Here is a 55837-nt window from a genome sequence, read left to right as displayed (position 1 = left end):
CAGCGGTGAGCAGCGTGAAGATCCCGCCCAGCGACCAGCCCACCACGTGCACGGGCCGGCCGCCGGCGTGCGCGGACACCTCGCGGATCGCCGCCGGCACGACGTCCTCGACCCAGTGCTCCATGCCGAGCGAGCGGTCGCGGAAGGAGATCTGGCCGTACTCCACGAGGTACGTCGGCCGGCCGCCCGCCAGCAGGTGCTCGACCAGCGAGCAGCCGCGCCGCAGGTCGAAGCAGATCGCGGGCGCGGCCAGCGGGGTCACCAGCAGCACCGGGTCGCCCTGCTCGCCGACGCCCGGCTGCGGCCGGTAGTGGTACAGCGCGCGCATGTGGCCCTCGTCGACGAGCGTGCGCGGCATCGGGCGGAGGTCCGCCAGCCCGCCGTACAGCAGCTTGTGCGCCACGTTGCCGGCCGCCGAGACGACCTGGTCGGGCTTGGGGACGAGGTCCATGGGCGGCAACGTACCCGCCGATCCGGGTACCGAACAGGACATGAGCTGGACCAAGATCGCCGCCACCGGTGCCGCCGCCCTCGCCGCGGTCGCGGCCCACGACGTCACGCAGCGCAGGCACGCCATCCTGCGCAACTTCCCGGTGGTCGGGCACCTGCGCTTCACGCTGGAGAAGTTCGGGCCCGAGCTGCGGCAGTACATCGTGACCTCGAACGACGAGGAGCGGCCGTTCTCCCGCGACCAGCGGCGCTGGGTCTACGCCTCGTCCAAGGGTCAGAACACCTACTTCGGCTTCGGCACCGACAACGACGTCGAGAACAGCAGCGGCTACCCGGTCATCAAGCACCGCACGTTCGCCGGCCCCGGTGCCGCGACCGCGCCGCACGCCGAGGAGAACGTCCGGCTGCCGATGGGCAAGGTGCTCGGCGGGCCGCGCGGACGCGCGAAGGCGTTCCGTCCGGGGTCGGTCGTCAACATCTCGGGGATGAGCTTCGGCTCGCTGTCGGGCAACGCCATCGAGGCGCTCAACCGCGGCGCGGCCCTGGCCGGCTGCCTGCAGAACACCGGCGAGGGCGGGATCTCGCCGGCCCACCGCCACGGCGGCGAACTCACCTTCCAGCTGGGGACGGCGTACTTCGGTTGCCGCGACGCGCAGGGCCGCTTCGACCTTGCCCGGCTCAAGGACCTCGTCGCCTCCTCGCCGGTCCGCGCGCTGGAGATCAAGCTGTCGCAGGGCGCCAAGCCGGGCCTGGGCGGGATGCTGCCCGGCGCGAAGGTGACCGAGGAGATCGCGGAGATCCGCGGCATCCCCGTCGGGCAGGACTGCGCGTCGCCGAGCCGGCACACAGCCTTCGACGACACCGACTCGATGCTCGACTTCGTGGAGCTGCTCGCCGCCGAGACGGGGCTGCCGGTCGGGATCAAGTCCGCCGTCGGCGACCTGACGTTCTGGGACGAGCTGGTGACGCTGATGTCCGCCCGTGACCGCGGCGTCGACTTCGTCAACATCGACGGCGGCGAGGGCGGGACGGGCGCGGCGCCGCTGGTGTTCGCCGACTCGGTGGCCTACCCGTTCCGGATCGCGTTCACCGAGGTCTACAAGCGCTTCGCCCGGGCCGGGCTGCACGACGAGGTCGCGTTCCTCGGCGCCGGCAAGCTGGGGCTGACCGAGAACGCCACCGTCGCGCTGGCGCTCGGCCTCGACGGCATCAACGTCGGCCGCGAGGCGATGCTCGCCGTCGGCTGCATCCAGGCGCAGAAGTGCCACGCGGACACCTGCCCGACCGGCGTCGCGACCCAGGACCCGTGGCTGGCCCGCGGGCTCGACCCGGCGCTGAAGTCGGTGCGCGCGGCGACGTACGTCAGGTCGCTGCGGCGCGACCTGCTCAAGGTCGCCGAGGCCGTCGGCGTGGTCCACCCCGCGCTCATGGGACCCGACGACGTCGACCTCGTCGACGGCACCCGCTCGGCCACGACGCTGCGGGAGACCTACGGCTACGAGCCCGGCTGGGGCCTGCCCGGCCCCGAGCTGGCCGCCACGGTCGAGGACCTGATGCTCGGCCGGCTCCCCGCCGACCCGCACCCGGCCCAAGCCTGACTCGACCGGCGGTCCGGCCGCACATATCGGGGGAGTCCTGCACTTGTCGGGGCAGATCTGCCCCGATATGTGCAGGAGTCACCGGTTAACCGGTGACCCCTGCAGCCGTCCGGCCCCTAGGACCGCTTCGCCGGCCGGACCGCCTTGCCGTGCGAGCCGGGGACCTCGGCGAGGTCGTTCATGAAGGCGTCCGCCCAGGCGGCGACGTCGTGCTGGGTGACGGTCTTGCGCATGGCCTTCATCCGGCGACGGGTCTCCTTGTCGTCGGCGCGGTAGGCCTCGAGCAGGGCGGACTTCATGCCGTTGATGTCGTAGGGGTTGACCAGCCACGCCTGCCGCAGCTCGTCGGCCGCGCCGGCGAACTCCGAGAGCACCAGCGCGCCGGTGTCCTCGAAGCGGCACGCGACGTACTCCTTCGCGACGAGGTTCATGCCGTCGCGGTACGGCGTCACCACCATCACGTCGGCGGCGCGGTAGAGCGCGGCCATCTCCTCGCGCGGGTAGGACGAGTGCAGGTAGCTGATCGCCGGGCGGCCGATGCGGCCGAGGTCGCCGTTGATCCGGCCGACGAGGCGGTCGATCTCGTCGCGGAGGATGCGGTACTGCTCGACCTGCTCGCGCGAGGGCACCGCGACCTGGACGAACACCGCGTCCTCGACGTCGAGGTGGCCGTCGGCGATGAGCTCGCTGAACGCGCGCAGCCGGGCGTAGATGCCCTTGGTGTAGTCGAGCCGGTCGATGCCGAGGAACACCTTGCGCGGGTTGCCGAGCGCGGTGCGGATCTCCTCCGCGCGCCGCGCGACCGGCTCGGAGCGCGCCATCGACTCGAAGCCGGCGGCGTCGATCGAAATAGGGAACGGCGCCGCGCGGACCGTGCGGCCGTCGGGCAGGTAGACGAGGTCGCGGTGGGTCTTGTGGCCGACGCGCTGGCGGACGAGGCGCACGAAGTTCTGCGCGCCGCCGGGCAGCTGGAAGCCGATCATGTCCGCGCCCAGCAGGCCCTCGAGCAGCTGGCGGCGCCACGGCAGCTGCTGGAACAGCTCGGCCGGCGGGAACGGGATGTGCAGGTAGAAGCCGATGCGCAGGTCCGGCCGCAGCTCGCGCAGCATCTGCGGGACCAGCTGCATCTGGTAGTCGTGCACCCACACCGTGGCGCCCTCGGAGGCCAGCTCGGCCGCCTTCTCGGCGAAGCGCCGGTTGACGCCGACGTAGGCGTCCCACCACTCCCGGTGGAACTCCGGCTTGGCGACGAGGTCGTGGTAGAGCGGCCACAGCGTGCCGTTGGAGAAGCCCTCGTAGTGGCCCTCGATCTCGGCCTGGGTCATCGACATCGGCACGAGCTTCATGCCGTCGGCCTCGAACGGCTCGAGGCCGGCGTCGGTGCCGCCCGGCCAGCCGATCCACGTGCCGTCGTTCGCCCGCATCACCGGTTCGATGGCGGTCACCAGGCCGCCCGGGGAGGTCCGCCAGCCCGGCGTCCCGTCCGGCTGCTCCACCCGGTCCACCGGCAGTCGATTGGCCACGATCACGAGGTCGGCAGACACGGTGCTCACCCTAGGGGAGTGCCCCACACGCAGCCGTCGCACTCGCAGGTCGGTGGCGACAGGTCGGCGGTCGGTGAGGTGGCGGGAGGGTGTCGGGCTGGCCCCACCCCGGTCGTCGTGCTGGCAGGATCGTGCGCGCCCGCTCGGCCCACCAGGCTCGGAGCCATGACCACCACCGTTGCGATGACCCCCACCGACACCGCCCGCGCTCCGTCGCTGGCGCGCCGCGCGCTGCTGGACAGCGGCTACGCGCTGAGCGCCTTCGTCCTGGCCCTGCCGGCGTTCGTGCTCGCGGTCGTGCTGCTCAGCGTCGGCGCGGCCCTGAGCGTCGTCGTGTACGGCGTGCTGGTGCTGTCGCTGGCCGCGATGGTGGCCCGCGGGTTCGCCCGCCTCGAGCGGCACCGCCTGCGCACGATGCTCGGCCGCGACGCCCCCACCCCGTCGTACGCCTGCCCGCGCGAGGGCGACGGCCTGCTGCGCCGGACGATCACCCCGCTGCGCGACCCGCAGTCCTGGCTCGACCTGACCTGGAGCGTCGTCGGCCTGGCCACCGGCACCGTCGCGTTCGCGGTGACGGTGACCTGGTGGGCGGCGGTGCTCAACGGGGCGACCTACTGGTTCTGGCAGCAGTGGCTCCCCGACGGCCCCGACAGCCGCGGGCTGGCCGAGCTGCTCGGCCTCGGCTCCGGCGCGGCGGCCGAGTCGCTGCTCAACGCCGTCCTCGGCGCCGTCGCCCTGCTGACCCTGCCGGCCGCGGTGCGCGTCGCCGCCGGGCTGCACGCGAGCCTCGCCTGGGGGCTGCTGAGCAGCCGCGCCGAGCTCCAGCAGGAGGTACGCCGCGTGGAGACCGGCCGCAGCGCGGCGCGCCGCGCGGAGGCGGAGTCCCTGCGGCGGCTCGAGCGCGACATCCACGACGGTCCGCAGCAGCGGATGGTCCGCCTCGGCATGGACCTCGGCCGGGCGCGCCGCCAGCTCGAGTCGGACCCCACGCGGGCCGCGGTGACGATCGAGGAGGCGCTCGCCCAGGTCGGCGAGACCGTCGGGGAGCTCCGCTCGCTCTCCCGCGGGATCGCCCCGCCGCTGCTCGTCGACCGCGGCCTCCGGGTCGCCCTGGAGGACCTCGCCGCCCGCAGCGCGGTGCCGGTCGACGCCGACCTCGACGTGCCGGACGGCCTGCCGCCGCACGTCGAGACCGCGACGTACTTCGTCGTCAGCGAGGCGCTCACCAACGTCGCCAAGCACAGCGGCGCGACGTCGGCCCGGCTGCGGGTCCGGGACACCGGCGACGCGCTGCTGGTCCGCGTCGAGGACGACGGTGTCGGCGGCGCGCACGAGGCGAAGGGGCACGGCCTGGCCGGACTGGCCCAGCGGTTGCTCGCCGTCGACGGCATGCTCGGGCTGGAGTCGCCGGCCGGCGGCCCGACCGTGGTCTCCGCGACGGTCCCGACGGGTGCGCGGTGAGCCGACGGGTGAGGTCGGCGGTGGAGTCCGTGGTGGGGTCGTCGTGAGGATCGTGGTCGCGGACGACTCGTTCCTGCTGCGCGAGGGGCTGCAGCTGCTGCTCGCCGAGGCCGGCCACGAGGTGGTGGCGTCGGTGGCCGACGGGCCGTCGTTCGTGGCAGCGACGCTGGAGCACCGGCCCGACGTCGGGATCGTCGACGTGCGGATGCCGCCGACCCACACCGACGAGGGGCTGCGCGCGGCGGTCGAGGTGCGCCGGGCGTGGCCGGAGGCGCGGCTGCTGGTGCTCTCCCAGTACGTCGAGGTCGCCTACGCCGAGGACCTGCTCGCGGCCGCCGAGGGCGGGGTCGGCTACCTGCTCAAGGACCGCGTCGCGGACCTCGACGAGCTCGCGTCCGCGCTCGACACGGTCTCCCGCGGCGGCACCGCGCTGGACCCGCAGGTCGTGCGGCGGCTGATGGGCGCCCGCCGCGACCCTCTCGCCGCCCTCACCCCGCGCGAGCACGAGGTGCTGGCGCTGATGGCCGAGGGCCGGTCCAACAGCGCGATCGCCGAGGCCATGGTCGTCACCGGCGGCGCCGTCGAGAAGCACACCCAGCGGATCTTCGCCAAGCTCGGGCTCAGCCCCGACGACGACACCGCCCACCGCCGGGTGGCAGCCGTGGTGCGGTTCCTCCGGTCGGCGCGCTGAGCCGGGGCGCCGGCGTCAGCCGAAGTCCACGCCGACCTGCGCGCGGATCGTGTCCATCTGCCGCATCAGCGTGAGCGTCTGGTCGTGCGGGACCCACGGGCTCTCGCGGAGGCCCGCGCGCAGGCAGCGCCCCACCTCGGCGACCTCGTTGCCGTAGCCGCGCCCGACGACCGGGTCGTCGGCGACGATCTCGACCGGCTGCCGACGCAGGTCGTCGTCGTTGGTGCTGCCGTCGGCGTACGGCGTGAACGTCGCGGTGGTCGGGTGGTGGAAGTCGGGGACGTCGATCCGCCCGAGGTCGGTCGCGATCGCGGCGGCGCGGGAGGACCACGACGTCATCGAGGCGGTCATCGTGGCGAGCGCCCCGCCGGGGTAGCGGCCGCTGACCGCGACGTCGAGGTCGATCCCGCGGTCCGACAGCGCCGCGGTGGCCCTCAGCTGCTCGGCCTCGCCGAGGACGAGGTGGGCGAAGGTCAGCGGGTAGACCCCCATGTCGAGCAGCGCGCTCGCGCCGAGGGACGGGTCGAACATGCGGTCGTCGGGCCCGGCGTCGACCCGGAACCCGAGCTCGGCGTGCAGGTGCCGCGGGGTGCCGAACCGGCCCGAGCGCACCTGGTCGACGACCGCGCGAACGAGCGGGTGGCATGCGGTCCACATGGCCTCCATGAGGAAGCGGTCGTGCTGCCGGGCCAGGCGCACCATCTCCTCGGCGTCGGCGGTGGTGAGCGTCAACGGCTTCTCGCACAGCACGTGCTTGCCGGCCTCGAAGGCCATTCGGGCGTGCTCGAGGTGCAGGGCGTGCGGGCTGGCGACGTACACGACCTCGACGTCGGGGTCCGCGACGAGCGCCTCGTACGACGCGTGCGGCCGGCCGCCGTGCTCGGTCGCGAACGCCTCGGCGGCCTCGCCCCGCCGCGACCCGACGGCGACCAGCTCGGCGTCGGGCACGAGCGCGAGGTCGCGGGCGAAGGTGTGGGCGATCTTGCCGGTGGCGAGGATGCCCCAGCGGGTCGGTGCGGCGGGCTCGTTCGCGGCTGGGTCAGTCACGGCGGAGAGACTCCCACAACACGCCAGGACGGGTCTGGCGAGCCGAATGACACCGGTGTGGTTCGTCGCCTAGAGTGAGGTTCGGACACACATCGGACACCAGCTCCCGGGAGACTGCGCATGGACGCCGCGAACGCCCTCGACGGCCACGAGGCCGGGGCCACGCCGACCCTGAGCGACCGCGACCGAGAGATCCTCGAGTTCGAGCGCCAGTGGTGGAAGTACGCCGGCGCGAAGGAGACCGCGGTCCGCGAGAAGTTCGACATGAGCTCCACCCGCTACTACCAGGTGCTCAACGCGCTCATCGACCGTCCCGAGGCGCTCGAGGCCGACCCGCTGCTGGTCCGCCGGCTGCGTCGGCTGCGGTCGCAGCGCCAGCGCCAGCGCTCAGCCCGCCGCCTCGGCTTCGAGGTCTGAGCGCCGTGGCCGCCCCGCGCACCGCCCGCCACCGCGATCAGCGCGGCGTCGTCTTCCCCTCGCCGGTCGTGATGCTCAGCATCGTCGCGGTCGCCATGGCCGCCATCGCCTTCGTCGCCACCCGCGGCGGCGAGCCGACCGAGCGGGAGATCACCACGATCTCGGTCGAGGAGACCGCGAAGCCCACGCCTACCGCCTCCGCCGAGCCCACCGGCAAGCCGAAGCCGGCCAAGCCGCCGGTGCAGCGCGCCAAGGTCTACGTCGAGGTCTACAACAACTCCGGCATCACCCGGCTCGCCGGCACCGTCGCCGACCAGGCCGGTCAGGCCGGGTGGCAGGTCGTCGGCTCCGACAACTGGGTCGGCACGATCCCGGCCACCACCGTCTACTTCCCGCCGCGCCTCGAGCGCGCCGCGAAGCTGCTCGCCCTCGACCTGGGCATCGAGCGCACCATGCCCGCCGTCGACCCGATGCGGCTCGACCGGCTCACGATCATCCTCACCGGCCCGCTCGACTGACTCTGCCGCTGCGTCCCGGCCGCTCCGTCCCAGCCGGTGAGCCGCCCCACGTGTGACCGGGCCGCCGGTCTGGGAACCTGACGGGCATGGAGTTCACCTCGGCCGAGGGGAAGCAGAAGTACGCCGCGTTCGTGCGCGCCGCGGACCGCGCCGTCATCGGCCTCGACTTCGACGGGACGCTGTCCCCGATCGTCGACGACCCGACCCAGGCACACATCCACCCCGAGGCCGGCGAGGTGCTCGTCGACCTCGCCGGGGTCGTCGCCGCCATCGCGGTCGTCACCGGCCGGCCGGCCCGGCAGGCGCTCGACCTCGGCGGGCTCGAGGCGGTCGGCAACGCGATCGGCGACGCCGGCAAGGAGCTCTACCTCTTCGGGCAGTACGGCAACGAGCGGTGGTCCTCCACCCGCCGCCGGATCGTCTCCCCGCGCCCGCCGCACGGCCTGGCGACGTTCCTCCGCGACCTCCCGCGCGCGCTGCGCCAGGCCGACGCCGCCGACGCCTGGGTCGAGGACAAGGGCCTCGCCCATGCCGTCCACACCCGCCGGCTGCCCGACCCCGCCGGCGCCTTCGAGCGGCTGCTGCCGGTGCTGCGCGACCTCGCCGCCCGCAACGGCCTGGTGCTCGAGCCCGGCCGCAACGTCATCGAGGTCCGCGCCCCCGGCATGGACAAGGGCAAGGCCGTCGACGCGCTCGCCGCCGAGGTCGGCGCGGGCGCCTTCCTCTTCGCCGGCGACGACCTCGGCGACCTCGAGGCCTTCGACGCCGTCAGCGCCCTGGGCAAGGACGGCCTGCCCACCCTGCTCGTCTGCTCCGCCTCCGACGAGGTCAGCGCCCTCGTCGACCGCGCCGACGTCGTCGTCCACGGCCCCGAGGGCGTCCTCGACCTGCTCCGCCGCCTCGCCGCCGACGCCCGCGCCCGGTAGCCCTGCCCCAGGTGCAGAGGCCCAGAAGCGTGGGTGGAAGCCCAGGAGCGCAGGCGTGCCACCAATGGGTGTGACGCCTGACGTTCTGGGCCGATGCGATGCCCCAGAACGTCCTACGTACCACCTATTGGTGGTACGCCTGCACCCCGCCGCTGCCCCGTCTGAGTCCACATCGCGGGACCCGGTTTCACGGACTGGGACGCAGCGACGTACTGTTCGGGACAGCTCATCCAGAGGGACAGAGGGAACGGCCCTGTGAAGTCCCGGCAACCGCCAACGCGCCTCCGCCCCCGGCAGATCCGGGACGGTCGTCGGTAACGGTGCCAATTCCGCCCGGCACGACCGTCGTGACCCGGGGAAGATGAGAAGGAGGTCGGTCATGAGCGCTGCCGTTGTCGAGTCCCAGGATGCCCAGGAGTCGGGAGTCCGCGAGGGGGCGTTCGGGAACGCCCGGGCCCTCTCCTGCCGCGAGTGCGGCCACGAGGTCGAGCTCGGCCCGCACTACGCGTGCAGCGAGTGCTTCGGGCCGCTGGAGATCGCCTACGACTTCCCACAGGTCACCCGCGAGGAGATCGAGGCCGGTCCCCGCAACATCTGGCGCTACAAGGCGCTGCTGCCGGTGCCGACCGACATCGAGACCAGCCCCAACACCGAGCCCGGCTTCACCCGGCTGCTGGAGGCCAAGAACCTCGCCGCCGAGCTCGGGCTGACCAGGCTCTGGGTCAAGGACGACTCCACCAACCCGACGAACTCCTTCAAGGACCGGGTCGTGGCGTGCGCGCTGAGCGCGGCCCGCGAGCTGGGCAGCAAGGTCTTCGCCTGTCCGAGCACCGGCAACCTCGCCAACGCGGTCGCCGCCGCCGGCGCCCGGGCCGGCATGAAGACCGTCGTCTTCATCCCGAGCAACCTCGAGCAGCCCAAGCAGGTCAACTCCGCGGTCTTCACCGAGTCGCTGGTCGCCGTGGAGGGCAACTACGACGACGTCAACAAGCTGGCCTCGGAGATCGCGGGCGAGGAGGACGGCTGGGCGTTCGTCAACGTCAACGTCCGCCCCTACTACGCCGAGGGCTCCAAGACGCTCGGCTACGAGATCGCCGAGCAGCTCGGCTGGCGGCTGCCGGACCAGATCGTGATCCCCGTGGCCAGCGGCTCGCAGCTGACGAAGGTGCACAAGGCGTTCCAGGAGCTGATCACCCTCGGCCTGGTCGAGGACAAGCCCTACAAGGTGTACGGCGCACAGGCCGCCGGCTGCTCCCCGGTCTCGGTCGCCTACAAGGCCGGCGTCGACGCGATCCGCCCGGTCAAGCCGGACACCATCGCCAAGAGCCTGGCCATCGGCAACCCCGCCGACGGCATCTACGTGCTCGACGTCTGCCGGCAGACCGGCGGCGCGGTCGAGGACGTCACCGACGACGAGGTCCGCGAGGCGATCGTGCTGCTGGCCCGCACCGAGGGGATCTTCACCGAGACCGCCGGTGGCACCACGGTCGGCGTGCTGAAGAAGCTCGTCGAGTCCGGCCAGCTCGACCCCGAGCTCGAGACCGTCGTCATCAACACCGGCCACGGCCTCAAGACCCTCGACGCGGTCGCCGGCTCGGTCGGACCGGTCGCGACCATCGCGCCGTCGTACGCCGCCTTCGCCGCCACCGGCCTGGCCTGACCAGCCCCGACGACCCCAGGAGCCCACCCATGAGCGTCTCCGTCCGGATCCCGACGATCCTGCGCACCTACACCGACGGCGCCTCCGAGGTGACCGCCACCGGCGCCACCCTCAGCGAGGTCCTCGACGACCTCGACACCCACTACGCCGGCATCAAGGGGCGCATCCTGGACGACAACGGCGCGCTGCGCCGGTTCGTCAACGTGTATGTCGGCAACGACGACGTCCGCTTCCTCGACGACCTCGCGACGCCCACGCCCGACGGCAGCCAGGTCTCGGTCATCCCGGCCGTCGCCGGGGGCTGCTGACAGCTCCGGACCACCCCGACGGGCGTCCCGGGCGGGCTGTGCCGCAGGTCGGCGCGGTCCGGGCCGGGCCGTCCCCTAAGGTCGGCGCCGTGACGAACCCCGCGGCCGACCTGTACCTCGACCTGATGGCGAAGATGCTCACGCGCTACGGGTTCGAAGGACGCAACGTGACGGTCAAGCTGCCGTCCCGCTCCTACGAGTCCTACCTGTGGGACCTCGTGCGGCGCGCGATGAAGGGCCGCGACGTGCGGATGGTCGAGGCGGGGGAGTTCGACGCCGGCCGCCGCGAGGAGGGCCGGGACTGGCCGGCCGACGCCGAGACGATGATCGGCATGAAGCGGCTCGCCAACGTGCGAGCCTGCGTCGAGAGCGTCATCACCGACGGCGTACCGGGCGACCTCATCGAGACCGGCGCCTGGCGCGGCGGCTCGTGCATCTACATGCGCGCGGTGCTCAAGGCGCACGGGGACACCTCGCGGACCGTGTGGGTGGCGGACTCCTTCGAGGGCCTGCCCGCGCCGGACGGCCGCTTCGAGGCCGACGCCGGCGACCAGCACCACACGCGCGACGAGCTGGCGATCTCGGTCGAGCAGGTGCAGGACAACTTCCGCCGCTACGACCTGCTCGACGGGCAGGTGAAGTTCCTCAAGGGCTGGTTCAGCGACACGCTGCCGACCGCCCCGATCGAGCGGCTGGCGGTGCTGCGGCTCGACGGCGACATGTACTCCTCGACCATGGACGCCCTCGACGCGCTCTACGACAAGGTCTCCCCGGGCGGCTACGTCATCGTCGACGACTACGGCGCCGTGCCGGCCTGCGCGCAGGCCATCCACGACTTCCGCGACGCCCACGGCATCACCGACCCCATCGAGACCATCGACTGGGCCGGCGTCTACTGGAGGAAGTCGTGAGCGAACAGCAGGAGCCGCGCGCCGCGGTCGACCCGGGCATCAAGCGGCTGGAGATCGAGCTGCGGGCCGCCCGCAAGCACGGCGCGCGCGCGACCAAGCAGATGCACGCCGCGGTCGCGGCCGACCTCGAGGCAGCCGAGCGCCGCGCGCGCCGGGCGGAGCGGCGGGCCGCCGACGCCGAGGCACGGGCGACCCGGGCCGAGCGCCGCGCGCGCCGGCTCGAGCGCGAGCTGGCCGAGGTGCGCTCGAGCGCCACGTGGCGGGCCGGGCGTGCGGTCGTCGCCCTGCCGGCCAAGGTCAAGCGGCTGACCCGCCGGTGACGCGCGCCCTCCTGGCCACGTTCTCCCTGCTGCCGGACGGCGAGCCCGGCGGTGACCTGATCGTGACGGCGCTGGCCGAGCGCGGCGTCGAGGCGCGGTGGGTGGTCTGGGACGACCCGGCCGCCGACTGGGCCGCCGCGGACCTCGTCGTGCTGCGGTCGACGTGGGACTACCAGCGGCGGTACGCCGAGTTCTCGGCCTGGATGCGCGAGGTCGAGGGCGTGACGCGCCTGCTGCACGGCGCGGACGTCGTCGCCTGGAACGCCGACAAGGCCTACCTGCTCGAGCTCGCCGCTGATGACGACGGGGTGCCGGTCGTCCCGACCGCGTTGCTGGCGGACCGCGGCCTCGTGCCCGACCTGCAGGCCGCGATCGACCGGTGGGGGACCGTCGTGGTGAAGCCGCGGATCGGCGCCGGCGGGGTCGGCGTGGTCGTGGCTGCCTCGACCGACGACCCGCGGCTCGAGGGGCTGGTGGCCGGCCCGTGGGTGGTGCAGCCGCTCGTGGAGTCGGTCCGGACGACGGGGGAGTCGTCGGTGTGGGTGCTGGGCGGCGAGGTCGTCGGCCAGGTCGACAAGCGTCCGGCGGGTGGTGAGGTCCGTGTGCACGAGCTGTACGGCGGCTCGTCGGTCGCCGTGCCCGTCGACCCGGCCCGCGCCGAGGCGGCCCGGGCGGCCGTGGCCGCGGCCGCCCGCCGGCTGGGCGCGCCGCCGGCGTACGCCCGGGTGGACCTGGTGCTGCTCGACGAGGGTTGGGCGGTCAGCGAGCTGGAGCTGATCGAGCCGGGCCTCTACCTCGACCTGGCGCCCGGGCTGGCGGTGCCGTTCGCGGACCTCGTCGTCTCGGTGCTCGGCGAGGCCTGACCCTTCTTGCACTCGCCAGGGGCGAGTGCTAAACATGGGGTTGGCACTCTCGCCACGAGAGTGACAAACCGGATCGGTGCCAGCTGAGGTCCGTTCGCGCCGGCGAGAAAGGGTTCGCCGGGACGCGAGGACCGTCCGTCGCGGGCAGCCCATCGAGCCGGATCCGCAACTTCCAGCGTGAGGAACCGCAGGAACATGCCCAAGCTGATTGCATTCAACGAGGAGGCCCGGCGCGGCCTCGAGCGTGGCATGAACACGCTCGCCGACGCCGTCAAGGTCACGCTCGGCCCCAAGGGTCGCAACGTCGTCCTCGAGAAGAAGTGGGGCGCCCCCACGATCACCAACGACGGCGTGTCCATCGCCAAGGAGATCGAGCTCGAGGACCCCTACGAGAAGATCGGCGCCGAGCTGGTCAAGGAGGTCGCGAAGAAGACCGACGACGTCGCCGGTGACGGCACGACGACGGCGACCGTCCTGGCCCAGGCGATGGTCCGCGAGGGCCTGCGCAACGTCGCGGCCGGCGCGAACCCGATGGGTCTCAAGCGCGGCATCGAGGCGGCCGTCGAGGCCGTGTCCGAGCAGCTCCACAGCATGGCCAAGGAGGTCGAGACCCGCGAGCAGATCGCGGCCACGGCCACCATCTCCGCCGGTGGCGACACCACCGTCGGCGACGCCATCGCCGAGGCGATGGACAAGGTCGGCAAGGAGGGCGTGATCACGGTCGAGGAGTCGAACACGTTCGGCATCGACCTCGAGCTCACCGAGGGCATGCGCTTCGACAAGGGCTACATCTCGGCCTACTTCGTCACCGACCCCGAGCGGATGGAGACGGTCCTCGAGGACCCCTACATCCTCATCGCGAACCAGAAGATCTCGAACGTCAAGGACCTGCTGCCGATCCTCGAGAAGGTCATGCAGTCGGGCAAGCCGCTCGTCATCCTCGCCGAGGACGTCGACGGCGAGGCGCTGTCGACCCTGGTCGTCAACAAGATCCGCGGCACCTTCAAGTCCGTTGCCGTCAAGGCCCCGGGCTTCGGCGACCGCCGCAAGGCCATGCTCCAGGACATCGCGATCCTGACCGGCGGCCAGGTCATCTCCGAGGAGGTCGGCCTCAAGCTCGAGACCACCGGCATCGAACTCCTCGGCCAGGCCCGCAAGGTCGTCATCACCAAGGACGAGACCACCATCGTCGAGGGCTCGGGCGACGCCGACCAGATCGCCGGTCGCGTCAACCAGATCCGCGCCGAGATCGAGAAGTCGGACTCCGACTACGACCGCGAGAAGCTGCAGGAGCGCCTGGCCAAGCTGGCCGGCGGTGTCGCGGTGATCAAGGTCGGCGCGGCCACCGAGGTCGAGCTCAAGGAGCGCAAGCACCGCATCGAGGACGCCGTTCGCAACGCGAAGGCGGCCGTCGAGGAGGGCATCGTCGCCGGCGGTGGCGTGGCGCTCGTCCAGGCCTCGGCCACGGCGTTCGACAAGCTCGACCTGACCGGTGACGAGGCCACGGGCGTCAACATCGTCCGCGTCGCCACCTCGGCCCCGCTCAAGCAGATCGCGATCAACGCCGGCCTCGAGGGCGGCGTCGTGGCGGAGAAGGTCGCCAACCTGACCCCGGGCCACGGCCTCAACGCCGCGAACGGTGAGTACGTCGACATGATCGCTGAGGGCATCATCGACCCGGCCAAGGTGACCCGCTCGGCGCTGCAGAACGCTGCGTCCATCGCGGCGCTGTTCCTCACCACCGAGGCCGTCGTCGCCGACAAGCCGGAGAAGGCCGCCCCCATGGGTGGCGACCCGACCGGCGGCATGGGCGGCATGGACTTCTGAGTCCAGCCCCCTCGTAGCACCCCGCTCCACCAGCAGGGCCCCCGCTCCGGCGGGGGCCCTGCTGTCATGTCCGGCTGACCGCGGACGTCATCCCGAGGATGAAGCGGGTGCTCGGCCCGCATGACGTCCGGATGGCGGGAGACTGGCCCCATGAGTCGCGTCGAGCTGGTCCGAGCACCGTCGTTGGACGGGTCCGTCCCCTACGCGTACGCCGCGGTGGCCGGCGACCTGGTCCTCACCGCGGGCGCGTGCCCGCTCGACGAGGCAGGCGCGGTGGTGTGCCCCGGCGACGTGGCCGGCCAGGCCGCGCAGGTGATGGCCAACCTGGTCGCCGCGCTCGAGGCCGCCGGGTGCGGCCTGACCGACGTCGCGAAGTCGACGGTGTACGTCGCGTCGGCCGACCGCGCCGACCTCGTCGCCGCCTGGGACGTGGTCCGCGCGGCGTTCGGCGACCACGACGCACCCAGCACGCTGCTCGGCGTCGCGTGCCTCGGCTACCCGGGCCAGCTGGTCGAGGTGGAGGCGGTCGCGCTGCGCCCGTGATCTCGGGCCCGTGACCCCGGCCGCCCTCGCGGGGGTCGTGTGCCTGGCGACGCGGGCCGGCGCGTTCTCGGGCACACGACCGTGGGCCGGTCGGAGGGGGCGGCCGTGCCAGGGTGGGGCCGTGGACGAGGCGGAGCGGAGGGCGCGGTTCGAGGCGATGGCGCCCGGGCTGGTCGAGCCGCTGCGGCGCTACCTCGCGCGGCGCACCGACCCCGCGACGGCCGACGACGTGCTGTCGGAGACGCTGCTCGTGTGCTGGCGGCGGCTGGACGAGGTGCCGGACGAGCCGCTGCCGTGGGCGTACGCCGTGGCGCGCCACGCCCTCGCGAACGCCGAGCGCAGCGCCCGCCGGCAGCGTCGCGTCGCGGCGAAGGTGGCCACCCTCGACCCGCCCGCGCGGATGACGACCGACCCGACCGGCGGGCAGGACCCGGCCGGCGACGTACCCCTCGACGAGGCGCTCGCCGCGCTCCGCCCGGCCGAGGCCGAGCTGCTGCGCCTGTGGGCCTGGGAGCAGCTGGGCCCGAGCGAGATCGCGACCGTGCTGGACCTGACCCCGAACGCGGTCAGCATCCGCCTCCACCGCGCCCGGCAGAAGCTGCGCGAGGAGCTGCGAAAGATCGAGGCCGCTGCCGGACATGAGGGGTCGAGAGGGAGGAGCAGGTCATGAGCGGACCCGACGGGTCGTTCGACGACGACCCGCAGCTGCGCGACCGCCTGCGTGCGGCCGACCCCGCGGCCTCCCTCGCCCCGGCCGACTCCGACCGGGTGGCCCGACTCCTGGAGGCGACGATGAGCAACACCGACCACGAGACCACCGGCACGCCCGGCACCGCCGGGAAGCCCACGACCCGCCGCCCGTTGACCTGGGTCGCCGCCGCAGCCGCGGCGCTGGTGGTCGGCGGCGTGGCGTTCGCGGCGACGACCGGCGGCGACGACGAGGAGACCCCCACGGCCGGCGGCGGCAGCGACGCACCGGCCGTCACCACGCTGGCCGCGCCCGCCGCGCAGGACGCCCGCTGCATGGTGCCGAACGCCGCGGTCCTGGCCGACCAGGAGGTCGCGTTCCTCGGGACGGTCGAGGAGCTCGGCGACGACATGGTGCTGCTGAGCGTGGAGGAGCAGTACGCCGGCGCCGAGGCCGACGAGGTCCGCGTCGAGTCACCGGCCGAGCAGATGGAGCTGCTCGTCGGGGCGGTCGACTTCCGCGACGGCGAGCAGTACCTCGTCTCCGCCACCGACGGTGAGGTCACCGTCTGCGGGTTCAGCGGCCCGGCGACCGGCGAGCTCCAGTCGCTCTACGCCGAGGCGTTCGGCGGCTGAGTGGACGCCCGGGACCGCCTGCTGCACGGGATCGTCCTCGCCGCCGGCGGGGGCAGCCGGATGGGCACGCCCAAGGCGCTCGTCGACGACTGGCTGGCCCGCGCCGTGCACGTGCTGACCGAGGGCGGCTGCGACCGGGTCACGGCCGTCCTCGGCGCCCGTGCGGACGACGCGCTCGCCCTGCTGCCGCGAGGCACGGCGTACGTCGTGGCGCAGGACTGGGCGAGCGGCCAGTCGGCCTCGCTGCGCGCCGGGCTCACCGCGGCGGACCCGGCCGCCGACGCGGTCGTGCTGACGCTGGTCGACCTGCCCGACCTCGTGCCGGAGGTCGTCGCCCGCGTCGCCAGGCACGCCGCGCCCGGCGCGCTGGCGCGGGCGGCGTACGACGGCGTCCCCGGCCACCCCGTGCTGCTCGGTCGCGACCACTGGGCCGGCGTGCTCGCCGAGACCGGCGGCGACCGCGGGGCGAAGGGCTACCTCGCGGCCCATGACGTCACGCTGGTCGAGTGCGGTGACCTCGCCACCGGCGCGGACGTCGATCAGCGCTGAGGCGGACGCTTCCTGATCCGCACCGGCCCGCGGGCGGTGGGCAGGTCGACGACGGCGCCGCACTGGGTCACCTCGACCTCGCCGGCCTCGACGAGCCGCTGGGCCGCCTGGCGGGCCGGCTCCATCAGGTCGCGCCAGCCCTGCTCGGTGCCGACGGCCCGGGCCGCGTCGGAGGGGCAGATCGTCTTGCCCTCCTCGCGCTGCGCGAGCAGGTCGAGGATCGTCCGCTCGAGACGGGCGCCGACCTCGTCCACCCGGTCGCCCGCCCCGCCACTACCACCGCCGGCCGGACCGCTCACACGGGGTAGTCAACCAACCGGCCCCCAACAGCCACGTCGTAGCCTCGGGGCATGACCGCCGTCACTCCCGAAGGGCTCCAGCTGGGCGACGTCGCGGAGCGGCTCGCGGACACCGGCTACCTGATCGACCCGGAGCTGGCGACGGTCACGTTCCTGGCGTTGCGGATGGGCCGGCCGCTGCTGCTCGAGGGCGAGCCGGGCACCGGCAAGACCGCGCTGGCCGAGGCGATCGCCGAGTCGCTCGGCCTGCCGCTGGTGCGGCTCCAGTGCTACGAGGGCATCGACGCGACGCAGGCCCTCTACGACTGGGACTTCCCGCGCCAGGTGCTGCACCTACGCGCGCTCGAGGCGGCCGGCGGCGGCTCGACCGGTGTCGAGGAGGCCGAGAAGAGCCTGTACGACGAGCGGTTCCTGCTCGCGCGCCCGGTGCTGGCGGCGCTCCAGCAGAGCCCGGCGGTGCTGCTCGTCGACGAGGTCGACCGCGCCGATGACGAGTTCGAGGCGTTCCTGCTCGAGGTGCTCTCGACCTACCAGGTGACGATCCCCGAGCTCGGCACGGTGCGGGCCGCGACCCCGCCGATCGTCGTGCTCACCTCCAACCGCACCCGCGAGCTGCACGACGCGCTCAAGCGGCGCTGCCTCTACCACTGGATCGACCACCCGGCGCTGGAGCGCGAGGTGGCGATCGTCCGCTCGCGTGCGCCCGAGGTCGCCGAGTCGCTGGCCCGCCAGGTCGTCGAGGTCGTGCAGGGGCTGCGCGCCGACACCGGCCTGGTCAAGCCGCCGGGCGTCGCGGAGACCCTCGACTGGGCCCGGGCGCTGCACCACCTCGGCACGACCGAGCTCGACCTGGCGACCGCGGCGGCGAGCCTCGGCGCGCTGGTGAAGTACCGCGAGGACGCCGACCGCGTCCGCACCGCCCTGGACCGGATGCTGACCCCGTGACAGCCGTCCTCCACCAGCCGGCTCCCGACGTCCGGCACGACGCCGACGAGGTCCTCCTCGGCTTCACCCGCGCGCTGCGGGCGGCCGGGGTGGCGGTGACGTCGGACCGGGCGCAGCAGTACCTCGCCGCCGTCGCCCTGCTCGGCCCCTCCGAGGAGGGCACCCGTGCCGCCGGCCGCGCCACGCTGTGCGCCGGCCCCGACGACCTGGCCCGCCACGAGCAGGTGTTCGCGGCGTACTTCGACCACCGCACCGGCCTCCCGCGACCCCGGCCCGCCGCGCCGGCCACGACGTCGTACGCCTCGATGCCGCTCGCGGAGGCCGCCGGCGCCGACGGCGGACCCGAGGAGACCGACGTCGTCCGGGCGATGGCCAGCGACGCCGAGGTGCTGCGGCACCGAGACGTCGCGGGGTTGTCCCCGGCCGAGCGGGCCCGGTTGACCGCGCTCTTCGCGACCCTGCGCCCGCGCGCGCCGCACCGCCGCAGCGCCCGCCAGCGCTCGTGGCACCGCGGCGAGGTCGACGCCGCCCGCACGCTGCGCGCCAGCCTCCGCCGGATGGGCGAGCCGGCCGAGGTCGTGCACCGCCGGCGGGCCACCCGCCCGCGCCGGGTGGTGCTGCTGGTGGACGTGTCCGGCTCGATGAGTGGGTACGCCGACGCGCTGCTGCGCCTGGCGCACCGGTTCACCCAGGCGGCGCCCGGCTCGGTCGAGACGTTCACGCTCGGCACCCGGCTCACCCACCTGACCCGCGCGCTGCGGCTGCGCGACCCCGAGCGCGCGATCGTCGCCGCCGGCGAGACGGTCCCGGACTGGTCGGGCGGCACGCGGCTGGGGGAGAACCTGCAGACGTTCCTCACCCGCTGGGGCCGCCGCGGGATGGCCCGCGGCGCGGTGGTCGTGGTGTTCAGCGACGGCTGGGAGCGCGGCGACTGCACGCTGCTCGCGCAGCAGGCCGAGCGGCTCGGGCGCGTCGCGCACCGCCTGGTGTGGGTCAACCCGCACCGCGGGAAGACCGGCTACGAGCCGGTCCAGCAGGGGGTCGTCGCGGTGCTGCCGCACGTCGACGACTTCGTCGCCGGGCATTCGCTCGCGACGTATGCCGAGGTCGTGGAGGTGGTCGCCGGTGCGTGAGGTGCTGCCGGAGCTGATGTCGTGGTGGGAGGCCGGCGAGGAGGTCGGCGTCGGGACGGTCGTGGCGACCTTCCGGTCCGCCCCGCGGCCGCCGGGCGCGTCGATGCTGGTCGGGCCGGACGGCACGGCCGTCGGGTCGGTCTCCGGCGGGTGCGTCGAGGGGGCGGTCTACGACCTCGCGCAGTCGGTCGTGGAGTCCGGCGAACCGGTGCTGGAGCGGTACGGCGTGTCCGACGACGACGCGTTCGCGGTCGGGCTGACCTGCGGCGGGATCCTCGACGTGTACGTCGAGAAGGTCTCGCGCACGACGTTCCCCGAGCTCGCCGAGGTCCGCGACCACCTCGAGGCCGGCCGGCCCGTGGCGGTCGCGACGGTCATCGACCACCCGGACGCCGCGTGGGTGGGCCGTCGGGTGCTCATCCGACCCGACGCGGAGGCCAGCGCCTCGCTCGGGTCGGCCCGCGCGGACGACGCGGTCCGCGACGACGCCCTCGGCCTGCTCGCGGCCGGCAACAGCGGCGTGCTGACCTACGGGCCCGACGGCGAGCGGCGCGGCGAGGGCATGCGGGTCTTCGTGTGGGCGTTCGCCCCGAAGCCGCGGATGCTGGTCTTCGGCGCGATCGACTTCGCCGCGGCGGTGGCGCGGGTCGGGGCCTTCCTCGGCTACCACGTCACCGTCTGCGACGCCCGGCCCGTCTTCGCGACGGCCACGCGCTTCCCCGAGGCCGACGAGGTCGTCGTGGACTGGCCGCACCGCTACCTCCGCGCCGAGCAGCAGGCCGGCCGGATCGACGGCCGGACGGTCATCACCGTGCTGACCCACGACCCGAAGTTCGACGTGCCGCTGCTCGAGGTCGCGCTGCGGTTGCCCGAGGTCGCCTACGTCGGCGCGATGGGCTCGCGGCGCACGCACGACGACCGGCTCGAGCGGCTCCGCGACGCCGGTGTCACCGAGGCCGAGCTCGACCGGCTGCACAGCCCGATCGGCCTCGACCTCGGCGCGCGGACGCCGGAGGAGACCGCGGTCAGCATCGCCGCCGAGATCATCGCCGGCCGCTGGGGCGGCTCCGGCGAGCCGCTCGCGCGGACCGAGGGCCGGATCCACCGATGAGGCGGGCGTGATGCGGCGGCTCGTCGCGCTCGCGCTGGCCGCCGTCCTCGCGGTGCCGCTGGCCGCGTGCAGCGACGAGCCGGTGCACGACCCCGCCGGCGGACCGACCGAGACCACGCCGCCGGCGACACCGGTGCCGTCGTCGAGCACGCCCGCGCCGAGCGACGCGGCCACTGGCACCGACACGGGCACCGCCGAGCCGGACGCCGATCCCGAGGCCGACCCCGAGGCCGACCCCGAGGCGCTCCCGCCGGTGCGCCACCGGGTCTCCCTGCCGGCGCTCATGCGCGAGGACGTCGAGGCCGGCCGGCTGCGGCGCACCGAGCCGCTGGCGAGCACGGCGCGTTGGCGCAGCTGGGCGGCGACGTACACCGTGGACGGCGCGACCGTCTCTGGCGAGCTGCTCGTGCCGCGCGGCAAGGGACCGTTCCCGGCGGTCGTGCTCAACCATGGCTACATCGACCCCGCGATCTACACGCTCGGCCGCGGGCTCTCGCGCGAGCAGGAGTGGCTGGCGGCGGCCGGCTTCGTCGTGCTGCACACCGACTACCGCGGCCACGCCGGCTCCGACCCGGTCGGCGACGTCGACCGCGAGAGCCGCCTGGCCTACACGCGCGACGCGATCGCGGCGGCCAAGGCGCTGGAGCGGGAGCCGTACGTCGACGACGACCGCCTCGCGATGCTCGGCCGCTCGATGGGCGGCGGGGTCACCCTCAACGCGCTGGTCGCCGAGCCGGGCCTGGTCGACGCCGCGGTGGTCTTCGCGTCGGTGAGCTCGCGCTTCGTCGACAACATCCGTCAGTTCACCGAGCCGAACCGGCCCGAGGAGCTCGCCCGCTACTACGACCGCTTCGGCAGGCCGCAGGAGAACCCGCGCTTCTACCGCGACCTGTCCTCGCGCACCTTCTTCGACCGGGTCACCGAGCCGGTGCTGGTGCTGCACGGCACCGCCGACGACACCTGCCCGCTCGGCTGGTCGCGGGAGACGCACCGCCTGCTCCGGGAGGCGGGCGCGGACGCCGAGCTCGAGGTCTACGAGGGGGAGGGGCACGCGTTCGGGCCGCGGTTCGCGGACTCGATGCGGCGGACCGTGAGGTTCCTGAGAGTTCACCTCGACCTGTGACGCGGGTCACCCCCGCGGTGTACGGTCCGGCGCATGACCGTCGGGGACCTGGAGGACCGCAGGCGCCGGGCGGTCCGCGCGTGGGCGTCGTTCGTGGAGCACGGCGACGCCGCCGGCGCGGTGCGCCCGGAGATCCTGTCCAGCTGGAGCCGGTCGGCCACGGTCGGCACCGACGTCACCGAGGCGCCGCTCGCCGACGAGGACGAGACCGCCGGGCGGTGGCGCGGCTCGCCGCTCCAGGTCGCGGTCGAGCGCGTCGAGGCGGAGCTGCGGCGTACCGCCGAGGACGGTGACCTCGTCGTCGCCGTCACCGACCCCGAGACCCGGATCCTGTGGACGTACGGCGGCCGCGTGATGCGCCGCAAGGCCGAGACCGTGAACTTCGTGGCCGGCGGCCGCTGGGACGACCGGTCGGTCGGCACCAACGCCCTCGACCTGGCCAACCGGCTCGGGAAGCCGTCGATGGTGTTCAGCGCCGAGCACTACGCGCCGATCGTGCACAACTGGGTCTGCTGGGCCGCGCCCGTGCACGACCCGGTCACCGGGGCGCAGCTCGGCGTCCTGGACCTCTCGACCACGTGGGAGCGCACGCACCCGATCGGGCTCGCGACCGCGCGGGTGATGGCGCGCCTCATCGAGCAGGCCATGCCCCGCTCGCGCACCCATCCCGGGCTGGAGGAGACCCACGACCCCGGGCTCGTGATGACGCTGCTCGGCACCGCCGAGACCCGGCTCGACGGCCAGCGGTTGCTGCTCAACCGCCGGCAGACCGAGGTGCTGGCGCTGCTCGCGATGCACCCCGAGGGCCTCTCGCTCGAGCAGCTGCACGCACTGGTCTACGGCGACCAGGCCGTCACGTTCTCCACCCTCAAGGCCGAAGTCTCGCACCTGCGGGCCGCGCTCGGCGGGCAGCTGTCGTCGCGGCCCTACCGGCTGCTCATGCCGGTCGCCACCGACGTCGACCACGTGCTGGCGCTGCTACGTCGGGGCGAGGTCGTGGCGGCCGTCGACGCGTACCGCGGTGACCTGTTGCCGGGCACCAACAGCCCGGCCCTCCACGAGCTCGCCGAGTACGTCGCGGTCGCGCTGCGCGAGGCGCTGCTCGCCGACCCGCAGCCCGATGCGGTGGTGCGGTACAGCGAGCTCGCGCCGTACGACGTCGAGGTGCTCGAGACCTGCCTGGCTCGCCTCGCCGGCACGCCGCACCCGGCCGTGCCGCTGCTCAAGGGGAGGCTGGCCGTCGCGCGCTCCTGAGCGCTCGCTACCGTCCGAGGGGTGACGACGCGCCCGCGCCTGCTGCCGCTCGCCCCCATCACCCTCGGTGCCACCGCCGTCGCGGCCGCGCTCGCGCGGGCCCGGGCCGTGCGCGAGGTGCCCCGCGCGATGCGGATCGCCCCGCTGTGGGCGCCGCTCGCGCTCACCACCCCGGCCCTGCTGCCGCTCGCCCGCCGGGTCTACGGCATCCCCACGGCGCCCGTCGACGGCGTCGAGGTGACCGTGCGCGGTCTCCCTGGTGGAGCGGCCGTGCGCGTGCACCAGCCCGTCGGTCGCGAGCGTCCCAGTGGCGCCCTCGTCTGGGTGCACGGGGGCGGCACGGTCATGGGCACCGCCGCGCAGGACGACCGGCTGTGCAGCGAGCTGGCCCGCGACGTCGGCGTCGTGGTGGTCAACGTCGACTACCGGCTCGCGCCGGAGCACCCGTTCCCGACGCCGCTGGACGACTGCGCCGCCGCCCTGGACTGGCTGCGTTCGTCCGCTGCCGAGCTCGGGGTCGACCCGGCGCGGATCGCCGTCGGGGGAGCCAGCGCCGGCGGGCTGCTCGCCACGGCGCTGGCCCAGCGCACGACCGACGAAGGTGCGCCGGTGGCCTTCCAGCTGCTGGTCTACCCGATGCTCGACGACCGCACGAGCCTGCGCTCCGACCACGGCGGCCGCGGACGGTTCCTCTGGACGCCGCCGTCGAACCGCTTCGCCTGGACCTCCTACCTCGGCCACGCCCTCACCGAGGACGGCGAGGACCGGCCGTACGCCGTGCCCGCGCGCCGCGCGGACCTCGCCGGCCTGCCGCCGGCCTGGATCGGCGTCGGCGACCTCGACCTCTTCCACGACGAGGACCTGGAGTACGCCGCCCGCCTCCGCGCCGCCGACGTCGCCTGCGACGTGCATGTCGAGCCGGGGATGTACCACGCGGCCGACGCCTTCCTCGGCGACACCGCCCCCGGCATCGCCCGGTTCCGCGCCGCCATGCGAGCCGCGCTCCGCGGCGCGATCGGTTAGTCGACGCGCCCGCGCAACCGACGCAGCGCGACGTCCCACGGGTCGCTGCCGTCCCGCGCCGCACGCTGACCCGAGCCCGCTCCCGGCGTGAGCCGGCCGGCGTCGGACCGGGTCCACTCCCGCACCGCCCAGCGCTCGCGGATCCGCCAGGCGCCGCCTTCGCGGACGAGGTGGTCGACGTACCGGAACCCGGTCGTGAAGTTCAGCGCCGGCTCGTCGGCCGGGGTGCCCCAGTGCACGGCCTGCCCGTAGGTCTCTGCGACGGCCTCGTCGCCCCGCAGCTCGACGAGGTGGTTGCCGACGACGTGCATCGTCCCGTCGAGCGCCGGCAGCATCCGGGCCAGCCACGCGACGTACTCGTCAGCGGATCCGTCGAACCCCGTGTGGTGGTCCACGCCGTCGCGCGCGTAGACCGCCCGCACCCCCTCGAGGTCCATCCGGTCCACCGCGCGGCAGTAGGAGCACACCAGCTCGTAGATCTCCGCCCGGTCATCCCGCTCGCCCACTCCGCCACCCTCCCACCGCCGCCGGTCGAGCAGCGAGCGCAAGCGAGCGTCGGCGAGACCCGGTGAGGTGCGCAGGGCCTCGCGGTGGTCGTCCGGCCGGCGGGTAGCGCGCGGTAAGGAAGTCATGGAGAGGGGTGGTTGCGCGCCGTCGTGGTCGAGGCGCTTGGGCGCGGTGGGCGCTCGGGCGGCGGGCGCGTTGGGGTCGACCGCTGTGGTTGCGATGGGGCAAGGGGTCGGCGGGTGGTCGCGGTCGGTAGGCAGGTGCGGGGTCTAGGTCCGCATGTGGAAGGTGACCTGGTTGTCGGGGTGGATGGTGGGCTCGAACCGTGGGTCGTGGATGCGGGCGTGGTGCTTCGGGCACAGCAGCCGGGCGTTCTTCATGTCGGTCTTGCCGCCGTTGAGCCAGCTGTCGTCGTGGTGGGTGTGGCACAGGTGGGCGGGCCAGTCGCACCCGACCGCGGTGCACACCCGCTGGGTGACGACCAGCCCGAGGCGTTGGGCGCCGTTGAACAGGCGGGCGGTGCGGCCGAGGTCCAGCAGCTCGGACCGGCTGCCCAGCACGGCGGGGATGAGTCCTGCTTCGCACGCCATGCGTCGGGCGAGGGAGGCGGAGATGGGTTCGCCGGTCTCGAGGACCGCGCGGCCGACGTCGCTCTTCAGGCCGGTGAAGTCGAGCAGGACGATGATGGAGGCGTTGAGCCCGCCGAGCTGGGGCAGCTTGTGGGCGGGGAGGCGTTCGATGAGCTCGCAGAACGCGTCGCCCATGCGTTCCGGTGACGGTCGACGCTCGACCGCCTCGTGCTGGTCCTTGTCGGCCGGCTTTGACGCCTGGTGCTTCGGCGCCGCGAACGCGAGCAGCATCTTCTTCAGCATCGCGCCCTGCATGGTCGGGATGGAGAACTTGCCGCGGTAGCTGCCCTTCCCGTCGGGCGCCATGGTCAGCCACGCGTTGGCGCGTGCTTCCTGCTCCTCCCGCTCGAGTGCCCGGGCGTCTCGTTCCTCGCCGATCTCAGGGGCGACGACGGTGAGGACGTGCTTGGCCAGGATCGCCAGCGATCGCGGGTCCAGGTCGACAGCCTCGTGCAGGAGGTGCTTCTCGGCCCGTTCGAGGATGGTCGGGTCGGGCAGGTCGTCCGGGAGCCGGTCGACGCACTCGGTGATCACACGGGCGTGGTCGGTGCTGATCGCACCTTCTGCGAGTGCGGCTGCGGTGGGCGCGTGGCGGTCGAGGGACTCCGCGAGACGCATGCGGCGCTTGGCCGCGGGTCGGTCCTGGCGGGTCTCGTGGCCCCACCACGAGGCGGTGTCGGTCGCGCCGACCTTGTCGCCCACCGCCCGTCGGTCGGCCTCGGCGGCGAGGCGCAGCTCGAGCGCCTCGACGCGAGCGCGCAGCCGAGTGGCCTCGACGAGCGCCTCGGCCACCTCGTCGTCCGACATCGACCACAATCGCGCGTCGACGGTCGTTGCCACCTTCTTGTGGGACTTCGCGACCGCGCGGCACACCGGGTGTGCGCTGTGTCGGGAGTCCTTGGCCATGGGTCTACTCAAGCAGTGACCACCGACAGTGCGGCCGCTGTTTCCCCAGGTCAGACCAGTATGTGGACACCGATCTGAAGAGTTTCTCGGCGGGTTTCGAGACGGGCCTGGCGGCCCTCCTCAACCAGCCGAGAAGAGCCCGGCGTGAGCCGGGAAGCAACCGCGACCCACGGCGTACCTCCCTCCCTCCTAGCTGGCTTCGCCGCGACCAGCCGGTGCCCGCAGGCTGGAGGTCGGCTGGAGGGGGTCTCGTCGACGCTCGTCGAGGGCTCGCTGCTCGACCGGCGGGGGCGGCGGGTTCCGAGACGGGCCTGGCGGCCCTCCTCGACCAGCAGAGAACACAGCCGAGATGAACCCGCCGTGAGCCGAGGAGGAACCGCGACCCGCGGCGTACGTCGTCCTCATAACTGCCCTACCGCGACCACCCACGGCCCGCGGGCCGTAGGTCGGCTGCCGGGGGTTTCGTCGACGCTCGCCAGGGCTCGCTGCTCGAGGAGCGAAGTCGGCGGGTTTCGAGACGGCCTGGCGGCCCTCCTCAACCAGCCGAGAAGACCAGCCGACCGCGAGCCGGGAAGCCGCCGCGAGCCACGGCGTACCTCTCCTTCTTTGCTCAGGCCGCGGCGCTTTCGCTGCTCGACCAACGATCACCCAACCAGCGGCGCCTAGCGTGAGCCGGGTCACACCGGCGTACACCCCGAGGAGAGTCATGGTCCGGATCAACCTCACCGTCGACGGCGCAAGGGTCGCCGACGACGTCGAGCCGCGCATGCTGCTCGTCCACTACCTCCGCGAGAAGCTCGGCAAGACCGGCACGGTCGTCGGCTGCGACACCAGCAACTGCGGGGCGTGCACGGTGCACCTCGACGGCACCAGCGTGAAGTCGTGCAACGTGCTGGCCGTCCAGGCCGACGGCGGCGAGGTGACGACGATCGAGGGGCTCGCCCAGGACGGGCAGCTGCACCCGGTGCAGGAGGCGTTCCGGGAGTGCCACGGCCTGCAGTGCGGCTACTGCACGCCGGGGATGATCATGCAGAGCGTCGACCTGCTCAAGGACAACCCGAACCCCTCCGAGGAGGAGATCCGCCTCGGGCTCGAGGGCAACCTGTGCCGCTGCACCGGCTACCACAACATCGTGCGCGCCGTGCAGCACGCGGCCGGCGCAGGTGGGACCCAAGCAGCCGGCCAGACCGAGGCGGTGCAGGCATGACCGCCACCGAGGCCCGCCCGGAGGCGGAGGCGCCCGAGCGCGAGATCGGCAGGGAGCGGCGCCGCAAGGAGGACCAGCGGCTAATCACCGGCCGCACGCGCTGGACCGACAACATCCAGCTGCCGGGGATGCTGCACCTGGCGATGGTGCGCAGCCCGTTCGCGCACGCCCGCATCACCAGCATCGACACGACCGAGGCCAAGCAGAGCCCCAACGTCGTCGACGTCGTCACCGGCCAGGACCTGGCCGAGACCCAGGGCGTGCTCATCAACGCCTGGCCGATCACCCCGGACCAGAAGACGCCGACCCACCTCCCGGTCGCGATCGACCGGGTCGCCTTCGCCGGCGAGATCGTCGCGGTCGTCGTCGCCCGCAGCGCGGCCGAGGCGCGTGACGCCGCCGAGCTCGTCGACGTGGAGTACGACGAGCTGCCGGCCGCGCTCGACCTCAAGGAGGCGGCGACGGACACGGTCCTGGCGCACCCGGACCTCGGCAGCAACAAGTCGGCGTACTGGGTCTTCGACTCCGGCGAGGCCGGCACCGGCGGCAATGTCGACGACGCCATCACCCAGGCCCGCGACAGCGGGGGCATCGTGCTCGAGCGGGAGTACCGCCAGCAGCGCCTCATCCCCGCCTTCATGGAGCCGCGGTCGACCGTCGTCGACCCGACCGGCGAGCAGCTGACGGTGTGGTCGGCGACCCAGATCCCGCACATCCTGCGCTTCGCGCTCGCCGCGACCACCGGCATCCCGGAGTCCAAGCTGCGGGTCATCGCGCCGGACGTCGGCGGCGGCTTCGGCGGCAAGCTCCAGACGACGCCGGAGGAGTGGATCACCGTCGCGCTGGCCCGCCGCACGGGCAAGCCGGTGAAGTACACCGAGACCCGCAGCGAGTCCCTCATCGCCGCCCACCACGGCCGAGACCAGTGGCAGAAGCTGACGCTCGCCGCCGACCGCGAGGGCAACGTCACCGGCCTCAAGGTCCAGCTGCTGGCCGACCTGGGCGCCTACGTCTCGCTCGTCGGCGGCGGCGTGCCGGTGCTCGGCGCGTTCATGTTCAACGCGATCTACAAGTTCCCGGCCTACCACTTCGCCGTCCAGACGGTGCTGACCAACAAGACCTGGACCGACGCCTACCGCGGTGCCGGCCGGCCGGAGGCGACGTTCGCGATCGAGCGGCTCATGGACGAGCTGGCCGCGGAGGTCGGCGTCGACCCGCTGGAGATCCGCGAGCGGAACTGGATCAAGCACGAGGAGTTCCCGTTCACCACGGTGGCGGGGCTGGAGTACGACTCCGGCAACTACGAGGCCGCGACCGCGCGCGCCAAGGAGATGTTCGGGTACGACGAGCTCCGGGCCGAGCAGCGCCGGCGCCGGGAGTCCGGCGACCCGGTCCAGCTCGGCATCGGCGTCTCCACCTTCACCGAGATGTGCGGCCTCGCGCCGAGCCGCGTGCTCGGGCAGCTCGACTACGGCGCGGGCGGCTGGGAGCACGCGAGCGTCCGGATGCTCGCCACCGGCAAGGTCGAGGTTGTCACAGGCGCCAGCGCCCACGGCCAGGGCCACGAGACGGCGTTCAGCCAGATCGTCGCCGACCGGCTCGGGGTGCCGTTCGAGGACGTCGAGGTGCTGCACGGCGACACCCAGGTGGCGCCGAAGGGCCTCGACACCTACGGCTCCCGGTCGCTCGTGGTCGGCGGGGAGGCGCTGGTCAAGGCCTCGGACAAGGTGGTCGAGAAGGCGAAGACGGTCGCCGCGCACCTGCTCGAGGCGTCGGCCGACGACCTCGACTTCAGCGGCGGGCGGTTCACCGTCCGCGGCACCGACCAGGGGGTGGCGATCCAGGAGATCGCGACCGCGGTCTTTGCGGCGCACAACCTCCCCGACGGGATGGAGCCGTCGCTGGACTCCGACGCGACGTTCGACCCCGTCAACTTCAACTACCCGCACGGCACCCACCTGTGCGCGATGGAGGTCGACACCGAGACCGGGGCGCTGCGGATGCGGAAGTACGTCTGCGTCGACGACATCGGCAACGTCATCAACCCGCTCATCGTCTCCGGGCAGGTGCACGGCGGCCTGGTGCAGGGCATCGCGCAGGCGCTGTGGGAGGAGGCGGTGTACGACGACTCCGGGACGTTGGTGTCCGGCTCCTTCGTCGACTACCTGCTGCCGACCTCGGCGGACACGATCAGCTTCGAGGTCGACCACACGACGACGCCGTCGCTGACCAACACGCTCGGCACCAAGGGCGTCGGCGAGGCCGGCACGATCGCCTCGACCCCGGCCGTCGTCAACGCGGTCGTCGACGCGGTGCGCCACCTCGGCATCACCGACATCCGGATGCCCTGCACGCCCGAGCGGGTCTGGCGCGCCATCCAGGACGCCGGGTCCGGGACCGAGCCGACCACCGGTGCGGCGGCTCCGCACTTCGACGCATCCACCGGCATGGAGGGCACCGTGGACCGCACGGCCGGCGCCCAGGACGGAGCCCAGCAGTGATCCCCGCACAGTTCGACTACCTCGCCCCGAGCACCGTCGAGGAGGCGCTGGCGGCGCTCGCGCAACACGGCGACGAGGCGAAGATCCTCGCCGGTGGACAGAGCCTGCTGCCGGTGCTGCGCATGCGGCTCAACGCCCCCGAGATGGTCATCGACCTGGGCAAGATCACCTCGCTGCGCGGGGTGCGCGACGACGGCGACGCCATCGTCGTCGGCGCGATGACCCAGCACTCGGTCGTCGGCTCCGACCCGCTAGTGGCCGAGCACGCCGCGCTGGTGAGCAAGGCCGTCGAGCACCTGGCCGACGTCCAGATCCGGCACCGCGGGACCTTCGGCGGGGCGCTCGCGCACGCCGACCCCGCGGGCGACCTGGGGGCGCCGGCGCTCGCGCTCGGCGCGCAGTTCGTGATCCAGGGGCCGGGCGGCACCCGCACGGTGCCGGCGGAGGAGTTCTTCGTCGACCTGTTCGAGACGGCCATCGGCGAGGACGAGATCCTCACCGAGGTCCGGCTGCCCAAGCACACCGGCTGGGGCGCGCACTACGAGAAGTTCGTCCGCGTCGCCCACCAGTGGCCGATCGTCGCGGTCGCCGCCGCTGTGCGCGTCGACGGAGGCTCGATCGCCGAGGCGCGGGTCGGGCTGACCAACATGGGCAACACGCCGGTCCGGGCGCACGCGGTGGAGCAGGCGCTGGTCGGGCAGCCGGCGACGCCCGACGGCGTACGTGACGCCGCCGCCCGCGCGGCCGAGGGCACCAACCCGCCCTCGGACCTCAACGGGGACGCCGACTACCGTCGCCACCTCGCGACGGTCCTCACCCGGCGGGCCGTCCTGACCGCGGCAGGAGCAACCGGCTGATGGACCTCCGTCACGAGTTCACCGTCCCGACCGACGTCGAGGAGACCTGGGCGCACTTCAACGACGTCGCCTCGGTCGCCGAGTGCTTCCCTGGCGCGGTCGTGACGTCGGTCGAGGACGACACCTTCACCGGCACCGTGAAGGTCAAGCTCGGGCCGATCGCGCTCGTGTACGGCGGCACCGGCACCTTCGTCGAGAAGGACGAGATCGCGCACTCGTTCGTGGTCGAGGCCAAGGGCAAGGACAAGCGGGGCAACGGCACCGCCGGCGCGACGGTCACGCTGACCATGGCGCCCTCGGGCGAGAGCAGCGCGACCGACGTGGTGGTCGTGACCGACCTGTCGATCACCGGCAAGCCGGCGCAGTTCGGCCGCGGCGTCATGCAGGACGTCTCGGACAAGCTGCTCGGACAGTTCGTCTCCTGCCTCGAGCAGCGGCTCACCGCGGGCCAGGCGGAGCCGGAGCCGGAGCCGGAGCCGGAGCCGGAGCCGGCCGCCGCGGTCGACGCCCCGACGCCGGTCGAGGCCTCGGCCGCCCAGCAGGTCGCCGCCGACGAGGTGGCGCCGGTCGTGGCGGACGCCGGTCCGCCGCCGGCCGCGCCCCGCCCGGCGCCGGCCGCCGGCCCGGGCCCTGCCGACGACGCGCTCGACCTGGGTGCGTCGGTGCTCCCGGTGCTGCTGAAGTCCTACGGCAAGCAGGCCGGCCTCGGCCTGCTCGTCGTGCTGGTGCTCCTGCTGCTCAGGCGCCGCCGGAGCCGCTGACCGGTCCGGCGAACGGCTCGCCGGTCGCATCCGCCAGTACGGGCGCCGTCTCCTCCAGAGGAGCCGGCGCCCGTACGCCGTTCACCCCCGGCGGCAGCTGCCGCTCGACGCGGACGACGGCCAGGGCGGCGACGGCAAGGCAGCCGACCACCAGCAGGCCGACGTACGCGTTGCCGAGCGAGTGCCCGACCAGGAAGCCCGCCACTGGCGGCGCGATGACCTGCGCTGACTGGAACGCGGCCGAGCTGAGCGCGTTGTACCGACCACGCAGGTGGTCGGGCGCGAGGTCGTTGACCAGCGCCGGGATCGTCGGCTGCAGCAGCGTCTCGCCGAGCGCGAACACCGACGCGCACGCCGCGACCAGCACCGTCGCGCCGACCGTGCCCGGCACCAGTCCGGAGCCGCCGAGCAGCAGCCACGCGCCGGCCCAGATCAGCGCCATCACCGCGATCACGCGGGTGCGCCGGCGGCCCTCGATCCGCTGGAGCACCGCCAGCTGGAGCACGACGATGACGAGCGTGTTCGCGGCGAACGCGATGCCGAGGCCCTGCGTCGACACCTCGCCCACCGCGCGGGCGTACGCCGGCATGCCGGCGTTCAGCTGTGCGTAGCCGACGAACGACGCGCTGAAGCCGAGCACCATCAGCGAGGCCACCGCCGGGCGGCGCAGCACCGCGGCGTACGACGACGGCTCCTGCGCCGCGACGTCGTCGTGCTGGGGACGGCCCGCCACGTGCCGCAGCGGCACCGCCAGCAGGACCAGCGCCGGCAGGTAGCTGGCCGCGTCCGCGAGGTAGATCGCCTGGAAGGTCACCGCGCTCTCGACGTCGACGACCACGCCGCCGACGACACCGCCGATGCCGATGCCGAGGTTGAGCAGCGTGAAGTTCACCCCGAAGTACCGCTGCCGCAGCTCGCGCGGCACGACCGCGGCGATCAGGCTCTGCGAGGCCGGCCAGGAGACGCCGGCGGCGATGCCGGTCAGCGCGAGGGCCAGCCCCGCGGCCAGCGGCGTGGTCGCCAGCGCGAGCAGCACGTTGCCCACGCTGAGCAGCACCAACGTGGCCATGAGGATCCGCCGCGCTCCGAACCGGTCGATCGCGGTGCCGCTCGGGCCGACGACGAGCAGCCCGGCGAGCGGCGGCACGGCCAGCAGCAGCCCCACGTCGCTGAGCGGGATGTCGCGGACCTCGTTGAGGTAGACGACGTGGAACGGCAGCACCAGGCCGGTGCCGAGGAACTCCAGCACGACCACCGAGAGCAGCAGCTTGCCGGCCCGGGGGAGGTCGTGCCAGAAGGAGGAGAGGGTGAGGCGGGTCGTGCCGGTGGGGTCCGTCGGGTCGGTCGCGCTGCTCATGAGGGAGCGGAGTCTGCCACCCGCCACCGACGCTCCGCGCGCGGGTTTCGGGCGCCGTCCCGAGCGGGCTCAGAACACGTTGAACGGGCGGAACTGCACCGAGATCCGCGGTCCGGCGTGCGCCACCTTCGGCACCGCGTGCTCCCACGTGCGCTGGCAGGAACCACCCATGACGAGCAGGTCGCCGTGGCCCATCTCGATCGAGAGGGACTCCCCGCCGCCGCGCGGGCGCAGCTGCAGCTTGCGCGGGTCGCCGACCGAGACGATCGCGACCATGGTGTCGCGGCTCGACCCGCGGCCGATGGTGTCGCCGTGCCAGGCGACGCTGTCGCGGCCGTCGCGGTACCAGCAGCAGCCGGCCGTCCGGAACGGCTCGCCCAGCTCGGGCCGGTAGTGCTCGCTCAACGCCTCGCGGGCGTCGGTGAGCACGGGGTGCGGCAGCTCCTCACCGATCAGGTACGTGTGCAGCAGGCGCGGCACGTCGACCAACCGGTCGTACATCTGTCGCTTGTCGGCCCGCCACGGCACCTCGGAGACGAGGGTCGCGAAGACGTCGTCGGGCTGCGGCAGCCAGGTCCGGCACACGTCGACCCAGGCGCCGCGGGACAGCGGCCTCCGCTCCACGTGCGCGGCGAGCGCCGCGGTCATCGCGGCCCGCGGCGTCTCCTCGGCCGGTGCCTCCGCCGCGAAGAGCGAGGTCTGGAAGTCCACGCGCCCAGGCTATCGAACGCGTGTTCGACGGACAAGGCCCGGATGACGACCCGACGAGCACCGGGGTGCGGGTCAGGGACATCCCGGTGGCGCGTCGTCGGTGCTGCGCGGGATCGTGTCCCTCATGACCGACCCGGCCGCGCGCGTGCGCCACCTGACGAAGACCTACGGGAGCGGGCAGGCGCTCGTTCGTGCGCTCGACGACGTGAGCCTCGACCTGGCGGCCGGCGAGTTCACGGCCGTCATGGGCCCGAGCGGGTCCGGCAAGTCGACCCTCATGCACTGCTGCGCCGGCCTCGACACCGCCGACTCCGGACAGGTGCTCGTCGGCGAGCGGGACCTGACCGCGATGAGGGACAAGGAGCTCACCCGGCTGCGCCGCGACGAGATCGGCTTCGTGTTCCAGTCGTTCAACCTGGTGCCGACGCTGACCGCGGGGGAGAACATCGCGCTGCCGCTCTCGATCGCCGGGCGCCGCCCCGACCAGGAGTGGTACGACGCCGTGGTCGCCACCGTGGGCCTGGGGGACCGGCTGCACCACAAGCCGAGCGAGCTCTCGGGCGGCCAGCAGCAGCGGGTCGCTGTCGCGCGGGCGCTGGTCAGCCGGCCGCGGATCGTCTTCGCCGACGAGCCGACCGGGAACCTCGACTCCCGCTCGGGCGCTGAGGTGCTCGAGCTGCTGCGCCGAAGCGTCGACGAGCACTCCCAGACGGTCGTGATGGTCACCCACGACCCCGTCGCGGCGGCGTACACCGACCGCGTCGTCTTCCTCGCCGACGGCCGCGTGGTCGAGGAGCTGCGGCGCCCCGACCGCGAGCAGGTCCTCGAGGTCATGGCCCGGATGAGCGCGCCGGCATGATCCGCGCGGCCCTCAAGAGCCTGCTCGGGCGCAAGCTGCGCCTGCTGATGAGCACGTTCGCGATCGTGCTCGGGGTCGCGTTCGTGACGGGCTCGCTGGTCTTCTCCGACACCCTCGGCCGCAGCTTCACCGCGCTCTTCGCCTCCACCGTGGGCGACGTGGTGGTGCGTCCGGTCGGCGGCACCACGACGCAGGGCGCGCCCTCGACCCAGACGCTGTCGGCGGCGCTCGTCGACGAGCTCGCCGACGTGCCGGGCGCGGCGCGCGCCGACGGCAACGTCACCGCGGTCGGCGTCTTCGTCGTCGACATCGACGGCAAGATCGTGGGCGGCCTCGGCCCGCCGGCGCTCGGCGGCAACTGGAACGACGCGCCCGCCGGCCACGGCCTCACCGGCTTGGCGGTCCAGGAGGGCCGCGAGCCGCGGCGGTCGGGCGAGGTGGTGCTGGACGAGCGGACCGCGGAGCGCGCGGGGTACGACGTCGGCGACCGCGTCCCCTTCGTGACCTCCACCGAGCGGCTCAACCTCGACGCCGAGCTGGTCGGCATCGCCGAGTTCGCCGAGGGCGGCTCGCTCAACGGCGCGACCCTCGCGCAGTTCGACACCGCGACCGCGCAGGAGCTCTTCCTCGAGGGCCGCGACGTCTACAACGACGTGTGGGTGACGGCCGAGGACGGCGTCTCCCAGGAGGAGCTCGCCGAGCGGGTCCGCGCGGTGCTGCCCGAGGGGGTCGAGGCCGTGACCGGCGACGACGCCGCCGACGAGGCCGCCTCCGACCTGCTCGAGGCGGTGTCGTTCCTGACGACCTTCCTGCTGATCTTCGCCGGCATCTCGCTCGTCGTCGGGTCGTTCCTCATCGTCAACACGTTCTCGATCCTCGTCGCGCAGCGCAGCCGCGAGCTGGCGCTGCTCCGCGCGCTGGGTGCCTCGAAGCGGCAGGTCACCTGGTCGGTCCAGCTCGAGGCGCTCGTGCTCGGCCTGGTCGGCTCGAGCGTCGGGCTGGGCCTCGGCGTGCTGCTCGCTCAGGGGATCCGTGCGGTCACCTCCTCCTTCGGGCTCGACCTCACCGGGCAGGGCCTGGTCTTCGAGCCGCGCACCGTCGTCGCGGCGTACGCCGTCGGCGTGCTCGTCACAATGGCCGCGGCGTGGCTCCCGGCCCGCCGCACCGCGCGGATCGCGCCGGTGCAAGCGCTGCGCGACGACGTGGCGCTGCCCGAGGGCTCGCTGCGCCGGCGGCTGTGGGCCGGCCTGGTGCTGGCCGTGGCCGGGCTCGCCGCGCTGGCGGCCGGCCTGTTCGCCGACGTGCCGCGCGCCGGCTGGTGGGTCGGCCTCGGCGTGCTCGCCGTGCTGCTGGGGGTCGCCGCGGCCAGCCCGGTGCTCAGCCGGCCGTTCCTGGGCGCCGCGCGGGCGGCGTACGCCCGGGTCTTCGGCGCGGTCGGCAACCTCGCCGGCCAGAACAGCCTGCGCAACCCGCGGCGCACCACCGCCACCGCGTCCGCCCTGATGATCGGCTTGACGCTGGCCTGCACGATGGCGATCGTCGGCGACTCGGCGAAGGCGACCGTCGACGAGTCGGTGGCGGAGAGCTTCGTGGGCGACTACGTCGTGAGCAGCGCCTTCGGCGGAGAGTTCTCGCCCGCGATCGCGGAGCGGATGGCCGAGGTCGACGGGGTGGCGGCGGTGCTGCGCGAGCGGTTCGCGTTCGGTGAGCGGGACGGCGACGACCAGGGCATCTCCGCGACCGATCCCGACGCCGTCGACGACCTGGGACTGACCCTCGTCGAGGGCTCCGCTGACCCGCTGCGCGACGAGACGGTCGTGGTGGAGGAGTCGTGGGCCGAGGACGAGGGCGTGGCCGTCGGCGACACGGTCACGCTCGACCTGCCGACCGGCGAGGCGCGGTGGGAGGTGGTCGGCCTCTTCGAGGACAACCCGATCGTGTTCTTCCCGCTGCTGACCACCGTCGACACGCTGCTGGCGGCCGGCTTCCCCGACCGCGACAACTACGTGGTCGTCGACGCCGAGGACGGCGCCGCCGCCGGGCTCCAGGAGCGGCTCGAGGAGGTCGTCGCCGACAGCCCGGTGGTGACGGTCAAGGACGAGGCCGGCTTCGCCGCCGAGCAGCGGGAGCCGATCGACCAGCTGGTGCTGATGATCTTCGCGCTGCTCGGGCTGGCGCTGGTCATCGCCGTGCTGGGCATCGTCAACACGCTCGCCCTCTCGGTCATCGAGCGGACCCGCGAGGTCGGCCTGCTGCGCGCGATCGGGCTCAGCCGCGCCCAGCTGCGGCTGATGATCACGCTCGAGTCGGTCGTCATCGCGGTGCTCGGCGCGGTGCTCGGCACCGTCCTCGGCACGTTCTTCGGCGTCGCGCTCATGCGGGCGCTGCGGGACGAGGGGCTCGACGTGATCAGCGTGCCGGTCGGCCAGCTGGCGGCGTTCCTCCTTGTCGCGGTCGTCGTCGGCGTGCTCGCCGCCGTGCTGCCGGCCCGGCGCGCCGCGCGGCTCGACGTGCTGCGTGCGATCGCGACCGACTGAGCCCCGACTGAGCCCCGACTGAGCCACGACCGAGCCACGACCGAGCCACGACCGAGCCACGACCGAGCCACGACCGAGCCACCACGGGGCCCGAGCGGGTGAGGCACGGGACGTGCGAAATCTGCTCCGGTTCTTCACCAAACCCGGGACAGCGGTGGTCTGGTCCGCCTAGTCTCACCCTCGTGGACGAAGTGCTGGTGACTGACGGCCGTGCGCTCAAGCACGTCCAGGTGCGCGAGTACGTGCGTTCCCTGGTCACCGGGTGCGCTCCCGGATCGCCCGCTCCCTCGGAGCGTGAGCTGGTCCACCGTTTCGGCGTCGCGCGGATGACCGTGCGCCAGGCCATGGACGCGCTGGTCGTCGAGGGGCTGCTCGAGCGCATCCCCGGCCGCGGCACGTTCGTCGCCCGACCGCGCCGCACGGCCAGCAAGATCACCGGCTACACCGAGGAGATGAACCGGCGCGGCCTGCTGGCCGAGTCGCAGACCCTCCTCGCCCGCCGCGAGCAGGCCGGCCCGGGCGTCGCCCGCGCGCTGAGCCTCAGCGAGGGCGACGCGGTCATCCACTGGCGCCGCCTGCGCCGCGCGGACGCCAAGCCGATGTGCCTCGAGGACGCCTACCTCAACGAGGTGCTCCTGCCCGGCTTCCTGCAGAGCGGGATGCCGACCAGCCTCTACGACGCGCTCGAGTCGCGCGGCCTGCGCCCCACCTGGGCCGAGGACTCGATCACCGCCGACAAGGCCACCCCCGAGGAGGCCACCCTGCTCGAGGTCGAGGCGGGCGCCTCGGTGCTGCGCCACTCCCGCCGGGCCATCGCCGGCGAGAAGGTCGTCGAGGTCTCGCGCACCGTCTACCGCGCCGACCGGTTCACCCTCTGGGTGCAGCTCGGCCAGGACTCCTGACCGGATCGCCGGCTGCAGGAGTCACCGGTCAACCGGTGACCCCTGCACATATCGGGGCAGATCTGCCCCGATAAGTGCAGGACTCCCCTGAGATGTCCCGCGAGCGATGAGCACGCCGCCCGGCGCCGGTCAGCCACCTCGCCCGTGCCGCCCGGGCACCGACGACAGGAGCGCCCCATGTCCTTCCAGGCCTACCTCGACAAGGCCGAGGAGCAGACCGGCCTCACTCCCCGGGCGCTCGTGGAGCAGGCCAACGCCGACGGCCTCGACGCCTCCTCGCGGACCAGCGAGGTGATCGCGTGGTTCAAGGCCGAGCACGGGCTGGGCCACGGGCACGCAGCCGCGCTCGCCCACGTGGTGGTCAAGGGTCCGCGGATCAGCAGCAAGCACGTCGGCACCAGCGGCAGCCACCGAGACGAGACCGACACGCTCTGGCTCGACGGACGGGCCACCCGCCCCGGTGCCTGACCCCGCGAGCACGAGCGGGCGCAACCGGCGGGCGGCTACAGCCCGCCGAGCGGGGCGACCGCCTCGCCGGACTCCTCGCACACCCAGACCGGGTCGGGGCCGCCGAGGTCGGGCTGGATGTAGAGCGCGTGCTCGGGGGCGTCGTCCCCGCAGCCCAGGCACAGCGGCCACCGCCCGGCGGTCTCCAGCAGGGCGTCCTGGACGTCCTGGGCGACCAGCCCGGCGACGTACACCTCTCCCTGGGGCCACTGCTCGGCCCACCACTGGCGCGAGGAGCACGCGTCCTCGAGCACCGAGACGGCGGCGGCGGTGGCGTGGCGACGTGCCTCGAGGTCGGCCAGCACCCGGGCCCGGGCGTTCATCAACAGCGCGTTGTCCACAGCCCCATGGTCGCTCGCGTTTCAAGCCGGGCCGGTCCCGGGCAACCCGGGAGGACCGGACGCACGGCGCGACCGGTGCCTCGGAGGTGGAGAGATGGACCTGTTCGTGACCGACTGGGACGACCTGCGGCGGCTGCCCGGCGTCCTCGACGAGACGGCCGGCCAGGCCGCGACGATCACCGCGCACGCGGTGCGGTGGGTGGCCCGGCCGGACGGGTTCGAGCCGAGCCCGGTGTGCCTGCTGCGGCCGTTGGCGGAGGCGATGGAGGTGGTGCGGGCGGCGTTCGAGGCGACGGGACGTACGGCGGTCGACGCGCTCGCCGACCTCCGGCACGGCGTCGAGGTGGCCACAAGCGAGCTCGAGGCGTCCGACGCGGCCGTGCCCGGCTGCCTGCCGCGGGTGCCGGAGCTGCCGGGCTCGCCGTTCCCCGAGGCGGCGTGATGCTCGTCGACCTGCACCTCCACGACCCGGCCCCCGGCCGGCCCGAGCTCCGGCACGACGTGACCTTCGAGGCCTGGGACGGCGCGATCTCGGCGCTGCGCGACGTCGTCAACACCGGCATCCGCGCCCTCAACCGGGTCGGCGCCGGGCTGCCGCTGCTGCCCGAGGGCTCGCTGCAGGAGCTGCTGGTGCTCCCGCTCACCGGCGACTACGGCGCCATCCGGCAGAACGCCACCGCCTGCCGCCAGGTCGCCGACGCCCTCGGCACCTGGTCGGAGAACCTCGCCTCCGTCGCGGCCACCGTCGACCCGCGCTGGGACGGCGCCGCGGGCACGACGTTCACGCTCGACCTCGGCGTCCAGGCGGTCGCCGCGCGCGGGCTCGCCGCCGTCGTCCACGGTGGCTGGCTGCTCTACGAGGAGGTCGCCGACGTCTCCGAGCGGCTCGGGGTGAAGGTCGAGATGCTGCTCGTCGAGCTCGGCAAGGCCATCGCCCGCCTGGCCCGCCGCCTGCTCGCCCGCGTCGGCGGACCGACCGGCTGGGCGACGTTCGCCGCGGAGCTGGCGCTGCGCGGGCTCGACGCGGTCACCGACATCATCGACGACGTACGCCGCGTGATCGACCTGGTCGACACGGTGCTCGACCTGCAGCGTGACGTCGCGGACTGGGCCGACACCCAGCGCGACCGGCTGGCGGCGTTCGCGGAGCTCGCGGCATGACGGGCCCGGCCAGCACAACAGGCCCGACGGGGGACGAGCCCCTCGACGCCGGCCTGCGCGAGTCGTTGGCCGCCGCCTGCGGACCGGACGCCCCGGTCGAGCTCCAGGCCCTCGCGGCCCGCGTCGCCGACGGACGCACGACCTGGGACGAGGTCTGGGAGCAGCCGCCGCCGGCGCTGGTCGGGCGGGTCCTGGCCGACGTGGCGCGGCGCTGGGCGCCAGCGGGCGGGTCCGCGCCCTAGCCTGGGCGCATGGACGCAGGCGACCCGGGGCGAGGAGCGGTGCTCGAGGTCGCCGTCGCGCACGAGCGGGACGTGCCCGGCGCCGCCGAGGGCGGGGCGGACCGGCTGCGGCTGGCCGCACCCGGCGGCCTGTCGCCGGAACCGGCCCTGGTCTCGGCGGTCTGCCGGGAGTCGGACCTGCCCGTGCTCGTCGAGCTCCGGCTGGGCGACTCCTGGACCACCACCGGCGGCGAGCTCGCCCGGCTGGTCGGGCTGGCGGCCGACTACGCCGCGTGCGGGGCGGCCGGGTTCGGCTTCGGCTTCCTCGACGCCGACCTCGAGGTGGACGTCGCGGTCTGCACGGCGCTGGCCGAGCAGCTGCCCGACGGGCTGCCCTGGGTCTTCTCCGAGGCCTTCGACGCCACCCTCGACCCGCGCCGCTCCTGGCGCCGCGTGCTCGGCCTGCCCGGCCTGGCCGGCGTGCGCTCCGCCGGGTCGCCCCAGGGCATGACCGTCGGGTACGACGACCTGCTGGCCGCCGCCGCGGACCCGGCCGTCGCCGGGCTGCTCGTGGCGGGCGGCGGGCTCCAGGCCGAGCAGGTCCCGTGGCTGCTGCGGGCCGGCGTCCGCCAGCTCGCGGTCGACACCCAGGTCCGCCCCGGCGCGTCGCACCGCTCCTACGTCGAGTCCGGCCACGTCCGCTCGTGGCGCCGGCTGCTCGGCTGAGGGGTACGGGTCTGCCGTGATCCTCGTCGACCCGCCGAACGCACCCGGCCACGGCCGGCTGTGGTCGCACCTGGCCAGCGACGCGTCCTTCGAGGAGCTGCACGCGTTCGCGCGCGAGCTCGGCATCCCCGAGCGCGGCTTCGACCGCGACCACTACGACGTCCCGGCCGAGTGGTACGAGACGGTCGTCGCCTCCGGCGCCGCGCCGGTCAGCTCGCGCGAGCTGGTCGCCCGCCTGGTCGCGGCCGGCCTCCGGCGGCGCAAGCGCGGCGCCTGAGCATCACACCCGGGCCGACGCGGGCGTCCGGGACAGCTCGTCGAGCTCGCGGGCCAGGTTGGCGCGGGCGGGTCCCTCCCAGTGCTCGCGCGCCCAGGCGGTGTGGAACAGGTGCTCCTTCTCGGCGAGCGAGAGGAGCACCTGCGCGCGGCCCTCGCGGAAGGTCTCCTCGTCGAGGTGGGCGAACTCGCGGCGCACGGCCGCGACGTACTCGTCGTACCGCCCGCGCGGCGCCGCCAGGATCGCGAGGTCGGCGTCGGAGAGGGCGCAGCCGTTTGCGTCGTCGTCCTCGGGCCGGTGGGTCTCGGTGAGCCGCACCAGCCGCACGACCTCCGCGACCACGGCCTCGTCCACCGCCTGGTCGCCCGCCGGGTCGACCAGGGCGGTCAGCGCGTCCTCGGCCCACGCGGCCGAGCGCTCCTCGGCGTCCCGCTCGCCGTCGTACACCCCGTCGTGGAACCACGCTGCCAGCACCACCGGCAGCCGGTCGAAGACCGCCCCGCGCCCGGCGAGCTCCTCGAGCCGGGCGAGCACCTCGGTCAGGTGCCGGAGGTCGTGGTAGTCGCGGTCGGGCGAGCCGTACGCCGCGGCGAGCTGGTCGCGCACCTCCTCGCCGGTGGTCAGCGGCCAGGAGGCGAGCAGATGGTCGTCGTCCACCCGCCCAGTCTGGCAAACGGCTAGGTTGCGGGCCATGCCTGCGAGCAACGAAGCCGTCCGCGCCGTCGTCGAGAAGTACGTCGAGCTGGTCGCGACGGGGACCGCCGACCAGATCGTCGACCTGTACGCCGAGGGCGCGACCGTCGAGGACCCGGTCGGCAGCGAGCCGCTGACGACGCGCGAGGCGATCCACGCCTTCTACGCCACCCTCGAGGGGCTCGAGCAGGAGACCCGGCTCGTCGACGCTCGTGTGGTCGCGGGAGAGGCGGTGTTCGCGTTCGAGGTGCGCACGAAGGCCGGCGACCAGACCTACGTGCTGGCGCCCTTCGACGTGATGACCTTCGACGACGACGCGCGGATCACCAGCATGCGCGCCTACTGGGGCGACGCGGACATGACCGTCGCCTGACCCTCGGCCGAGTCGCCACCTCTGGCACGCCCAGTGGTCAGTTCGGTGACCGAGCCGTTCAGGCCGCTCAGGCCGCGCAGGCCCCGCTCTGGCCGGGCTTGCGGGGCAGCAGCACGTCGCCGACGTCGGTCTGCTCGCTGGTGCGCACCGAGATCCCGCTGAGCTCGGTGCGGCCGAAGCGGCACTTGCCGGCGTCGCCGGGGCCGAGGTAGTCGGTGTAGGGGCCGGGCGAGGCGACGATCGTCATGCCCTTCTGGCTGAGGATCGCGCCGCTGAGGGTGAACCGCCCGGCGTCGTTGGTCGTGGCGGTCGCGACCTTGGCGCCGGACCTGTCGAAGAGCAGGACCTGCGCGCCGCCGAGCGCGATGTCGGGCTCGGACTCGTCGACGACGCTGCCGGTCACCCAGGCGCCGCGCTTGGTCCAGCGGAAGGTGCTCGCAAGGTCGGCACGGCCGGCCTTGACGAAGGCACCGGAGACGTTGCCGCGGCGGGCGAGCCAGATGCCGACGCCGGGCGCGTCCATGACGTACTTGCCGGGGAAGAGGCCTTGGAAGGTCACCGTCCCGCTCTTGGCCTTCGCGGTCCAGAACTGGCCGGTGCGCTTGCTGCTGACCGTGACGAAGAAGCTGCCGTCCATCCGGCTGCCGTCCGGCTTCTGCAGGTCGACAAGCAGGCTGCCGCCGCGCTTGCCGAGCACCACCTTCGTGTCGGCGACCTTGCCGCGCTTCAGGCCCCGCAGGTAGACGCTGGGACCGACGAACTGGGCCTGCCGGTCGTAGCCCCACACCGAGTAGCTGCTGCTCGGCAGCCCGCCGATGGCGAACTGGCCCTTGGCGTTGGCCTTGGTCTCGTAGGACTGGCGGAAGGTGTTGGCGGCCACCACACGAGCGCCGGCCGCCGGCCTGCCGCCGGCGCGGACCGTGCCGGTGATCGCGGCGCCGCGCTCGAGCCGGACGTCCTTCTGGATGCGTTGGCCGGAACCGAGCCGGACGGTGACGTCGGCCGGGGCGTACTTGGTGACGTCGTACGCGGGCCGCTGGTCGACGAACTGCAGGTGGTAGGTCCCGGGCGGGAGCGACAGCGAGTAGATGTCGGAGGTGACCCGGCGCTCGCCGAGGTAGCGCCAGTCCTTGCTGAACCACAGCATCTTCAGGTTGACCTTGCCGCCCTGCGGGTTGATCACCTGCCCGCGCACGGTTCCGTTGGCGGCCTGGGCGGGCGCTGCGGGGCCGAGCGCGGCCAGCAGCGAGGCCAGCAGGCCGACGACGAGTGCCAGCGCCCAGACGCGACGGCGGGCACGACGGCGGGCGGAAGGGGTCCCCATGCGAGCAGCCTAGGAACGCCGACCCGCCGAGCGCGCAAGAACGGCTCAGGGTTGCCTCAAGAAACCGGCTCGGGGAACGGCGCGTCTCAGGAGGCCGTGCGCGGTGCGGCCGGGCCCGAGGCCGTCATCGCCCACCGGATCGTTCCGACCGCGAACGAGCCCAGCACCCGCACGACCGTCCGCTCCGAGACCGGCAGCCACGGCAGCAGCAGGTGGCGGCGGGTCCAGGCCGGCATCAGCCCGACCGCGGCGGCGACCAGCACGCCGTACGGCGCGCGGGCCGGCAGCGGGAGCGGCGGCTTGAAGAGCAGGTAGCGCACGGCCTCACGGGCCTCGGGGGTGCCGCGCAGCTCAGGACGGTACGCCGCCAGCGCCTCGCGCAGCTCGGCCTCGTTCGTCGGCGGGTCGATCACGCCGAGCCGGCGGGCGACCTCGCCGACCTGGGCGACGTACTCGTCGCGGCCGGCCTGGTCGAGCGGCTCCGCGCCGTACGTCGTGTGGGCCAGCAGGAAGCTGTCGACCTCCGCGACGTGGACCCACCTCAGCAGGTGCGGGTCGCTCGCGGCGTACGCCGACCCGTCCGGCATCCTGCCGGTGATCCGGTCGTGGATGCGGCGCACCATGTCGACCGCCTGCTGCGCGTCGTCGGCGTGCCCGAAGGTCGTGACCGCCAGGAACGTGCTGGTACGGGCGAGCCGGCCCCACATGTCGCCGCGGAAGCCGGAGTGCTCCGAGACCGCGCGCATCGCGGCCGGGTGGAGCGTCTGCAGGAGCAGCGCCCGGATGCCGCCCACGAACATCGACGCGTCGCCGTGCACGCGGGCGATGGGGCTGTCGGGCTCGAACCACCGCGGGCCGGGGCGGCCGTGGATGCGGGCGGCCTGCTTCGCCCCGTCGGGCCCGGCGACCCGCAGGAAGAGCGCCTGGCCCAGCCGTTCGCGCACCGTGGTCACGTGCTCGAGCCTACGGACCGGCACCTACGCGGTCACGGCTCGCGGCACGGCCGGGCCGCGAGCCGCTCACAGCCCGAGGTCGTCCGCCTCGCGCTCCACGATGGCGGCCCACAGGTCGTCGGCCGGCTCGAGGCCGCCGACGAAGTGGCCGTTGAGCTCCAGCGTGAGCAGCCCCACCAGCCGGCCGAAGGCGCCGATCAGGGTGAGCATCGTGGCGCGGTCGACGTCGAGGTCGAGGGCCGCGCCGGTCGCGTCGAGCTGAGCGCCGAGCCGGCCGCCGACATCCCGGCCGGTCCCGATGCCGCGGTCGTCGGCGACCGGTGTGCACAGTGCGCGCACGACCCGCGCGGCGGGCGCAACGGTGTCGGCCGGGGCGGTGTACCCCGGGATCGCCGACCCGTAGATCAGCGCCCAGCGGTGTGGCTCCGCGCGCGCCCAGGTGCGCATGGCCGCGCAGCCGTCCACGAACCGGTGGCGAGCGCCGCGCCGCGGGTGCTCGACCGCCACCTCGACGGCCGCGGCGAGGTCGTCGTACGCGTCGACGATCAGCGCGGTGATCAGCTCGTCGCGGCTGGCGTAGTAGCGGTAGATCGCGCTCGAGACGAGGTCGAGCGCACGCGCGACGGCCCGTAGGGAGAGCGACGAGGCGCCGCTCTCGGCCAGCTGTGCGAGCGCCAGCTCCTTGATCCGGGCGGTGGTCTCGGCCCGCGCGACCGCCCGCGGCGTCGGTGCTCCGGTCATGGCACCAGCATGGCACAAAGAGAGAGCGGTGCTCTTGCCATCGGTGGCATGCGTGTGCCACGCTCGCCTCGAACAGAGAGCACCGCTCACACTTTGGAGGATCAATGAACCGCTCGCGCCCCGCCACCGCCGCCACGACCACCGCCGTTGCCCTCGCCGTCGCCGGCGTCGCGCTCGCCACCTACCCGGCGCTGCGTCCCTACGGCCCCGAGTCCGGCGCGGCCGGGGCGGCCGACTTCGCGTCGACCGCCTGGCTGCTCTCGCACGCCCTCGGCATGGTCGGCTTCGTCGCCATCGCCGTGGCCCTGCGGGTCGCCTCCGCCGCACCGCCGTGGCCCTGGACCGGGCGGCCCGTGCGGGAGGCGGAGTCGCGGGCGTGGCTCGCCGTCGCACTGCTGCTGCCCTACTACGGCGCCGAGGCCTACGGCCTGCACGCCGTGGGACGGCATGCCCTCGACTCCGGTGACGCCGGGGTGCTCTCGGTCGCCGACGCCTTCCGCTACGCACCCCTGGAGGTCACGACCTTCGGGCTGGGGCTGCTCGTGCTCGTCCTCGTCGGAGGCCGGCTCGCCCACGGCCTCTGGCACACCGGTCGTCTCGGACGCGCCGGCGGCGTGCTGGCCGGCCTCGGCCTCGTCACCTACCTGCCGCAGTTCTTCGGCACGCCGGGCGTGCGCGTGCTGCACGGCGTCGTCCTCGGCGCCGGGCTGGTGCTCGTCGCCCTCGCCACCGCCCGAGCCGGCAGGCCGCCCGCCACCATCCCTGCTGCCGGCACGACGCTCGCCGTCGCGGAGCCGGCGCCCGTCCTCAGTCGCCCTTGACGTTGACGATCTGGCGCAGCACGTGCCGGACCTCGACCAGGTCGCGGGCGTCGGCCATGACGACGTCGATGTCCTTGTAGGCGGCGGGGATCTCGTCGATGAAGGCGGAGGTGTCGCGGTACTCGATGCCGGCCATCGCGGCTCGCAGGTCGTCCTGGGAGAACGTCTTGCGCGCCCGCGTCCGCGAGAAGCTCCGGCCCGCCCCGTGCGGCGCGGAGCGGAGCGAGTCCTCGTCGCCACGGCCGACGACGACGTACGACGCCGTCCCCATCGAGCCGGGGATGAGGCCGGGCCGGCCGGCCTCGGCGTTGATCGCACCCTTGCGCGAGAGCCACACGTCCTCGCCGAAGTGCGTCTCGCGCTCGGTGTAGTTGTGGTGGCAGTTGATCTCCTCGGTGCGCTCGACGGCTCCGCCGGTCCACCGCTCCACCTCGGCGACGAGGCGGTCCATCATCTCCTCGCGGTTGAGCAGCGCGTAGTGCTGCGCCCACTGCATCTCGCGGATGTAGGCGTCGAACTCGCGCGTGCCCTCGGCGAGCCACGCAAGGTCCCGGTCGGGGAGGTCGATGCCCTCGCGCTCGCACCGCTTCCGGGCGACCGCGACGTGCTTCTGGGCGATCTTGTTGCCGACGCCGCGGGAGCCGGAGTGCAGGAACAGCCAGACCCGGTCCTCCTCGTCGAGGCTGACCTCGATGAAGTGGTTGCCCGAGCCGAGGGTGCCGAGCTGCAGCTCCCAGTGCTTGGCGTACGACGCGGGGTCCAGGCCGATCTCCTCGGCCTCGCTGCGCAGCAGGGTCAGCCGCTCGCGGGTGTGGTCGCGGGTCACCGCGTCGTTGCGGGCGCCCGCCGACAGCGGGACCGCCCGCTCGACGGCCTCGCGCAGCCGCCGCCGGTCGCCGGGGAGGTCGGCGGCGGAGTGCTGGGTGCGGACCGCGATCATCCCGCAGCCGATGTCCACGCCGACCGCGGCCGGGATGATCGCGCCCCTCGTCGGGATCACCGACCCGACGGTCGCGCCGAGGCCGAGGTGGGCGTCGGGCATCAGCGCGACGTGCGGGTGGATGAAGGGCATCGACGCGGTCGTCACGGCCTGGGCGCGAGTGCCCTCCTCGAGCACCGACGCCCAGCTGAGCAGGGTGGGGCTGATCCGTTCCACGCCTCCGCCCGTACCCCGTTGCGCTCCCGGGTTTCGGCCCCGGCGCCCTGGGCACCGAGCCGCGGTGAGGACACGAGTGATCGGCAACGACCAGGTCGGCCGGGTGGAGGTCGGGGCGATCGGCCTCGGGCTGATGACGTTCGACCAGTCCGGCAGCCAGCCGCGCGAGCAGCTGGCCGACACGGTGCGCGCGGCGCTCGACGCGGGGGTGGCGCTCTTCGACACCGCCGACGCCTACGGGCCGGGGGAGGAGAAGGGCATCGGCGCCCAGGGCGCAAACGAGGAGCTGATCGCCGGGCTGCTCGACGAGCTCGGCGTGCGTGACCAGGTGCTCCTCGCCACCAAGGGCGGCCACGTCCGCACCGACGGTGGCGGCTGGGACACCGACAGCTCGCCCGAGCACCTGCGGGCAGCCGTCGACGCCAGCCTCCAGCGGCTCGGCGTCGAGCAGATCGCACTGTGGCAGCACCACCGGCCCGACCCGAAGGTCCCGTACGACGAGGTCATCGGCACGCTCAAGGAGATCGCCGACAGCGGCAAGGTCCGGATGGTCGGCCTCTCCAACGCCGACCCGGACCAGATCCGCGCCGCGCACGCGGTGCTCGGCGGGGCGCTGGCGAGCGTGCAGAACCAGTTCTCCCCGGCGTTCCGCTCCAGCCGGCCCGAGATCGACGTGTGCGAGGAGCTCGGCCTGGCGTTCCTGCCGTGGAGCCCGCTCGGTGGGCTCGGCGACGCCAAGTCGCTCGCCGAGAAGCACCCGGCCTTCGCCGAGGTCGCCGAGGCCCGCGGCGTCAGCGCCCAGCAGGTCGCGCTGGCCTGGGAGCTCGCGCAGTCCCCGGTCGTCATCCCGATCCCCGGCGCCAAGCGGCCGCAGTCGATCACCGACTCCGCCGCGGCCGCCGACCTCGAGCTCACCGACGAGGAGCTCGCCCGGCTGGACGCGGACCAGCCGGCCTAGACGTCCCTGTGGTGGTGGACGGGTACGACGAGGGGTCGCCCATGGGGGCGGCCCCTCGTCGTCGTACCCCGCTCCACCGGCCCGTCGCCGGTTCGCCGACCGCAACCCCGGGTACCCGGCGCCCATGATCGGGCGCGTCGTGGGTGAGGGACTGCTGGCCGGCGCCGTGGGCGTCGCGGTGATGACCCTGGGGGAGAAGGTCGAGCAGCGGCTGACCGGCCGCCCGAGCTCCTACGTCCCTGCCCGGGTCCTCGAGCGGCTCACCGGGCTTCCGGAGCAGACCGGTGGCCGGGCGCTCGCGACGAACTGGGCGATGCACCACGGCCAGGCCGCGCTCGTCGGCGTCCTGCGCTCGGCGATGGCCCACGCCGGCCTCCGCGGGCCGCTCGCGTCCGCGAAGTTCGGCGTCGTCCGGCTGACCACCGACCAGCTGCTCGAGAACGCCACCGGTGTCGGCGCCCCGCCGCAGACCTGGCCGCGCGGCGAGCTCGCCGTCGACCTGCTGCACAAGGGCGTGTACGCCGCCGTCACCGGTCTCGTCGCGGACGCGCTGGCCGCCCGCAGCGGACCGGGCCCCGGCCAGCGGCACGCGGCCGCGCGACCCGGCCGCACCAGCGGCGTCGGTCCGCTGCCGCGGGCGGACGTCGGGAGCCGCTGAGCCGCGGACCGACAGGATCCGCGGAGCGGCTCAGGCCGACCAGGTGCGGACCCAGAGCCCGTTCTCGGAGGCGGCGAGCCGCTCCAGCGAGCCAGCGGAGAGCGGCTGGGCGGCGTCGGTGACGACGTACCCCACCTCGCCGCGCGTCGCGAGCTGCTGCTGGACCACGTTGTCGCCCTGCTCGGCGAGCATCTCGTTGAGCCGGGCCAGCACGCCGGGGACGTTGCGGTGCAGGAAGCCGAGCCGGTGGCCGGTGCGCAGCTCCGGGACGTTGACCGCCGGGAGGTTGACCGACAGCGCGGTGCTTCCGTGCAGCGCGAACGACGCGAGCTTGCCGGAGACGAACCAGCCGATCTCCTCCTGCGCCTCCTGCGTGGACCCGCCCACGTGCGGGGTCAGGATCACGTTGTCGAGCCCGCGGAGCGGCGACTCGAACGGGTCGCCCTGCGCCTTCGGCTCGACCGGGAAGACGTCCATCGCGGCGCCGGCGATGTGGCCGGACAGGATGTGCTCGCGCAGCGACTCCGTGTCGACGACCATCCCGCGGGCGGCGTTGACGAACATCGCGCGCGGCTTCATCTTCGAGAACTGCTCGTGCCCGAAGAGGCCGGCGTTGCCCGGCCGGCCGTCGATGTGCAGGCTGACGACGTCGGAGATCGCGAGCAGCTCGTCGAGGGTCGACATCCGGCGCGCGTTGCCGTGGGCCGGGCGGTCGGCGGTGTCGAAGAAGACGACCCGCATGCCGAGCGCCTCCGCGACCGTGGACAGCTGGGTGCCGATGTTGCCGTAGCCCACGATGCCCAGCGTCCGCCCGCGCACCTCGTGGCTGCCCTTCGCCGACTTGTCCCACACGCCGGCGTGCATCTTCTCGATCTTCTCCGGCAGCCGACGGGCCAGCGCGATGATCTCGCCGATGACCAGCTCCACGACGCTGCGCGTGTTGGAGTACGGCGCGTTGAACACCGCCACGCCGCGCTCGGTCGCCGCGGCGAGGTCGACCTGGTTGGTGCCGATGCAGAAGCAGCCGACCGCCAGCAGGTCCGGCGCATTGGCCAGCACCTTGCCGGTGACGTTGGTGTTCGACCGGATCCCGAGCAGCGAGACCCCCGGGAGCGCCTCGACCAGCTCGTCCTCGGAGAGGGAGCGCGCGAGCAGCTCGACCTCGTACCCCTTGGCCTCGAGCGACTCGACGGCCACCGGGTGGATGTTCTCCAGCAGCAGTGCCTTCACGCCTCCGACCCTAGGACCGCCGCCGCCGTTGCTCCGATTCGTCGCGGGGCGGTGAGACGCCGGGTCCCGCTGCGGCTGGGTGTGGTTGCGGAGGCCCAGGAGGGTGCTTGGAGGCCCAGAAGTACGCCGTCTCCAGGCACACGACCCCCGATCCCCGGGAGCCGCAGCGGCCGACGAGCACCCTCAGGCCGGCAGGTCCTCGGCGTCGAGGATCCGGTAGGCGTACCCCTGCTCGGCGAGGAACCGCTGCCGGTTGGCGGCGAAGTCGGCGTCGACGGTGTCGCGGGAGACGATCGTGTAGAAGTGCGCGGTCTTCCCCTCCGACTTCGGCCGCAGCAGCCGGCCGAGCCGCTGCGCCTCCTCCTGGCGGGAGCCGAAGGAGCCGGAGACCTGGATCGCGACCTCGGCCGAGGGCAGGTCGATGGAGAAGTTCGCGACCTTCGACACCACCAGCAGCCCGACCTCGCCGGAGCGGAACGCGTCGAAGAGCCGCTGCCGCTCCCTCACGGGGGTGTCGCCCTTGATGACGGGGGCGCCGAGGGAGGCGGCGAGCTCGTCGAGCTGCTCGATGTACTGCCCGATCACCAGCGTCGGCTGGCCCGGGTGCGAGGCGACGATGTCGCGCACGACGCGGGTCTTCTCCGCGGTGCACGAGGCGAGCCGGTAGCGCTCCTCGGGCTCCGCCACGGCGTACACGAGCCGCTCGTCGGTCGGCAATGTCACCCGCACCTCGACGCAGTCGGCGGGGGCGATCCAGCCCTGCGCCTCGATGTCCTTCCACGGCGCGTCGTACCGCTTCGGCCCGATGAGGGAGAACACGTCGCCCTCGCGGCCGTCCTCGCGCACGAGCGTCGCGGTCAACCCGATCCGCCGCCGCGCCTGGAGGTTCGCGGTCATCCGGAAGATCGGCGCGGGCAGCAGGTGCACCTCGTCGTAGACGATGAGGCCCCAGTCGCGGGCGTCGAGCAGCTCGAGGTGGGGGTAGACGCCCTTCCGCTTGGTCGTCAGCACCTGGTACGTCGCGATGGTGACCGGTCGGACCTCCTTGACCGAGCCGGAGTACTCGCCGATCTCGTCCTCGGTCAGCGACGTGCGCCGCACCAGCTCGTCCTTCCACTGGCGCGCGGAGACGGTGTTGGTGACCAGGATCAGCGTGGTGGCCTGCGCCTGGGCCATCGAGGCGGCGCCGACCAGTGTCTTGCCGGCGCCGCAGGGCAGCACGACCACGCCGGAACCGCCGTGCCAGAACGACTCGGCCGCGTCGCGCTGGTAGTCGCGCAGCTGCCAGTCGTCCTCGAGCAGCGAGATCGGGTGCGCCTCGCCGTCGACGTAGCCGGCGAAGTCCTCGGCCGGCCACCCGATCTTCAGCAGCGCCTGCTTGAGGTTGCCGCGCTCGGAGGCGTGGACGACCACGGAGTCCTCGTCGATGCGCTCGCCGAGCATGCCCTGCACCTTCTTGGCGCGCAGCACCTCCTCGAGCACCGGCCGGTCGGTCGAGGTGAGCACCAGCCCGTGGGTGGGGTGCTTGTCCAGCCGCAGCCGGCCGTAGCGGGCCATGGTCTCCGCGACGTCGACGAGCAGCGCGTGCGGCACGGCGTAGCGGCTGTACTCCAGCAGCGTGTCGACGACCTGCTCGGCGTCGTGGCCGGCGGCGCGGGCGTTCCACAGCCCCAGCGGCGTCAGCCGGTAGGTGTGCACGTGCTCCGGGGACCGCTCGAGCTCGGCGAACGGAGCGATCGCCTTGCGGCAGTCGGCCGCACGCTCGTGGTCGATCTCGAGGAGCAGGGTCTTGTCGGACTGGACGATGAGCGGTCCGTCGTTCATGCGGGTGCGACTGCCTTCTGCCGGGCTCGGTACGCCGCCACGTTGGCCCGCGAGGAGCAGCGGTCCGAGCAGTAGCGGCGCGACTGGTTGGGGGAGGTGTCGACGTACACCTGTGTGCAGGGGGCGGCCGCGCAGACCCCGAGGCGGGTCGGGCCGAGGTCGCAGACCAGCGTCATCAACCCCAGCAGGGACTCGCCGACGAGCAGCTCGGCCACCGACGCGCTGCGGCTGGCGACGTGGACGTGCAGGTGGCCGTCGTGGTCGGTGATCCGCGGGCTGACCGGGTGCCGCGTCATCAGCTCGTTGAGCCCCTCGACCACGCCGGCGACGTCGCCGCCGGCCGAGGCCTCGAAGACCGGCCGGAGCTCGCGCTGGTGCTTGCGCAGCAGCATGCAGTCGCGGTCGGTGGCCTGCTCCTGGAGCCAGGCCCGCCCGGCGAGGTGGTCCCGCAGCGCGTCGACGTCGGGGAGGTCCGCGTTGAGCAGCGCGGCCGACTGCTCGGCGTACCTCAGGAAGTCCACCGGACGAGTCTACGGAGACGCCGCAACGGGCTTGACCGACGTGATCCGGTGCACGGCGAAGGTCCGGACGTCGTCGCTGCGGTGGTCGTGGGCGGTCAGCTGGCCGCCCTCGACCGAGACCGGGTCGACGATCCGCTCGGTGGACGTGCCGTGGTTGTCCACGTAGGAGATGAGCACCGACGCGCGGGTCTCGACCGCCTCGCGCAGCGCGGCCAGCGACCCGCTGGGGCTCAGCGTGGCCGCCGTCGCCGGACGGGTCTGCGCGGCCTGGTCGCCGGAGCGGATCGCGGTGACGACGGCGCTGGCCGCGGCGGAGCGGTGCGCGGCGGCACGGGCGCTCGCGCCGGCCAGGGCGCGGCGGTCCTTGGGCGTCCGCGCACGCAGCACGTCGGGCCGCGCGACGTGCACGGTGCCGTCGGGCGCCTCCACGACCGGGGAGCCGCCGAGCTCGCGCAGCCGGGGGAGCAGCACGTCCAGCGGCGTCGTCGAGACCAGGACGGTCGGCGCGATCCGCCGCAGCCCCAGCCCGGCCGCCTTCGGGTGGTGCTCGAGCTCGGTCAGCGCCGACTCGTCGTCCGAGCGCAGGAACGCCTCGACCGCGCCCACGCGCACCGCGCCGTAGGTGCGGGCGGTGTCGTCGACGAGGTACGTCAGCGGCTGGGGCACCGGCGTCCGCGACACCGACCCGACGAACTCGTGCAGCTCGACCGCCGTCCACCCCGAGTCCAGGGCGCGGCGCACCGAGCCCGGCGTGAACCGGTAGACCGTCGCCCCGCCCCGCGACTCCACGTCCGCGACCAGCTGCAGCCGGCGCGCGAGCGAGGACTCGAGCGGACCCGGCGCGACCGCCGTCAGGTCGGCCTGGAGGAGCACGTGGTCGACCGGCTCGGGCAGCAGCCCCGCGAGGGACGGTGCCGGGTCGTCGCCGTGCAGCAGGGCCCGTGCGTACGTCGCCAGGCCGCCCAGCCCGCACAGCCCGAGCGCCGCGGCCTCGACGAGCGCCGCCGCGACCTGGTCGGCCCGCGTGCGGGGTCGCCGCGGGCGCAGCCAGGCGACGCGCGCGACGACCGACGGCGGGCCGGTCCCGGAGGCCACGACCGTGCCCGGCGGGAGGTCCGCGAGCACCTCCAGCGCCATCCGCCGAGCCTCGGCGGCGAGCCCCGAGGACAGCTCGGGCTGCAGGGCGTTCCACGCCTTGCCCTGCGGGTCGCGCTGGCCGACGAGGCTCGGCAGCCGCGCGGTGTCCAGCCAGGCGCGGGCCAGGGCGGCCCACCGCGCGGCGGGCTCCTGCGCGGACCAGGAGTCGAACAGGTCGGTCGGCACCCACGCCGGGTTGCCGTCGCGGTCGGCCGCGGTGGCGAGCAGCCCGGCGGCGTACGCCGTCTCGACCAGGAGCGCCGCGGTCGGCTCGTCGACGTGCAGCAGCGTCGCGGTCGCCTTGAGGTCGCGCACGCCGAGCCCGCCGCTGCGCAGTGCCGTCGGTGGCGCGGTGCTCCACTGGTCGAGCAGGAGCTCCACGCGACGTACGACCTCGAAGGCGGCGCCCGCCGCGGCGCGGTCCACGAGGTCGCCGGAGCGCTCGGAGGTGACGACCTCGGGCACCTCGTCGACCGACTCCCGGGTGGTCGTGCCGCCGCGCAGCGCCAGCCCGACCTCGCCGGGCAGCACGACCACGCCGCCGCTGCGAGGCACGAGCAGCCGTCGGGCGAGCAGCTCCTCGGCCGGGGTCGCGGCGTCGGCGACGCTCACGTGGTGGCGCGAGGTGCCGGTGGTCGCCTCCCCGCCCTGCTCGGCCACGTGCTCGAGCAGCGTGCGGGCGGCGGGGGACAGCTCGTCCAGCCGGCGCCGCACCTCCCCCGGCGGCGGGGCGTCCGCCGAGCGCGGGTGCAGGCCGCTCGTGCCGCCCCCGCGGACGCCGGCCATCGCCTCCGCGACGCCGGTCAGCGCGCGGACTCCCGCGGTCGACTCCCAGGCGAGCGCCAGGTCGAGCAGCCGGTCCAGCGCCGCGGACGTCGCCCCCGGCGCGGCGCGCACCAACGTCACGAGTTCCTCTGGTGTGGTTTGACCTGCGACGACGAGGGCATCAAGGACGCAGAGCTCGAGCCTCGTGAGGCCGTCGAGCGCACGCATCAGGGACGATCGAGTGGCCGCGCGGGACGCCAGCTGGCCGGAGTCATGAGGGGCGGGAGTGGCGAGATCGGGACGCTCGTGCAGGAGCCGGGACAAGCGCTCGTCCGACCAGCTGCGCAGCTGGTCGGCGAGCGAGCGGTGTCCGGGCATCCCCTCAACGCTACCGAGCCGCCCGTGAAGGCCGTCGAGCTCCACCACGGGGCCGCGACCGACGTGGGGCTGGTGCGCGAGGTCAACGAGGACTCCTACCTCGCGGCGCCGCCCGTCTTCGTCGTCGCCGACGGCATGGGCGGCCACGAGGGCGGCGACGTCGCGAGCGCGATCGTGGTCGAGGAGTTCGGCCGGCTCGCCGATGCCGGCTACGACCCTGCCCGCGGCACCGACGTCATCGCCGGGACGCTGCGCGACTGCCAGCGCCGGATCTCGGAGTACGGCGCGGCGCAGCGCGCCCGCGGAGCCGGCGGGTTCCACGCCGGCACCACCGCCGTCGTCGCGCTGCTCGTGGAGGACCACGGCGAGCCCAAGTGGCTGCTCGCCAACCTGGGTGACTCCCGCATCTACCGCTTCAGCGAGGGCCGGCTCGAGCAGGTCAGCGTGGACCACAGCGTGGTGCAGGAGCTCGTCGAGGCCGGCGCCATCACCGAGGACGACGCCGCGGTCCACCCCGAGCGGCACGTCATCACCCGCGCGCTCGGGGGCCCGGACGCCGCCGAGGCCGACTACTTCCTCCTGCCGCTCGGTTCGGTCGAGCGGCTCGTGCTCTGCTCCGACGGCGTCACCGGGATGATCGGTGACGACCTGATGGCCGAGATCCTCGCCCGCGCCGACGACCCCCGGGACGCCGCCGACCAGCTCGTCGGCGCGGCGCTCGCCGCCGGTGGCAAGGACAACGCGACGGTCGTCGTCGTCGATGTGGTGGGATTGGTCAGCGAGTTCTCCTACGACTCCGACGCCCAACGGGTGAGTCTCGAGCAGAAATTGGGGGCCCTGCCGTGAGCGAGCAGACGACCCGGTCCTACCGGCCGGGGGAGTGGTACGGCGTGCTCGGCGACGACACGGTCCTGCTCCTCCCGCCCGACGAGCGCACCCGCGCGGCCGCGCTGTGGTCGCTCGTCGACGGCGGCGCCTCGACCGACGACCTCGTCGACGCGCTGCTCTCCGGTGGCCTCCGCGCGCTGCCGGCCTTCGTGCTCGCCACCACCACCGACGACGGCGCCACCCGCCTGCTCGTGCGCGGCCGGGTGCGGGTGACCGTCGCCGCCGACGGCGAGACCGTCGAGGTCGACGGCGCCTCGGCGAGCACCTGGGTCGAGCGGTCCTGGGTCAGCGTCTCGGCGCTGTCGGTCGTCCTCGACGAGCGGCCGGCCGGCCCGGACCTGCTGGCGACCACCGGCCTGGTGCGCCTCTCCCGGCTACAGCACCCCGCCGAGGCCATGGGCACCGGACCCGTCGGGGTCGCCGCCGTCGACGAGCCCGACGACTTCGGTCCCGAGCACGAGACCGAGCTGTCCGAGGTCACCGACGAGGACGACGAGCCCGCCACCGCCGCCACCCCGGTGCCGCCCCCGCCGCCGCCCCCGCCGCCGGCACCGCTGCCGGCCCCGCCGACCGGTCCGACGGACCTGCCGCCGCCTCCGCCCGGCC

At 73.9% G+C, this 55837-nt stretch carries 59 protein-coding genes and 1 riboswitch (1 of these 60 cut by a window edge); of the genes, 41 read left to right on the top strand and 18 right to left on the bottom strand.

Annotated elements, in window-relative coordinates; all coding sequences use genetic code 11:
• Positions 1 to 451 carry the start of an alpha/beta fold hydrolase gene (locus tag H7344_RS15220; protein WP_186346856.1) on the bottom strand. It extends 818 nt beyond the left edge of the window, so only the first 451 of its 1269 coding nucleotides appear in the window; the start codon lies at positions 449 to 451; its stop codon lies beyond the left edge, outside the window.
• 40 nt (positions 452 to 491) lie between these two features.
• Here H7344_RS15220 and H7344_RS15215 point away from each other — a divergent pair, with 40 nt between their 5' ends.
• Complete coding sequence (locus H7344_RS15215; protein WP_186346855.1) at positions 492 to 2048, top strand: FMN-binding glutamate synthase family protein; 1557 nt, start codon at positions 492 to 494, stop codon at positions 2046 to 2048.
• Positions 2049 to 2164: 116 nt separating this feature from the next.
• On the opposite strand, the gene H7344_RS15210 is transcribed toward H7344_RS15215, so the two are convergent.
• Positions 2165 to 3601: an alpha,alpha-trehalose-phosphate synthase (UDP-forming) gene (locus tag H7344_RS15210; RefSeq protein ID WP_186346854.1), complete on the bottom strand. Its 1437-nt coding sequence runs from the start codon at positions 3599 to 3601 to the stop codon at positions 2165 to 2167.
• 156 nt (positions 3602 to 3757) lie between these two features.
• Between H7344_RS15210 and H7344_RS15205 the strand changes: the two genes are divergently transcribed.
• Positions 3758 to 5053 (top strand): sensor histidine kinase, encoded by a 1296-nt coding sequence (locus tag H7344_RS15205; RefSeq protein WP_186346853.1) that lies wholly within the window; start codon positions 3758 to 3760, stop codon positions 5051 to 5053.
• A 43-nt stretch (positions 5054 to 5096) separates the two neighbouring features.
• The gene (locus tag H7344_RS15200; protein WP_186346852.1) at positions 5097 to 5744 is read left to right on the top strand and encodes a response regulator; all 648 of its coding nucleotides are present in this window, start codon (positions 5097 to 5099) and stop codon (positions 5742 to 5744) included.
• A 15-nt stretch (positions 5745 to 5759) separates the two neighbouring features.
• Here H7344_RS15200 and H7344_RS15195 read toward each other — a convergent pair whose 3' ends face one another.
• Positions 5760 to 6791 (bottom strand): Gfo/Idh/MocA family protein, encoded by a 1032-nt coding sequence (locus H7344_RS15195; protein WP_186346851.1) that lies wholly within the window; start codon positions 6789 to 6791, stop codon positions 5760 to 5762.
• Positions 6792 to 6911: 120 nt separating this feature from the next.
• On the opposite strand from H7344_RS15195, the gene H7344_RS15190 reads away from it, so the two are divergent.
• From H7344_RS15190 to H7344_RS15130, 13 genes are all read left to right on the top strand, one after another.
• Positions 6912 to 7208 (top strand): DUF3263 domain-containing protein, encoded by a 297-nt coding sequence (locus H7344_RS15190; RefSeq protein WP_166192651.1) that lies wholly within the window; start codon positions 6912 to 6914, stop codon positions 7206 to 7208.
• 5 nt (positions 7209 to 7213) lie between these two features.
• Positions 7214 to 7726: a LytR C-terminal domain-containing protein gene (locus tag H7344_RS15185; RefSeq protein WP_229707121.1), complete on the top strand. Its 513-nt coding sequence runs from the start codon at positions 7214 to 7216 to the stop codon at positions 7724 to 7726.
• 86 nt (positions 7727 to 7812) lie between these two features.
• The gene (gene otsB / locus H7344_RS15180; protein ID WP_186346850.1) at positions 7813 to 8652 is read left to right on the top strand and encodes a trehalose-phosphatase; all 840 of its coding nucleotides are present in this window, start codon (positions 7813 to 7815) and stop codon (positions 8650 to 8652) included.
• Positions 8653 to 8875: 223 nt separating this feature from the next.
• Positions 8876 to 9020: riboswitch (SAM riboswitch) on the top strand.
• An 11-nt stretch (positions 9021 to 9031) separates the two neighbouring features.
• Entirely contained in the window at positions 9032 to 10312 is a 1281-nt protein-coding gene (thrC, locus tag H7344_RS15175) for a threonine synthase (protein WP_186346849.1), read from the top strand.
• A 29-nt stretch (positions 10313 to 10341) separates the two neighbouring features.
• The gene (locus tag H7344_RS15170; RefSeq protein WP_166192625.1) at positions 10342 to 10620 is read left to right on the top strand and encodes a MoaD/ThiS family protein; all 279 of its coding nucleotides are present in this window, start codon (positions 10342 to 10344) and stop codon (positions 10618 to 10620) included.
• Between the two features lie 89 nt (positions 10621 to 10709).
• Positions 10710 to 11531 carry a TylF/MycF family methyltransferase gene (locus tag H7344_RS15165; protein WP_229707120.1) on the top strand — a complete coding sequence of 274 codons (822 nt, stop codon included), beginning with the start codon at positions 10710 to 10712 and terminating at the stop codon, positions 11529 to 11531.
• On the top strand, positions 11528 to 11851 hold the full coding sequence (locus H7344_RS15160; RefSeq protein WP_186346848.1) for a hypothetical protein: 324 nt from the start codon (positions 11528 to 11530) through the stop codon (positions 11849 to 11851). The genes H7344_RS15165 and H7344_RS15160 overlap by 4 nt, the downstream gene beginning before the upstream one ends.
• Entirely contained in the window at positions 11848 to 12714 is an 867-nt protein-coding gene (locus tag H7344_RS15155; RefSeq protein ID WP_186346847.1) for an ATP-grasp domain-containing protein, read from the top strand. The genes H7344_RS15160 and H7344_RS15155 overlap by 4 nt, the downstream gene beginning before the upstream one ends.
• 195 nt (positions 12715 to 12909) lie before the next feature.
• A complete protein-coding gene (groL, locus tag H7344_RS15150) occupies positions 12910 to 14541 on the top strand; it encodes a chaperonin GroEL (protein WP_186346846.1) in 1632 nt (543 codons plus the stop codon).
• Between the two features lie 150 nt (positions 14542 to 14691).
• Positions 14692 to 15084, top strand: coding sequence for a RidA family protein (locus tag H7344_RS15145; protein WP_186346845.1), 393 nt, complete (start codon positions 14692 to 14694; stop codon positions 15082 to 15084).
• A 121-nt stretch (positions 15085 to 15205) separates the two neighbouring features.
• A complete protein-coding gene (locus H7344_RS15140) occupies positions 15206 to 15754 on the top strand; it encodes an RNA polymerase sigma factor (RefSeq protein ID WP_229707119.1) in 549 nt (182 codons plus the stop codon).
• Positions 15751 to 16407, top strand: a complete 657-nt coding sequence (locus tag H7344_RS15135) for a hypothetical protein (RefSeq protein ID WP_186346844.1) — start codon at positions 15751 to 15753, stop codon at positions 16405 to 16407. The genes H7344_RS15140 and H7344_RS15135 overlap by 4 nt, the downstream gene beginning before the upstream one ends.
• Positions 16408 to 16956: a nucleotidyltransferase family protein gene (locus tag H7344_RS15130; RefSeq protein WP_229707118.1), complete on the top strand. Its 549-nt coding sequence runs from the start codon at positions 16408 to 16410 to the stop codon at positions 16954 to 16956.
• On the opposite strand, the gene H7344_RS15125 is transcribed toward H7344_RS15130, so the two are convergent.
• Entirely contained in the window at positions 16947 to 17255 is a 309-nt protein-coding gene (locus H7344_RS15125) for a DUF3253 domain-containing protein (RefSeq protein WP_186346843.1), read from the bottom strand. The genes H7344_RS15130 and H7344_RS15125 overlap by 10 nt on opposite strands.
• Before the next feature lie 51 nt (positions 17256 to 17306).
• Between H7344_RS15125 and H7344_RS15120 the strand changes: the two genes are divergently transcribed.
• The 6 genes from H7344_RS15120 to H7344_RS15095 are packed head-to-tail and all read left to right on the top strand — an operon-like array spanning position 17307 to position 23844.
• Positions 17307 to 18200: an AAA family ATPase gene (locus H7344_RS15120; protein WP_186346842.1), complete on the top strand. Its 894-nt coding sequence runs from the start codon at positions 17307 to 17309 to the stop codon at positions 18198 to 18200.
• The gene (locus H7344_RS15115) at positions 18197 to 19333 is read left to right on the top strand and encodes a vWA domain-containing protein (protein WP_186346841.1); all 1137 of its coding nucleotides are present in this window, start codon (positions 18197 to 18199) and stop codon (positions 19331 to 19333) included. Before H7344_RS15120 ends, H7344_RS15115 begins: the two co-directional genes overlap by 4 nt.
• Positions 19326 to 20444 carry an XdhC family protein gene (locus H7344_RS15110; protein ID WP_186346840.1) on the top strand — a complete coding sequence of 373 codons (1119 nt, stop codon included), beginning with the start codon at positions 19326 to 19328 and terminating at the stop codon, positions 20442 to 20444. The genes H7344_RS15115 and H7344_RS15110 overlap by 8 nt, the downstream gene beginning before the upstream one ends.
• 10 nt (positions 20445 to 20454) lie before the next feature.
• Positions 20455 to 21567, top strand: a complete 1113-nt coding sequence (locus H7344_RS15105; RefSeq protein WP_186346839.1) for an alpha/beta hydrolase family protein — start codon at positions 20455 to 20457, stop codon at positions 21565 to 21567.
• A 33-nt stretch (positions 21568 to 21600) separates the two neighbouring features.
• On the top strand, positions 21601 to 22821 hold the full coding sequence (locus H7344_RS15100; protein WP_186346838.1) for a sigma-54-dependent transcriptional regulator family protein: 1221 nt from the start codon (positions 21601 to 21603) through the stop codon (positions 22819 to 22821).
• 21 nt (positions 22822 to 22842) lie between these two features.
• The gene (locus H7344_RS15095; protein WP_222130724.1) at positions 22843 to 23844 is read left to right on the top strand and encodes an alpha/beta hydrolase; all 1002 of its coding nucleotides are present in this window, start codon (positions 22843 to 22845) and stop codon (positions 23842 to 23844) included.
• On the opposite strand, the gene H7344_RS15090 is transcribed toward H7344_RS15095, so the two are convergent.
• Together H7344_RS15090 and H7344_RS15085 are read right to left on the bottom strand one after the other, a co-directional pair.
• Positions 23841 to 24350, bottom strand: coding sequence for a nuclear transport factor 2 family protein (locus H7344_RS15090; RefSeq protein WP_222130723.1), 510 nt, complete (start codon positions 24348 to 24350; stop codon positions 23841 to 23843). The genes H7344_RS15095 and H7344_RS15090 overlap by 4 nt on opposite strands.
• Before the next feature lie 270 nt (positions 24351 to 24620).
• Positions 24621 to 25886 carry an HNH endonuclease signature motif containing protein gene (locus H7344_RS15085; protein ID WP_186346836.1) on the bottom strand — a complete coding sequence of 422 codons (1266 nt, stop codon included), beginning with the start codon at positions 25884 to 25886 and terminating at the stop codon, positions 24621 to 24623.
• A gap of 706 nt (positions 25887 to 26592) precedes the next feature.
• Here H7344_RS15085 and H7344_RS15080 point away from each other — a divergent pair.
• From H7344_RS15080 to H7344_RS15065, 4 genes are read left to right on the top strand one after another with little or no spacing between them, the layout of a single operon-like run.
• Positions 26593 to 27093: a (2Fe-2S)-binding protein gene (locus tag H7344_RS15080; protein ID WP_186346835.1), complete on the top strand. Its 501-nt coding sequence runs from the start codon at positions 26593 to 26595 to the stop codon at positions 27091 to 27093.
• Positions 27090 to 29594, top strand: a complete 2505-nt coding sequence (locus H7344_RS15075; RefSeq protein ID WP_186346834.1) for a xanthine dehydrogenase family protein molybdopterin-binding subunit — start codon at positions 27090 to 27092, stop codon at positions 29592 to 29594. Before H7344_RS15080 ends, H7344_RS15075 begins: the two co-directional genes overlap by 4 nt.
• Positions 29591 to 30451, top strand: coding sequence for an FAD binding domain-containing protein (locus H7344_RS21255; RefSeq protein WP_186346833.1), 861 nt, complete (start codon positions 29591 to 29593; stop codon positions 30449 to 30451). The genes H7344_RS15075 and H7344_RS21255 overlap by 4 nt, the downstream gene beginning before the upstream one ends.
• Positions 30451 to 31212 carry an SRPBCC family protein gene (locus H7344_RS15065; protein WP_186346832.1) on the top strand — a complete coding sequence of 254 codons (762 nt, stop codon included), beginning with the start codon at positions 30451 to 30453 and terminating at the stop codon, positions 31210 to 31212. The genes H7344_RS21255 and H7344_RS15065 overlap by 1 nt, the downstream gene beginning before the upstream one ends.
• Here the strand turns inward: H7344_RS15065 and H7344_RS15060 are convergent.
• Both H7344_RS15060 and H7344_RS15055 read right to left on the bottom strand, forming a co-directional pair.
• Positions 31190 to 32569 (bottom strand): MFS transporter, encoded by a 1380-nt coding sequence (locus H7344_RS15060; RefSeq protein ID WP_186346831.1) that lies wholly within the window; start codon positions 32567 to 32569, stop codon positions 31190 to 31192. The two genes, H7344_RS15065 and H7344_RS15060, sit on opposite strands and share 23 nt — an antisense overlap.
• A gap of 69 nt (positions 32570 to 32638) precedes the next feature.
• Entirely contained in the window at positions 32639 to 33280 is a 642-nt protein-coding gene (locus tag H7344_RS15055) for an alpha-ketoglutarate-dependent dioxygenase AlkB (protein ID WP_229707117.1), read from the bottom strand.
• A 124-nt stretch (positions 33281 to 33404) separates the two neighbouring features.
• On the opposite strand from H7344_RS15055, the gene H7344_RS15050 reads away from it, so the two are divergent.
• From H7344_RS15050 to H7344_RS15035, 4 genes are all read left to right on the top strand, one after another.
• Entirely contained in the window at positions 33405 to 34139 is a 735-nt protein-coding gene (locus tag H7344_RS15050; protein WP_186346830.1) for an ABC transporter ATP-binding protein, read from the top strand.
• On the top strand, positions 34136 to 36676 hold the full coding sequence (locus H7344_RS15045; protein ID WP_186346829.1) for an ABC transporter permease: 2541 nt from the start codon (positions 34136 to 34138) through the stop codon (positions 36674 to 36676). Before H7344_RS15050 ends, H7344_RS15045 begins: the two co-directional genes overlap by 4 nt.
• 182 nt (positions 36677 to 36858) lie before the next feature.
• On the top strand, positions 36859 to 37578 hold the full coding sequence (locus tag H7344_RS15040) for a GntR family transcriptional regulator (RefSeq protein WP_229707116.1): 720 nt from the start codon (positions 36859 to 36861) through the stop codon (positions 37576 to 37578).
• Between the two features lie 177 nt (positions 37579 to 37755).
• The gene (locus H7344_RS15035) at positions 37756 to 38046 is read left to right on the top strand and encodes a DUF4287 domain-containing protein (RefSeq protein ID WP_186346828.1); all 291 of its coding nucleotides are present in this window, start codon (positions 37756 to 37758) and stop codon (positions 38044 to 38046) included.
• 35 nt (positions 38047 to 38081) lie between these two features.
• Here the strand turns inward: H7344_RS15035 and H7344_RS15030 are convergent, their stop codons facing one another.
• Positions 38082 to 38426, bottom strand: coding sequence for a hypothetical protein (locus tag H7344_RS15030; protein ID WP_229707115.1), 345 nt, complete (start codon positions 38424 to 38426; stop codon positions 38082 to 38084).
• A gap of 94 nt (positions 38427 to 38520) precedes the next feature.
• Here H7344_RS15030 and H7344_RS15025 point away from each other — a divergent pair, with 94 nt between their 5' ends.
• From H7344_RS15025 to H7344_RS15005, 5 genes are read left to right on the top strand one after another with little or no spacing between them, the layout of a single operon-like run.
• On the top strand, positions 38521 to 38868 hold the full coding sequence (locus H7344_RS15025; protein WP_186346827.1) for a hypothetical protein: 348 nt from the start codon (positions 38521 to 38523) through the stop codon (positions 38866 to 38868).
• A complete protein-coding gene (locus tag H7344_RS15020) occupies positions 38868 to 39587 on the top strand; it encodes a WXG100 family type VII secretion target (protein ID WP_186346826.1) in 720 nt (239 codons plus the stop codon). Before H7344_RS15025 ends, H7344_RS15020 begins: the two co-directional genes overlap by 1 nt.
• Positions 39584 to 39829, top strand: coding sequence for a hypothetical protein (locus H7344_RS15015; protein ID WP_186346825.1), 246 nt, complete (start codon positions 39584 to 39586; stop codon positions 39827 to 39829). Before H7344_RS15020 ends, H7344_RS15015 begins: the two co-directional genes overlap by 4 nt.
• 9 nt (positions 39830 to 39838) lie before the next feature.
• Positions 39839 to 40534 carry a copper homeostasis protein CutC gene (locus H7344_RS15010; RefSeq protein WP_186346824.1) on the top strand — a complete coding sequence of 232 codons (696 nt, stop codon included), beginning with the start codon at positions 39839 to 39841 and terminating at the stop codon, positions 40532 to 40534.
• Positions 40535 to 40550: 16 nt separating this feature from the next.
• A complete protein-coding gene (locus tag H7344_RS15005) occupies positions 40551 to 40811 on the top strand; it encodes a DUF4031 domain-containing protein (RefSeq protein ID WP_186346823.1) in 261 nt (86 codons plus the stop codon).
• A 3-nt stretch (positions 40812 to 40814) separates the two neighbouring features.
• Here the strand turns inward: H7344_RS15005 and H7344_RS15000 are convergent, their stop codons facing one another.
• Positions 40815 to 41468 carry an HD domain-containing protein gene (locus H7344_RS15000; RefSeq protein WP_229707114.1) on the bottom strand — a complete coding sequence of 218 codons (654 nt, stop codon included), beginning with the start codon at positions 41466 to 41468 and terminating at the stop codon, positions 40815 to 40817.
• 34 nt (positions 41469 to 41502) lie between these two features.
• Between H7344_RS15000 and H7344_RS14995 the strand changes: the two genes are divergently transcribed.
• Positions 41503 to 41877, top strand: a complete 375-nt coding sequence (locus H7344_RS14995; protein WP_186346821.1) for a nuclear transport factor 2 family protein — start codon at positions 41503 to 41505, stop codon at positions 41875 to 41877.
• A 67-nt stretch (positions 41878 to 41944) separates the two neighbouring features.
• Here the strand turns inward: H7344_RS14995 and H7344_RS14990 are convergent, their stop codons facing one another.
• From H7344_RS14990 to H7344_RS14980, 3 genes are all read right to left on the bottom strand, one after another.
• Positions 41945 to 43201, bottom strand: a complete 1257-nt coding sequence (locus H7344_RS14990) for a carboxypeptidase-like regulatory domain-containing protein (protein ID WP_186346820.1) — start codon at positions 43199 to 43201, stop codon at positions 41945 to 41947.
• 86 nt (positions 43202 to 43287) lie between these two features.
• Positions 43288 to 44154, bottom strand: a complete 867-nt coding sequence (locus H7344_RS14985) for an oxygenase MpaB family protein (protein ID WP_186346819.1) — start codon at positions 44152 to 44154, stop codon at positions 43288 to 43290.
• Positions 44155 to 44220: 66 nt separating this feature from the next.
• Positions 44221 to 44895: a TetR/AcrR family transcriptional regulator gene (locus H7344_RS14980; RefSeq protein WP_186346818.1), complete on the bottom strand. Its 675-nt coding sequence runs from the start codon at positions 44893 to 44895 to the stop codon at positions 44221 to 44223.
• 104 nt (positions 44896 to 44999) lie between these two features.
• Between H7344_RS14980 and H7344_RS14975 the strand changes: the two genes are divergently transcribed.
• Positions 45000 to 45716, top strand: coding sequence for a hypothetical protein (locus H7344_RS14975; protein ID WP_186346817.1), 717 nt, complete (start codon positions 45000 to 45002; stop codon positions 45714 to 45716).
• On the opposite strand, the gene H7344_RS14970 is transcribed toward H7344_RS14975, so the two are convergent.
• The gene (locus H7344_RS14970; RefSeq protein WP_186346816.1) at positions 45703 to 46872 is read right to left on the bottom strand and encodes an RtcB family protein; all 1170 of its coding nucleotides are present in this window, start codon (positions 46870 to 46872) and stop codon (positions 45703 to 45705) included. The genes H7344_RS14975 and H7344_RS14970 overlap by 14 nt on opposite strands.
• Positions 46873 to 46936: 64 nt before the next feature.
• Here H7344_RS14970 and H7344_RS14965 point away from each other — a divergent pair, with 64 nt between their 5' ends.
• Both H7344_RS14965 and H7344_RS14960 read left to right on the top strand, forming a co-directional pair.
• Positions 46937 to 47830, top strand: a complete 894-nt coding sequence (locus H7344_RS14965) for an aldo/keto reductase (RefSeq protein WP_186346815.1) — start codon at positions 46937 to 46939, stop codon at positions 47828 to 47830.
• 124 nt (positions 47831 to 47954) lie between these two features.
• Complete coding sequence (locus tag H7344_RS14960) at positions 47955 to 48488, top strand: hypothetical protein (protein ID WP_186346814.1); 534 nt, start codon at positions 47955 to 47957, stop codon at positions 48486 to 48488.
• 30 nt (positions 48489 to 48518) lie between these two features.
• Here H7344_RS14960 and serA read toward each other — a convergent pair whose 3' ends face one another.
• The 4 genes from serA to H7344_RS14940 all read right to left on the bottom strand — a co-directional run bounded on the left by serA (position 48519) and on the right by H7344_RS14940 (position 54343).
• A complete protein-coding gene (gene serA, locus H7344_RS14955; RefSeq protein WP_186346813.1) occupies positions 48519 to 49718 on the bottom strand; it encodes a phosphoglycerate dehydrogenase in 1200 nt (399 codons plus the stop codon).
• A 183-nt stretch (positions 49719 to 49901) separates the two neighbouring features.
• Positions 49902 to 51542: a DNA repair helicase XPB gene (locus tag H7344_RS14950; protein WP_186346812.1), complete on the bottom strand. Its 1641-nt coding sequence runs from the start codon at positions 51540 to 51542 to the stop codon at positions 49902 to 49904.
• Positions 51539 to 52063, bottom strand: a complete 525-nt coding sequence (locus tag H7344_RS20780) for a CGNR zinc finger domain-containing protein (RefSeq protein ID WP_186346811.1) — start codon at positions 52061 to 52063, stop codon at positions 51539 to 51541. The genes H7344_RS14950 and H7344_RS20780 overlap by 4 nt, the downstream gene beginning before the upstream one ends.
• Before the next feature lie 9 nt (positions 52064 to 52072).
• Positions 52073 to 54343 (bottom strand): helicase C-terminal domain-containing protein, encoded by a 2271-nt coding sequence (locus H7344_RS14940; RefSeq protein WP_186346810.1) that lies wholly within the window; start codon positions 54341 to 54343, stop codon positions 52073 to 52075.
• A gap of 24 nt (positions 54344 to 54367) precedes the next feature.
• Here H7344_RS14940 and H7344_RS14935 point away from each other — a divergent pair, with 24 nt between their 5' ends.
• Together H7344_RS14935 and H7344_RS14930 are read left to right on the top strand one after the other, a co-directional pair.
• Complete coding sequence (locus H7344_RS14935) at positions 54368 to 55189, top strand: PP2C family protein-serine/threonine phosphatase (RefSeq protein ID WP_229707113.1); 822 nt, start codon at positions 54368 to 54370, stop codon at positions 55187 to 55189.
• On the top strand, positions 55186 to 55837 hold a 652-nt coding region (locus H7344_RS14930), incomplete at its 3' end, for a hypothetical protein (RefSeq protein WP_222130720.1). The genes H7344_RS14935 and H7344_RS14930, both read left to right, overlap by 4 nt.

The organism is Nocardioides deserti (genome assembly GCF_014266025.1).
Classification (GTDB): domain Bacteria; phylum Actinomycetota; class Actinomycetes; order Propionibacteriales; family Nocardioidaceae; genus Nocardioides; species Nocardioides deserti.
This window is presented reverse-complemented; position numbering and strand designations above follow the sequence as displayed.

Coding starts and splice junctions, on each gene's coding strand:
- H7344_RS15215 (WP_186346855.1), top strand. CDS start 492: ATGAGCTGGACCAAGATCGCCGCCACCGGTGCCGCCGCCCTCGCCGCG.
- H7344_RS15205 (WP_186346853.1), top strand. CDS start 3,758: ATGACCACCACCGTTGCGATGACCCCCACCGACACCGCCCGCGCTCCG.
- H7344_RS15190 (WP_166192651.1), top strand. CDS start 6,912: ATGGACGCCGCGAACGCCCTCGACGGCCACGAGGCCGGGGCCACGCCG.
- otsB (WP_186346850.1), top strand. CDS start 7,813: ATGGAGTTCACCTCGGCCGAGGGGAAGCAGAAGTACGCCGCGTTCGTG.
- thrC (WP_186346849.1), top strand. CDS start 9,032: ATGAGCGCTGCCGTTGTCGAGTCCCAGGATGCCCAGGAGTCGGGAGTC.
- H7344_RS15170 (WP_166192625.1), top strand. CDS start 10,342: ATGAGCGTCTCCGTCCGGATCCCGACGATCCTGCGCACCTACACCGAC.
- groL (WP_186346846.1), top strand. CDS start 12,910: ATGCCCAAGCTGATTGCATTCAACGAGGAGGCCCGGCGCGGCCTCGAG.
- H7344_RS15145 (WP_186346845.1), top strand. CDS start 14,692: ATGAGTCGCGTCGAGCTGGTCCGAGCACCGTCGTTGGACGGGTCCGTC.
- H7344_RS15135 (WP_186346844.1), top strand. CDS start 15,751: ATGAGCGGACCCGACGGGTCGTTCGACGACGACCCGCAGCTGCGCGAC.
- H7344_RS15120 (WP_186346842.1), top strand. CDS start 17,307: ATGACCGCCGTCACTCCCGAAGGGCTCCAGCTGGGCGACGTCGCGGAG.
- H7344_RS15105 (WP_186346839.1), top strand. CDS start 20,455: ATGCGGCGGCTCGTCGCGCTCGCGCTGGCCGCCGTCCTCGCGGTGCCG.
- H7344_RS15100 (WP_186346838.1), top strand. CDS start 21,601: ATGACCGTCGGGGACCTGGAGGACCGCAGGCGCCGGGCGGTCCGCGCG.
- H7344_RS15085 (WP_186346836.1), bottom strand. CDS start 25,886: ATGGCCAAGGACTCCCGACACAGCGCACACCCGGTGTGCCGCGCGGTC.
- H7344_RS15080 (WP_186346835.1), top strand. CDS start 26,593: ATGGTCCGGATCAACCTCACCGTCGACGGCGCAAGGGTCGCCGACGAC.
- H7344_RS15075 (WP_186346834.1), top strand. CDS start 27,090: ATGACCGCCACCGAGGCCCGCCCGGAGGCGGAGGCGCCCGAGCGCGAG.
- H7344_RS15065 (WP_186346832.1), top strand. CDS start 30,451: ATGGACCTCCGTCACGAGTTCACCGTCCCGACCGACGTCGAGGAGACC.
- H7344_RS15060 (WP_186346831.1), bottom strand. CDS start 32,569: ATGAGCAGCGCGACCGACCCGACGGACCCCACCGGCACGACCCGCCTC.
- H7344_RS15050 (WP_186346830.1), top strand. CDS start 33,405: ATGACCGACCCGGCCGCGCGCGTGCGCCACCTGACGAAGACCTACGGG.
- H7344_RS15045 (WP_186346829.1), top strand. CDS start 34,136: ATGATCCGCGCGGCCCTCAAGAGCCTGCTCGGGCGCAAGCTGCGCCTG.
- H7344_RS15035 (WP_186346828.1), top strand. CDS start 37,756: ATGTCCTTCCAGGCCTACCTCGACAAGGCCGAGGAGCAGACCGGCCTC.
- H7344_RS15025 (WP_186346827.1), top strand. CDS start 38,521: ATGGACCTGTTCGTGACCGACTGGGACGACCTGCGGCGGCTGCCCGGC.
- H7344_RS15020 (WP_186346826.1), top strand. CDS start 38,868: ATGCTCGTCGACCTGCACCTCCACGACCCGGCCCCCGGCCGGCCCGAG.
- H7344_RS15015 (WP_186346825.1), top strand. CDS start 39,584: ATGACGGGCCCGGCCAGCACAACAGGCCCGACGGGGGACGAGCCCCTC.
- H7344_RS15010 (WP_186346824.1), top strand. CDS start 39,839: ATGGACGCAGGCGACCCGGGGCGAGGAGCGGTGCTCGAGGTCGCCGTC.
- H7344_RS14995 (WP_186346821.1), top strand. CDS start 41,503: ATGCCTGCGAGCAACGAAGCCGTCCGCGCCGTCGTCGAGAAGTACGTC.
- H7344_RS14990 (WP_186346820.1), bottom strand. CDS start 43,201: ATGGGGACCCCTTCCGCCCGCCGTCGTGCCCGCCGTCGCGTCTGGGCG.
- H7344_RS14980 (WP_186346818.1), bottom strand. CDS start 44,895: ATGACCGGAGCACCGACGCCGCGGGCGGTCGCGCGGGCCGAGACCACC.
- H7344_RS14975 (WP_186346817.1), top strand. CDS start 45,000: ATGAACCGCTCGCGCCCCGCCACCGCCGCCACGACCACCGCCGTTGCC.
- H7344_RS14960 (WP_186346814.1), top strand. CDS start 47,955: ATGATCGGGCGCGTCGTGGGTGAGGGACTGCTGGCCGGCGCCGTGGGC.
- H7344_RS14950 (WP_186346812.1), bottom strand. CDS start 51,542: ATGAACGACGGACCGCTCATCGTCCAGTCCGACAAGACCCTGCTCCTC.
- H7344_RS14940 (WP_186346810.1), bottom strand. CDS start 54,343: ATGCCCGGACACCGCTCGCTCGCCGACCAGCTGCGCAGCTGGTCGGAC.